This is a genomic window from Prauserella aidingensis, from assembly GCF_024171865.1.
Classification (GTDB): Bacteria; Actinomycetota; Actinomycetes; order Mycobacteriales; family Pseudonocardiaceae; genus Prauserella; species Prauserella aidingensis.
On sequence record NZ_JAMTCN010000015.1, the window covers coordinates 57,325 to 114,995 of the forward strand.

Sequence of the window (57,671 nt, forward strand, 5' to 3'; positions counted from 1 at the left end):
AACGGTACCGGGGCGCCCGCCAACGGCCCCGCGGCGAGCCGCAACAGCGGCCCGGCGACCGCACCCAGCCACGGGTGGCGCGCCGCGGTCCTGCGCGCGTCGACGTCCCTGGGATCCAGCAGGCACGTCACGATCAGGCGGTCCACACCACCGACCCGCGTGGCGGCCTCGTACGCGAGCATTCCGCCCATGCTCGCGCCGACCAGGTGCAACGGGCCGTCGTGGGCCTCGCGCTCGGCCGACGTCAACGCGCACACCATGTCGACCCAGTCCGGGTAGCGGATCGCCGACCTGTCGGCCACGCGGGTGCGTCCGTAGCCGGGCAGGTCGGGGACGACGACGTGGATCCCGCGGGCGGCGGCGAGCGCCGCGTACGGCCACATCAGCGCGGCATGCCCACCCGCGCCGTGGAGGACGACCGCCCGCTCCGGCGCGGCGGGATCGCCGATGCGCTCCACGTGGACGTCGGTACCGCGCCACCGCCACCACGTCGACACGCGCCGCGGCGGCTCCACGCGCAGCCCGGAGGGCAGGAAACGCCGGTAGACTTCGTGCATACGCCCATTCCAGCTCCGTTGGCGATGCGGGACAACTCGCGTTGGGACCGCCGTGGACACGCCCAGAAAACGCCCCCGTCAGCAGCGATCCCGGTTCACGGTCGATGCCGTCCTCGACGCGGCTGCTCAGGTTTTCGACCGCGAAGGCATGGCGGCGACCACCAATCGCATCGCCGAACGCGCGGGCTACTCCATCGGCACGCTGTACCAGTACTTCCCCAACAAGATGGCGTTGCTGGGCGCGCTGGCCGAGCGGCACCTCGACGACGCGGCCGCCGGACTGCACGGCACGTTCGCCGAACTCGACGACTCCCGACCGGGCTGGGAGGACACCGTCCGGGTACTCACGGCGAGGTTGGCGGCGCTGCACGCCGACCGGCCGCGGCTGCACACCGTGCTGTACGACCTGGCCCCACGCGTGCCCGATGGCGTGGCACGCCTGCACGCACTGCACGCCGAGGCCACGACCGCTCTCGCCCGGCACGTGCGCCGGTGCGGAGTCGCCCCTGCCGGTGACGCCGGTGGCGATGGCGGTGCCGACCGCGATGGCGGTGCCGGCGAGCAGGAGCGGGCGGACCGCACGGCGGCACTGTTGGTCCAGACCGCCGAGGTCACCCTCCGCCGCATCGTGCTCGCCGACGCCGTGTCCGGCACCGACGCCGACGACGTCGCCGCACGTCTCGCCGAGGCGCTGCTGGCCCTCGTCCCCGCACCTACCCGCTGAAGCGGTCCCGTAGCTCCCGTTTGAGGATCTTGCCCGACGCGTTACGCGGCAGGTCGTCGACGAAGTGCACCTGCTTGGGCACCTTGAACGTCGCCAACCGGTCCTTGACCCACTGCGTCAGCTCGTCCCCCGCGGGCGCGCCGCCGCCCTTCGGGACCACCACTGCGGTGATGGCCTCGATCCACTTCTCGTCGGGCAGGCCGACCACGGCCACCTCGCCGACGTCCGGATGCGTGTACAGCGCGTCCTCGACCTCCCGCGAGGCCACCATGACACCGCCGGTGTTGATCACGTCCTTGATGCGGTCGACGACGAAGACGTAGCCCTCCTCGTCCACCCGCACCAGGTCGCCCGAGTGGAACCAGCCACCGTCGAACACTTCCGCCGTCTCCTCCGGCTTGTCCCAGTAGCCGAGGCACAACTGCGGGGACCGGTAGACGATCTCGCCCTCGCCGCCCGGCGGGACGTCCTGACCGTCGGCGTCGACGACCCTCGCCTCGACGAACAGTGCGGGACGGCCCGCCGACTCGGGGCGGGTCTCGTGGTCCTCGGGCCGCAGCACGGTCGCCAGCGGGCCGATCTCCGACTGGCCGAAGCAGTTGTAGAACCCGAGTTCCGGCAGCTTCTCGCGGAGCCGCTGCAGAATCGGACCGGGCATGATCGACGCGCCGTAGTACGCCTTGCGCAGCGCGGAGAGGTCACGGTCGCCGAAGTCCGCGTGGTTGGCGATCGCCACCCACAGCGTCGGCGCGGCGAAGAACGCACCGTGCCGGTCGTCGGCCATGCGGCGCAGCACGTCGGCCGGGTCGGGGGTTTCGACGATCGTGTTGGTGGCACCGACCGCCAGCCACGGCATGAGGAACACGTGCATCTGCGCCGAGTGGTACAGCGGCATGACGTGCAGCGGCTCGTCGTCGGCCGCGAGGTCCAGGTCGACGATGCACGAGAGGTACTCGTGCACGAGCGCGCGGTGCGTCATCATCGCGCCCTTGGGCTTCGACGTCGTACCGGACGTGTACAGCAGCTGGGCCAGGTCGGTGTCCGAGACCGGGGTGTCGAGCACGGCGTCGAGGTCCGCGGTGTCGCCGGCGCTCGCGACCGCCAACAGCGAGTCGTCCGGGGTGTCCCGCAGCGGCAGGATGCGCTCGACGGACAGGTCGAGGGCGTCGAGGTTTCCGCGCAGCTGCGGGTCGGTCAGCACGACGCGACTGCCGGACTGGGTGATCAGGTAGGCGAGCTCGTCACCGGTGAGGTTGTAGTTGACGGGCACGTGGACCAGCCCCGCGCGGGCACATGCGAGGAAACCGATGAGGAAGGCGTCGGAGTTCCTGCCGTAGGCGGCGACGCGGTCACCGTGGCGCAGGCCCAGCGACAGCAGGTGCGCGGCGGCACGGGTGACGGCGGCGTCCAGCTCGGCGTAGGTCCACGCGCGGTCGGCGAACCGGATCGCCACGCGATGCGGCGTCCGCGAGGCACTGCGCCGCGGGATGTCGGCGATGGTGCTGGCCCGGATCCCACCCGAAGCGGCACCGTTCGCGACGGCGCCACTCCTCGCGACGGTGCCACTGTTCGTGATGGCGCTGTCCGTGATGGCGCTGCTCGCCGTGTCGGGCCCTACGTTCGACATTGAACTCCTCCGTGATCGCGACGCGGTCGACCGTGCGTCGTCAACGCGATCATCCCCCAACCGGACGAACCGTTCAACACCCTCGAACCTCCCCCACCGTGTTGCAGCTCCAGGGGCCCGTGTTGCGGATTCAAGGGCTCGTGTTGCAGCTCCAGGGGATCGTGTTGCGAGTGCGCGGGATCGTGTTGCAGTGCCAGGGGATCGTGTTGCGGATTCGGGGTCGGGTCGGCAGCTCCCGGGGACCACGTCGGGACCTGACGAGCACCACCCGGCGGCCCGGGCCCTGCGCACGCGCGAGGGGGCGGGACGGCGAGACGACGGGCGAGAACAACACGACCCCGGCCAACCACCACCGGCCCCGGAGGCACAACACGGTCCCCCAAAGCGCAACACGGTCCCCCGAGAGCACAACACGGGCCCCGAGAAGCGCAACACGCGAGGGCAGCGGGTTGCTTCGTGGCGGGTTACGCCGTGGCGGCGATCTTCGCGCTACCGAGGACGACGTCGCCCGCCTCGGCGTCGGGGCGGTAGAGAACGGCGACCTGGCCCGGCGCGACCCCGGTGAGTGGTTCGCGCAGTGACATGCGCACCGCGTCGCCGTCGGCCTCGGCCACGGCCGGTGCCATGCCGCCGTGTGCGCGCACCTGTACGACGCACTCGGTCGGGCCGGACAGCGGCTGCTCCGACGGCCAGATCGCGCGGTCGGCATCGATCGTGGACACGGCCAGTTCCTCCGACGAGCCGACCTTCACGGTCCCGGACACCGGTTCGAGCGAGAGCACGTACCGCGGCTTGCCGTCGGCGGCGGGCGCGTCGATGCCGAGACCCTTCCGCTGGCCGACCGTGAAGCCGTGAACCCCGGTGTGCTTGCCGAGCACGGCACCCGTCTCGGCGTCGACTAGGTCACCGGGACGCTCGCCGAGCCGGTTCTCGAGGAACTTCTTCGTGTCACCATCGGGGATGAAGCAGATGTCGTGGCTGTCCGGCTTCTCGGCGACGGCGAGACCGCGCTCGGCCGCTTCCTCACGCACGTCGGGCTTACGTGAATCGCCGAGCGGGAACATCGCGTGCCGCAGTTGTTCCGGCGTGAGCGACGCCAGCACGTACGACTGGTCCTTGTGGTCGTCGGCGCTGCGGCGCAGTTCCGGCACGCCGTCGGACACGGACAGCCGGGCGTAATGGCCGGTGCACACCGCGTCGAAGCCGAGCGCGATCGCCTTCTCCAGCAACGCCTCGAACTTGATCTTCTCGTTGCAGGTCACGCACGGGTTGGGGGTCCTGCCCGCGGCGTACTCGCCGACGAAGGTCTCCACGACCTCCTCGGTGAACCGCTCGGCGAAGTCCCACACGTAGAACGGGATGCCGAGGATGTCGGCGGCCCGCCGGGCGTCGCGGGAGTCCTCGACGGTGCAGCACCCGCGCGAGCCGGTGCGGAGCGTGCCGGGCTTCGCCGACAACGCCAGGTGCACACCCGTCACGTCGTGTCCGGCCTCGACGGCACGCGCCGCCGCCACCGCCGAGTCCACGCCCCCGCTCATCGCGGCCAGTACGCGCATCGGCTCATGCCTCCTGCTTCTGCTTGCGCATGCCGGCGAGACCCGCCTGGCGTGCCCTGTCGACGGCGCCGCGCAGTTCCCGCGCCAGCGCGTCGACGTCGTCCCTGGTGGATGTGTGGCCCAGCGAGAACCGCAACGAACCGCGGGCCGCCGTCTCGTCGGCGCCCATCGCGGTGAGGACGTGGCTCGGTTCGGCCACGCCCGCGGTGCACGCCGAGCCGGTGGAGCACTCGATGCCCTTCGCGTCGAGCAACATCAACAGGCTGTCGCCCGCGCAGCCGGGGAACGTGAAGTGCGCGATGCCCGGCAGCCGGTCCGGCGAGTCGTCGGGCAGGCCGTTCAACACGGCGTCCGGCACCTCGGCACGCACGGCGGCGATCAGGTCGTCGCGGAGCTTGCCCATGCGGTCGGCGACCTCGTGGCGGCCTGCGACCGAGACCCGCACCGCCGTGGCGAACGCGTGGATGCCGGGCACGTCCAGCGTCCCGGAACGCACCTCACGCTCCTGCCCACCGCCGTGCAACAGCGGCACGGCCGTCGCCGACCGGTCCAGCAGCAGCGCGCCGACGCCGTAGGGCCCGCCGATCTTGTGGCCGGTGAGCGTCAGCGCCTGCGCCCCAGAGGCCGCGAACCCGACGTCCACACCGCCGACGGCCTGTACCGCGTCGGTGTGCAGCGGGACCTCGTACTCCGCGCAGACGGCCGCGAGTTCGGCCACCGGGTTGACGGTGCCGACCTCGTTGTTCGCCCACATGACGGTGGCGAGCGCGATGTCGTCGTGGCCTTGCTCGAAGGCGGCACGCAGCGTCTCCGGGCGCACCCGGCCGCACTCGTCGACCTCGAGCCACGTCAGCTCGGCGCCCTCGTGGTCGGCCAGCCAGTGGACGGCGTCGAGCACGGCGTGGTGCTCGACGGCGCTGACCAGGATCCGCCTGCGCGCGGGATCGGCGTCCCTGCGAGCCCAGAACGTGCCCTTGACGGCGAGGTTGTCGCTCTCCGTCCCACCGCCGGTGAAGATCACCTCGGACGGGCGGGCGTCCAGCGCCTCGGCCACCACCTCCCTGGCCTCCTCGACGACGCGTCGTGCCCGGCGCCCCGAGGAATGCAACGATGACGCGTTGCCCACGGTGGACATCGCGTCACTCATCGCCGCAATGGCGTCCGGCAACATGGGGGTGGTCGCCGCATGGTCGAGGTAGGTCATCGCCTTTCCAGGGTAGTCGGGCCGTCACGGCGAACGCTGCGGCATCGCTCACTGGCCACTGCCCTGCCGTCGCGCTCCCGCGAGCGCGCCTCCCACCGCGGCCAGGAACGTCAGCGAGGCGGCGAGCACCACGATCGGCCCACCGGGCGCCGCCGCGGACCCGAACACGCCGAGCAACACCCCGCCGAAGCCGATGACCAGGGCGGACGTCACCCAGTCGCCGAGCTGCATGGCCGAGCTGGCGAACCCGCGTTCCGCCTCGGCTGCGCGCCGCAGCATCAGGACCTGCACCGACGGGAACGCCATACCCATCCCGGCGCCGGCGACGACCGCCGCCACGAACGCCACCCATCCGGGGCAGCCCGGCACCGCGACGCAGCCGAACAGCACCACCCCGGTCCCGACCAGCACGAATCCCGCCCGCACCAGCCGGTCGCGGTCCCAATCGGGGAAGCGGCCCTGCACCGCGGACCCGGCCGACCAGCTCAGCGCCGAGACGGTCAGCGGCAGGCCCGCGAGCGCGGGCCCGTAGCCGTGCACGCCGGTCATGGTCAGGGGGAGGAACGCCTCCATCCCGGCGAAGGTGCTCGCCAGCAGCGCCCGCGAGCGCACCAGCCCGCCGAGTCCGCCCCGGTCGGTGAGCGTCCCCGCGGGCAGCAGTCTGCGCAGCGCGAACGCAACCGAGGCCAGCCCCGCCGCGCCGTAGCCGAGCGCGAGCAGCGACGGGTGCTGCGCGGCCCACGTCAGCGCCGCCACCCCCGCCGCGGCCGTGACGGCGGCGGGGACGCTCGCCACACGGCCCCTCGGCGGTGGCCGGTACGTCGCGATGCGGCGTGTCACCGGCACCAGCAGACCCAGCCCCACGACGACGAGCGGCACCAGTCCGTGGAACACCCACCGCCAGCCGACGGTGTCGGTGACCACCCCGGCGACCGACGGGCCGACCACGGCGGGCAGCACCCAGGCCGCCGCGTTGGCCGCGTAGATCACCGGGCGTTCGGCGTCGGTGAACACGAGCGCGATCAGCAGCGACGTGGCGACCAGCACGGTGCCGGTGCCCAGCCCCTGCAGGAACCGTCCCGCCAGCAGCACGGCCATGTTCGGCGCGAACCCGGCCGCCAGCAGACCCGCGAGGAACACGACCGGACCGCCAAGCAGCGACGGCACCGGGCCCCGGCGGTCGCACACGCGGCCGGACAGCACCGTCGCCACCACGCTGGCGACCAGGAACGCCGTGAACGGCCACGAGTACAGCCCGCCGCCGTCGAGGTCGGCGACCATCGTGGGCATCGCCGTGGCGACGCCGAGGTTCTCGAACGCCATCAACGTGACGAGCAGCAGCACGCCCGCCGTGGTGGTCCGGTGTTCGGGGCTCCACAGCACACTGCTCCGCGGACTCCGCGGTTCCGGTGCGGTCGTCGTCATGCCGGTAACACTGCAATCTCGAGCGCACTGGAGGTCCAGTGGCGATCTCCGGAGACACGACGACGTCGGGAGGCACGGTGGTCTCCGGCGGCACGGCGCTCCCCGGCGTCACGTCGACACGGGGCGGGAACGGTCGACGCGCCGGGCGGGAAATGGCGGAAACCGCTCCTGCGGCGGCATCGGCCGTCGTAGCCTGCTCCGGTGGACACCTTCCCCGTCGCGGCGGTGTGCGCCCGCGAAGGCATCGCCGACCTTCCGGTGCACCCGTTGCCCACCGGTTCGCTGCCGGTCTTCGCGGTCGGCGACGCGCTGGTCCTGAAGGGATATCCCGCCGACGACATCGACGAGGCGCTCACCGAACTGGCGACCCTCAGGGCCGTCGACGGCAGGCTGGACGTCGCGACGCCCCGCGTCGAGGCCGAGGGCGAGGTCGACGAGTGGCGCTACATCGTGATGCGCCGACTGCCGGGTGTCGACCTCGCGACGGCCTGGCCTTCGATGTCCACATCGGACCGGGTGCGACTGGTGCGCGAGCTCGGGGGTCTACTGGCACAGCTCCACGCGGTTCCGTCGCCGGACCTGTGGCCCGCGGACTGGCCGCGATTCCTGGCCGACCGCCGCAGCGGGGTGATGGCCCACCAGGGCGGACTGGGACTCGCCGAGCTGTGGCTCGAGCAGATCCCCGCCTTCCTGGACGCGGTCGATCTCGGCGAGGCGGAACCGGTGCTGCTGCACACCGAGGTCATGCCCGAGCACGTGTTCGTCGACCCCGACACGTTCGCGCCGACGGGACTGCTCGACTTCGAACCCGCGATGCGGGGCGCGCCGGAGTACGAGTTCTCGTCGGTCGGCGTGTTCCTCACGGCGGGCGACACGGACCTGCTGCGGGAGCTGTTGCTCGGGTACGGCTACGCCGCGGCCGACCTCGACGAGGACCTGGCCCGCAGACTGCTGGCCTACACGGTGCTGCACCGGTACTCGAACCTGTCGACGTACCTGCGACTGCTGCCCGCCCCGGACGAGCCGACGCTCCCGGCACTCGCCCGCCGCTGGTTCCTGCCCACCTGAGCCGCCCCGGAGCGCGGGCCGAGCGAGGTCGAGAACCTCCCCCTCACTCGAACGGATGGCGCCGACTCAGTGGTTGATCAGTGGGCACGCGGGGTGCGAGGCTCGGATCCGTCCGCAACGGAGCGCGACGCGGCGTCGGCCGCGCGACGACACCTGGAGCTCACCGATGACACTCGGAGCCCCGACGACACCTGGAGCTCACCGATGACTCCCAGCTCGCCGAAGACCCAGTACCTGAACGAGACCGTGTTCACCTGGGGTGCGACGCCGCTGAAGTTCGGCGCGGGCGCGGTCGACGAGATCGGCTGGGACCTCGCGCAGCTGGGCGCGCAGCGTGTGCTGATCGTCACCGACCCCGACGTCGCCGCGACCGGTGTGCCGCAGCGCGTGGCCGACGCGGCGAAGGCGGGTGGACTGACCGTCGAGATCTACGACCGGGTGCACGTCGAGCCGACCGACCGGAGCGTCCGCGACGCCATCGAGTTCGCGAGCGATGCCACGTGGGACGGGTTCATCGGCGTAGGCGGCGGTTCGGCCATCGACACGGCCAAGGCGGTCAACCTCTTCACGACGTATCCGGCGGATCTCTACGACTACGTCAACAAACCGATCGGCCAGGGCAAGGCACCCGAGGGCCCGCTGAAACCGCTCGTCGCGGTTCCGACCACGGCGGGCACCGGTTCGGAGACGACGCCCGTGTGCGTCATGGACTTCCTGGACCTGCAGGTCAAGTCCGGCATCAGCCACGCGCACCTGCGGCCGAACCTCGCCGTGATCGATCCGCTGCTGACCCTGTCGATGCCGCCGGAGGTCACCGCGGCGAGCGGCATGGACGTGCTGTGCCACGCGCTCGAGTCCTACACCGCGCGCCCGTTCCACTCGTTCCCGCGGCACACGCCGGAGACGCGCGTGGCCTACAACGGCTCGAACCCCATCTCGGACGCCTGGACCGAGCAGGCGCTGCAGCTGCTGGCGCGGTCGTTCCGCAAGGCGGTCCTCAACGGCGGCGACCTCGACGCGCGCACCGACATGATGCTGGCCGCGACGTTCGCGGGCATGGGGTTCGGCAACGCGGGCGTGCACGTGCCGCACGCGTGCGCCTATCCGATCGCGGGCCGGGTGCGCGAGTACCGGCCCGCCAACTATCCGCAGGAGCTCGCGCTCGTGCCGCACGGCGAGTCCGTGTCGCTCACCGCGCCCGCGGCGTTCCGTTTCACCTTCCCCACCGACCCGGGCAAGCACCTGCGTGCCGCCGACATCCTCGACCCGCGCGCACGGCAGGCCACCACCGACGACCGCGAGCGCCTGCCCGCGGCGCTGACGTCGTTGATGCGCGACATCGGTATCCCCAACGGGCTGTCCGGCGTCGGCTACGGCCGGTCCGACATCGGCGCGCTCGTGGAGGGGACGATGCAGCAGCAGCGACTGCTGGCCGTCGCACCCCGCACGGTGCGGGAGGAGGACGTCGAGGCGGTTCTCACCGAGTCGCTCGAGAACTGGTGACCCCGCGACGCCTACGGTGGGCGCCGTGAGCGATCCCGTCAACGAAGCCGTAACGCCCGCCGACCCGTCCTCGACCGGCACGCCGCAGGCCGCCGAACGGACCGGCACCGCGCCCGCCGACGTCGAGCGGCTCGCCGCCCGGCTCCGCACCGCGGTGACCGGCGACGTGGAGGCCGATCCGACCGCGCGTGCCGTGTTCAGCATGGACGCGTCGAACTACCGCCACGTCCCGCGTGCCGTCGTGTTCCCGCGCGATGCCGACGACGTGCGAGCGACCCTGCGCGTCTGCCGGGAACTCGGCGTGCCGATCACGGCACGCGGGGCGGGCACGAGCATCGCGGGGCAGGCCGTCGGCGAGGGCGTCGTGCTCGACCACACGCGGTACATGAACCGCATCCTCGACATCGACCCCGAGGCGCGGACGGCGAGGGTGCAGCCCGGCGTCGTACTCGACGCGCTGCGCGCCGAGGCGTCCCGGTACGGGCTGACGTTCGGGCCCGACCCGTCGACGCACAGCCGCTGCACGCTCGGCGGCATGATCGGCAACGACTCGTGCGGTTCGCACTCGGTGGCGTGGGGCCGTACGACGCACAACGTCGTGGCGCTCGACGTGTTGGCCGCCGACGGGACGGCGATGTCGTTCGGACCCGGCGAGGCGCCCGACAACGCCCACACGCGGGCGCTGAGGTCGCTCGTCGACGACAACCTGGCCGCCATCAGGCAGGGCTTCCCGTCGCTGCCGCGCCGCGTCTCGGGCTACGCGCTGGACCGCCTGCTTCCCGAGAACGGGTTCGACGTCGCCCGCGCGCTCGTGGGCAGCGAGGGCACGTGCGCGCTGCTCACCGAGGCGACCGTGCGTCTCGTGCCCGCACCGGCCGTGCGGGTGCTGCTCGTCGCCGGGTACGCCGACGACGTCGCCGCCGCCGACGCCGTGCCGCACGTCCTGCCGCTCGAGCCCCTCACGTTGGAGGGAATGGGGTCGGACATGATCGACGCCCTGCTGGTGCGCGGCCGCAGGCCCGCCGCACTGGACCGGCTGCCCGAGGGCGGTGGCTGGCTGTTCGCCGAGATCGGCGGCGACGACCTCGCCGATGCACGGGCCCGCGCGGAACGGATCGCCGCCACGCTGAGGAGCGAGACGGGCGCCACGACGTCGATCGCCGACGACCCCGCCGACCAGAAACAGCTGTGGTCGATCCGCGAGGCCGCCTCGGGCATCGCCACCCGCATTCCCACGCCGGAGGGCAGCGCCGAGGCGTGGCCGGGTTGGGAGGACGCCGCGGTGCCGCCGGAGCGGCTCGGGTCGTACCTGCGGGAGTTCCGGCGACTGCTCGTCGACCACGGCCTGCGCGGCATCCCCTACGGCCACTTCGGCGAGGGCTGCGTCCACGTGCGCATCGACTTCACGCTCACCGACGACGACGGCCGCGCGCGGTTCCGGTCGTTCATGGAGGACGCGGGCGACCTCGTCGTCGCGCACGGCGGTTCGCTGTCCGGCGAGCACGGCGACGGACAGGCCCGCGCCGAGCTCCTCCCGCGCATGTACTCACCGGAGATCCTGCGCCTGTTCGAGGCGTTCAAGGCGATCTGGGACCCCGACGACCTGCTGAATCCCGGTGTGCTCGTGCGGCCGCGGCCGATGGACGCCGACCTGCGGTTCGACGGCCCGGTGCGGGAACTGCCGCTCACGTTGAAGTACCCGCACGACGGCGGCAGTCTCGCCGTCGCGGCGCGCCGCTGCGTCGGCGTCGGCAAGTGCATCGACACCTCGACCGGTGTGATGTGCCCGAGCTACATGGCGACGGGCCGCGAGGAACACTCCACGCGCGGGCGCGCGAGAATGCTGTCGGAGATGATGCGCGGCGAGACCGTGCCGGACGGCTGGCGGTCCACCGAGGTGCGCGACGCGCTCGACCTGTGCCTGGCGTGCAAGGGGTGCCTGTCCGACTGTCCGGTCAATGTGGACATGGCCTCGTACAAGGCGGAGTTCCTGCATCAGCACTACCGGCGCCGCGTGCGTCCCGCGGCGCACTACTCGCTCGGGTTCCTGCCGCTGTGGTCCCGGTTGGCCGCCGTGGCCCCGCGGGCCGCCAACGCGGTACTCGGCTCCCGTGTCCTGTCGCGGGCGCTGACGCGGCTCGGCGGTATCGCGCCCGAACGTTCCCTGCCGCGCTTCGCGCGCCGTACGCTGCGGACACGCCTGCGCACCCGTGGGGAGGCCGCGCCGGCCACCTTCACCCGCCCGCGCGTGGTGCTGTGGCCGGACACGTTCACCGACCACTTCTCCCCCGAGGTCGGCCTCGCCGCGGCCCGGGTGCTCGACCACGCGGGGTTCGACGTCGTGCTGCCGCGTTCGTCGGTCTGCTGCGGATTGACGTGGATCTCGACCGGGCAGCTCGGCGTCGCCCGCACGGTGCTGCGCCGGACACTGAAGGTCCTCGGCCCGGAGATCGCCGCGGGCACGCCGATCGTCGCACTGGAGCCGAGCTGCCTCGCCGTGCTGCGCCACGACATCCACGACCTGTTCGACCCCGCGGAGATCGGCGGTGACGACGGCCGCATCAACGCCCTGACCCTCGCGGAGTTCCTCGAGCGGTACGCGCCCGACGTCGACTTCCCCGAGTTGGACCCGGGCGGGCCGACGGAGGCGATCACCCAGCAGCACTGCCACCAGCACGCCGTCGCGGGCAACGCCGCCGACCAGCGGGTGATGGCCAAGGCCGGGATCTCCTGCCGCACGCTCGACTCCGGGTGTTGCGGGCTGGCGGGCAACTTCGGCATGGAGCGTGGCCATTACGACGTGTCCGTCGCGGCCGCCGAACGGGTGCTCGTCCCCGAGGTCGAGGCCGCGTCCGACGACACGCTCGTCCTCGCCGACGGGTTCAGCTGCCGCACGCAGATCGCCGACCTCACGTCGCGGCGCGCGGTGCACCTGGCGGAGATCCTCGACCGTGCGCTGCGCAACCGGAGTCGCCGGACGTCCCGGTGACCGGAACAACGTCCTTGCCGCCTCGAACCCACGACCCGGAATGTGAGCCGCATGAACGCCATCGACACCGCCACCGTCGGGGACCTCGCGAAACGCCTGCGGCAGGCTTACGAGACCGGCACGCCGATCGACCCGCTCGTCGACGAGCGGCCGGGACTCACGATCACCGACGCCTACCGGATCCAGCAGGAACAGGTCCGGAGCTGGGTCGAGGCGGGCGAGACCGTCAAGGGCCACAAGGTGGGCCTGTCCTCGCCTGCGATGCAGCAGCAGATGGGTGTCGACCAACCGGACTTCGGCCATCTCACGAGTGGCATGTTCCACCTCGAGCACCGGCCGATCACGGCGCCGCTGCTGCAACCGCGCATCGAACCGGAGGTGGCGTTCGTCCTCGGCAGGGAGCTGACGGGGCCGGGCGTCACGGTGGCGGACGCGGCGAGGGCCGTCGAGTTCGTGCTGCCCGCGCTCGAGATCGTCGACTCGCGCATCCGTGACTGGAAGATCTCGATCGTCGACACCGTCGCCGACAACGCGTCCTCGGGCGGCGTCGTGCTCGGCACGAAGCCGACCCCGCTCTCGGCCGTCGACCTGCGGCTGACGGGCTGCTCGCTGTACCGGTCGGGCGAACTGCTGGGCACGGGCACCGGCAGCGCGGTGCTCGGCTCGCCGCTCAACGCCCTCGTGTGGCTGGCGAACACGATCGGCCCGCTCGGCATCTCGCTCGAACCGGGCCACGTCGTGCTGCCGGGGACGATGACGCAGGCCTTCCCCGTGCGCCCGGGCGAGACCGTCGTCGCCCACATGGACGGTCTCGGCGACGTCACGGCGGTGCTGGCTCCCGAATCGGAGTAATCGTGGTCCGCACCTGCAGAAAACTCGACCGTTTTCGCAGGTCACAGCGGAAGTTGTGGGATCAACCAGTTGACGGGTCGGTCGTCAATCCCGCAGTGTTGTATCCCACGAGCGCTCACTGAGAAGTCCCGATAACGGCGATTTCACATTACTGTCATAAGACCGGTTAACCCCGGGATGTTCAGCGCGCGCCGCACGCGGCAGGCGAACCCTGCCTGTGTCGGCGCGTGTCTGCGCACCAGCGCCGTTCGCCACCACGGACAGCGCGCGCCGGCTCATCCGAGCCAGACAGGATCCACACAACGGCGTGTGGTCGACGTTTCGGTGCCATGCCCGCCGCCGGAAGGTGGACGGGACGCCATCGACGAGTCCCCTACTGACCATCGCACCACCAGGCCGCACCGTTAGCCGACCGGACCACACCCCGGCCGGCTGGCAGCGCGGCCTGGCTGTGCCGAGCCAAGGAGGGCGGCAAGCCGTGACCCGCCACGCACCGCGTAAGCCGAACACCGGTCTCTACGACGAGCAGTACGAACACGACGCCTGTGGTGTCGCCTTCGTCGCCGACCTGTCCGGCCGTCCCGACCACGAGATCGTCAGAAAAGCCCTGGTTGCGCTGAGCAACCTCGAGCACCGTGGCGCGCGCGGCGCCGAGACCGAGACCGGCGACGGCGCGGGGATCCTGATCCAGATCCCGGACGCGTTCTTCCGCGAGGTCACCGACTTCGAACTGCCCGAACCCGGCACGTACGCCGTCGGCACCGCGTTCCTGCCGACCGACGAGCCCGCCCGCGGCAAGGCGATGTCGGCCATCGAGCGCATCGCCGCCGAGGAGCACCTCCGCGTGCTCGGCTGGCGCGACCTGCCGGTCGACGCCGAGCACGTCGGCCCGAGCGCCCGCGAGGCGATGCCGTACTTCTCGCAGGTGTTCCTCGGCTCGCAGCGGGACGGCGACCACGCGCTGACCGGACTCGACCTGGAACGCGCCGCGTTCGTCGTGCGCAAGCGCGCGGAACACCAGCTCGACGAGGCCGGCGTGTACTTCCCGAGCCTCTCGGCGCGCACCATCGTCTACAAGGGCATGCTCACCGAGCCGCAGGTCCCGAAGTTCTTCCCGGACCTGACCGACGAGCGCGTCGTCAGCGCGATCGGCCTCGTGCACTCGCGCTTCTCCACGAACACGTTCCCGTCGTGGCCGCTGGCACACCCGTACCGGTACGTGGCCCACAACGGCGAGATCAACACGCTCAAGGGCAACCGCAACTGGATGGACGCCCGCGAGTCGCAGCTCGACACCGACCTCATCCCCGGGCCGCTGCGCCGCATCTACCCGGTGATCACGCGCGGTGCGAGCGACTCGGCCTCGTTCGACGAGGTGCTGGAGATGCTGCACCTCGGCGGCCGGTCGCTGCCGCACGCGGTGCTGATGATGATCCCGGAGGCGTGGGAGAACCACGCCGAGATGGACCCGGCGCGCCGCGCGTTCTACGAGTTCCACGCCACGATGATGGAGCCGTGGGACGGCCCCGCCCTGGTGTCGTTCACCGACGGCACGCAGATCGGCGCCGTGCTCGACCGCAACGGCCTGCGGCCCGCGCGCTACTGGGTCACCGAGGACGGTCTGGTCGTCCTCGCCAGTGAGGCCGGCGTGCTCGAGCTGGACCAGTCGTCGATCGTGCGCAAGGGCAGGCTCGAACCGGGCCGCATGTTCCTCGTCGACACGGCCGAGGGCCGGATCATCGACGACGAGGAGGTCAAGGGCCAGCTCGCCGCCGAGAACCCGTACGCCGAATGGCTCGAGGCGGGCAGGCTGAAGCTCGACGAGCTGCCCGAGCGCGAGCGTGAGGTGCCGACGCACGCCTCGCTCGTACGCAGGCAGCAGGCGTTCGGCTACACGGCCGAGGAACTGGACGTGCTGCTCGAGCCGATGGCCCGCACGGGGGCCGAGCCCATCGGGTCGATGGGCAACGACTCCCCGGTCGCACCCCTCTCGAGCGGCCAGCGGCCGATCTTCGACTACTTCACGCAGCTGTTCGCCCAGGTGACCAACCCGCCGCTCGACGCGATCCGCGAGGAGCTCGTCACGGCGCTGGGCACGCAGCTCGGCTCGGAGCCCAACCTGCTGGAGGCGGGCCCGGAGCACGCACGCAAGATCGTCCTGTCGTTCCCGGTGCTCGACAACGACGACCTGGCGAAACTGGTCCATGCCAACGACGACGGCACCCTGCCCGAGTTCTCGTCGTACACCGTGCACGGCACCTACGACGCCGCGGGCGGCGGCGAGGCGCTGCAGCGCAGGCTGGACGAGATCCGCGCCGAGGTGTCCGAGGCGATCGCCGACGGTGCGCGGCTGATCGTGCTGTCGGACCGCGGGGTGGACGCCGAGCACGCGGCGATCCCGTCACTGCTGCTGACCGGCGCGGTGCACCACCACCTGGTGCGCGAGAAGAGCCGCACCCAGGTCGGGCTGATCGTCGAGTCCGGCGACGCCCGCGAGGTGCACCACATCGCGCTGCTCATCGGCTACGGCGCCGCGGCGGTGAACCCGTACCTGGCGATGGCCACCGTCGAGGAGCTCGCCGAGCAGGGCCGCGTCCCCGGCGTCACCGCCAAGGACGCGACCAGCAACCTCATCAAGGCGCTCGGCAAGGGCGTCCGCAAGACGATGTCGAAGATCGGCGTGTCCACGGTGGCCTCGTACACCGGCGCGCAGATCTTCGAGGCGATCGGTCTCGGCTCCGAGGTCGTCGACACGTGCTTCACCGGCACCACGTCGCGGCTCGGCGGCGTCGGGTTCGACGTGCTGGCCCGCGAGGTCACCGAGCGGCACCGGCGCGCCTTCCCCGCCGACGACGTGCGGCCCAGCCACCGTGAACTCGCCACCGGTGGCGACTACCAGTGGCGCCGCGAGGGCGAGCCGCACCTGTTCAACCCGCAGACGGTCTTCAAGCTGCAGCACTCCACGCGGTCCGGCAAGTACGAGATCTTCAAGGAGTACACGAAGGCCGTCGACGAACAGGCCGAAGAGCTGATGACGCTGCGCGGCCTGTTCAAGTTCAAGGAGGGCGAGCGTCCGCCGGTGCCGATCGAGGAGGTCGAGCCGGTCTCCGAGATCGTCAAACGGTTCGCCACGGGCGCCATCTCGTACGGGTCGATCTCGGCCGAGGCGCACGAGACCCTCGCCATCGCGATGAACCGGTTGCAGGGCAAGTCCAACACCGGCGAGGGCGGCGAGGACGCCGAGCGGCTCTACGACCCGGAGCGTCGCAGTGCGATCAAGCAGGTCGCGAGCGGCCGGTTCGGGGTGACGAGCGAGTACCTCGTCAACGCCGACGACATCCAGATCAAGATGGCGCAGGGCGCCAAGCCCGGCGAGGGCGGTCAGCTGCCCGGCGGCAAGGTCTACCCGTGGATCGGCAAGACCCGGCACTCGACGCCGGGCGTCGGGCTGATCTCGCCGCCGCCGCACCACGACATCTACTCGATCGAGGACCTCAAGCAGCTGATCCACGATCTGAAGAACGCCAACCCGGCCGCGCGCATCCACGTGAAGCTCGTGTCCGAGGTCGGCGTCGGCACGGTCGCCGCGGGTGTGTCGAAGGCGCACGCCGACGTCGTGCTGATCTCCGGTCACGACGGTGGCACCGGCGCGTCGCCGCTGTCGTCGATCAAGCACGCGGGCGGTCCGTGGGAGCTCGGCCTGGCCGAGACGCAGCAGACGTTGCTGTCGAACCGGTTGCGCGACCGGATCGTGGTGCAGACCGACGGCCAGCTCAAGACCGGCCGTGACGTGCTCATCGCCGCGCTGCTGGGCGCCGAGGAGTTCGGCTTCGCCACCGCGCCGCTGGTGGTGTCGGGCTGCATCATGATGCGGGTCTGCCACCTGGACACCTGCCCGGTCGGCGTCGCCACGCAGAACCCCGCGCTGCGGGAGAAGTTCAGCGGCAAGGCGGACTACGTGGTGAACTTCTTCGAGTTCATCGCCCAGGAGGTGCGCGAGTACCTGGCGGCGCTGGGCTTCCGGTCCATCGCCGAGGCCGTCGGCCACGCGGAGCTGCTCGACACCCGCGACGCCGTCGACCACTGGAAGGCGGAGGGTCTCGACCTGTCGCCGATCTTCGAGGTTCCGGAGATCGAGCCGGGTGCGGCTCGCCACCAGGTCGTCGAGCAGGACCACGGGCTGGACGCGGCGCTGGACAACACGCTGATCCAGCTGGCGGAGGGCGCACTGCGGTCCGGTGATCGCGTGACGCTCGACCTGCCGGTGCGCAACGTCAACCGCACGGTCGGCACCATGCTCGGCCACGAGCTGACGAAGCAGTGGGGCGGCGAGGGCCTGCCGGACGACACGATCGACATCACGTTCACCGGTACGGCCGGGCAGGCGTTCGGTGCGTTCGTGCCGAAGGGCATCACGCTGCGGCTGCTCGGTGACGGCAACGACTACGTCGGCAAGGGCCTGTCGGGCGGGCGCATCACGGTGCGGCCGCCGCACGACGCGCCGATCGTGGCCGAGGACCACATCATCGCGGGCAACGTGATCGGTTACGGCGCCACGGGCGGTGAGCTGTTCCTGCGCGGCAAGGTCGGCGAGCGGTTCTGCGTGCGCAACTCGGGTGCGCTGGCCGTCGTCGAGGGCGTCGGCGACCACGGCTGCGAGTACATGACGGGCGGGCGCGTGGTCGTGCTCGGTCCGGCGGGCCGCAACTTCGCGGCGGGCATGTCCGGCGGTGTGGCCTACGTGCTCGACCTCGACCCGGTCCGCGTCAACGGTGAGATGGTCGACCTGGACGGCCTCGACGAGGAGGACGTCGAGGTCCTGCTCGAAGCCGTCGAGAAGCACTACACCGAGACCGGGTCGGCCGTGGCGCACGCGCTGCTCACCGATTGGGAGTCCGCACTGCCGCGGATCACGAAGGTCATGCCGAAGGACTACAAGCGTGTCCTGCAGGCGCGCGCTCAGGCGGAGCGCGACGGCAGGGACGTGAACGAGGCGATCATGGAGGCGGCTCATGGCTGACCCCAAGGGTTTTCTGAACACGCAGCGGGAGACGCCGAAGTCGCGCCCGGTGGACATCCGGATCAAGGACTGGCGTGAGGTCTACGAGGACTTCGAGCGTACGAAGCTCAAGGACCAGGCGGGCCGCTGCATGGACTGCGGCATCCCGTTCTGCCACCAGGGTTGCCCGCTGGGGAACCTGATCCCCGAGTGGAACACGTTGACGTGGCGGGACGACTGGTCCGACGCGATCGAGCGGCTGCACGCGACGAACAACTTCCCGGAGTTCACGGGCACGCTGTGCCCTGCGCCGTGCGAGACGGCGTGTGTGCTCGGCATCAACGACGACCCGGTGACGATCAAACGCGTCGAGATCTCGATCATCGACCGTGCGTGGGAGGAAGGCTGGGTCACGCCGCAGCCTCCGACGACGAAGACGGGTAAGAAGGTCGCGGTCGTCGGCTCGGGCCCGTCGGGCCTGGCGGCGGCTCAGCAGCTGACGCGCGCCGGGCACGACGTGGTCGTGCTCGAGCGGGCCGACGCGATCGGCGGGCTGCTGCGCTACGGCATCCCCGAGTTCAAGATGGAGAAGCACCGGCTGGACCGGCGTCTCGACCAGATGCGCGCGGAGGGCACGGAGTTCCGCACCAACGTGAACGTCGGCGTGGACGTCACCGCGGACGAGCTGCGCGCCCAGTACGACGCGGTCGTGCTGGCGGGCGGGGCGACGGCGTGGCGCGACCTGCCCGCACCCGGCCGGGAGGCGACGGGCGTCTACCAGGCGATGGAGTACCTGCCGCCCGCGAACAAGGTGGCCAGCGGCGAGCTCGACGTGTCGCCGATCGACGCGGCGGGCAAGGACGTCGTGGTGATCGGTGGCGGCGACACCGGCGCCGACTGTGTGGGCACGGCGCACCGGCAGGGCGCGAACTCGGTGACGCAGCTGGAGATCATGCCGAAGCCGCCGGAATCGCGCTCCGAGGCGCACCCGTGGCCGACGTACCCGATGATCTACCGCGTCTCCTCGGCCCACGAGGAGGGCGGCGAGCGGCTGTACTCGGTGAACACCCAGGAGTTCGTCGCCGACGACGACGGCAACCTGCGTGGGCTGCGGATCGTCGAGGTGCAGCGCTCCGAGAGCGGCGGGTTCGAACCGGTCGAGGGCAGCGAGCAGGAACTGCCCGCGCAGCTGGTGCTGCTGGCGATGGGCTTCGTCGGGCCGCAGAAGCAGGGTCTGATCGAGGACCTCGGTGTCGAGCTGGACGAGCGTGGCAACGTCGCACGGGACGCGGACTTCCGCACGAGCCTGGACAACGTGTTCGTGGCCGGCGACATGGGCCGCGGGCAGTCGCTGATCGTGTGGGCGATCGCCGAGGGCAGGTCGGCGGCCGCGGGCGTCGACGCGTACCTCACCGACCGGGACATGCTCCCGGCGCCGATCGCGCCGACGGACCGTCCGATCTCGTAACGCCACAGGTTCGCCCCGCGGCCAGTCGACACCGCAGGTTCGACACCGCAGATTCGGGTCGGCACCGCAGATTCGACACCAGCGGTTCGACACGAGCGGCTCGGCACCCCGCGGCGGGTGGGCTCGCGTTCCCGACGGGTCCCGCGCCCACCCGCCGCGTGTCGTACACCCATGCACGCGAGCCCTGCCCGTGTTGCGCCTCCCGGGGCCCGTGTTGTCGATTCCGGGGCTCGCGTTGCGGATCCCGGGGCTCGTGTTGCGGATTCCGGGGCTCGCGTTGCGGATCCCGGGGCTCGTGTTGCGGATCCCAGGGACCGTGGTGCGGTTTCCGGGGACTGCGTCGTGGGTCCCGGGCTCGTGGTGACGTCGGAACACACTGCGTCAGGTGCTGTCGGCACTGAGTCGCAGGTCTCGATTCGGCCACGTCGGGCGCAAAAATGTTCAGCATTGCTCAACATTCGTGCCACCCGATGTCCAACGGGGACGGAGAGACTCCGACGTATGTCCCCTTCCGGAGTATCCCGACGTTCCGTCCTGTCCGCCGCCGCCGTCACCCCCGCGGTCGTCGCGGCGTCCGGTGCCGTCACCACGGCGCCCGCACAGGCCGCCCCGCACGGCGGCCACCCGTCGCCCGACGGCGCGAGGTTCACGTTCGCCGTCCTGCCCGACATCCAGTACCTCATCGACGAGGGTGGTTCGGACCACGAACCGGCACGCGAGAGCCTGCGGTGGGCCGTCAAGGAGCGGCGCAACCGCAACATCGCCTTCCTCGCCCAGCTCGGCGACCTGACCGAACACGGCACCGAGGCCGAGATGCGCATCGCCGACACGGTCTTCCGCACCGGTATCGACGGCCGCCTGCCCTACAGCGTGCTGGCCGGCAACCACGACGTCGGCGGTGACGACCAGCGCGGCGACACGCCGTACCTGCGCACGTTCGGGCCGTCACGATTCGCGAAGTCGGACTCCTACGGCGGCTCGTCCCCCGACGGCTACAACAGCTTCCACACCTTCGACGGCGGCGGCCGCACGTGGCTGGTGCTGGCGCTCGACTGGCGCGTCTCCGACGCGGGAATCCGGTGGGCGCAGGGTGTTCTGGACCGGCACCCGACGTTGCCGACGATCCTGACGACGCACGACATCGTGTGGGCCGACGAATCCGGCGACGCCACGCTGTCCGATCACGGCAGGCACCTGTGGGACGGGCTGATCCGCGGCAACGACCAGATCTTCCTCGCGCTGGGCGGGCACTACTGGCCGTGCGGGCGGACGACGCTCACCAACGACGCGGGCAATCCTGTCCACGTCCACATCACGAACTACCAGGATCGCTACTACGGCGGCGCGGGCATGCTGCGGACGTACGCGTTCGACCTCGCGCGGGGCCGTATCGACGTCGAGACGTTCTCGCCGTGGTTGCTGGGCAAAAAGGACCGCACCCCGTTGGAGGCCGAGACGGTGGAGCTGACCGGTGACGTCGACCGGTTCAGCGTCGACATCCCCTTCACCGAGCGGTTCGCGGGATTCGCCCCGCCCGCGAACCCGCCGTCACGCCCCGCCTCCGAGGTGCTGGTCGCGGGCACGGCGGCGTACTGGCGGTTCGACGACGAGGGATTCGCCGACGCGGGCGAGGACGGCACACCGGTGGCGGGTGGCGCGGTGGCGCGTGACCTGTCCGGCAACGGCAACGACCTCGTCGCGCTGCGCCTCCACGACGGCCCGGCCGACGTGCTGAGGTGGTCGGCCGACCACCACGTCGGCGCTCCGGCCCACGCCAGTGTCCGGTTCGACGGCGGCAAGAACCCGAACCGCGGGGCGGTGCTGCACACCCGTTCGGGCGCGCCGGTCAACACGGCGACGTTCGAACGCGGCTACACCATCGAGACGTTCTTCCGCCTTCCCGAGCCGTTCGAGGGCGACCACGCGTGGATGGGCATCCTCAGCTGGGAGGGCCGCGCGGGCGAGGCGGGCAAGGACGGTGGCTACTCCACCGACGACGCCGTGTGCAGCCTGAACGTCACGAGCGAACGCTTCCTGCAATACGTCGTGTATCCGACGTCGATCAACGACGATCCCACGTGCTGGAGCCACGCCGTCCCGATCGGACGGTGGACGCACGTCGCGATCGTCAACGACGGCGACCACACGGTGGTTTACGTCGACGGGTCGAAGATCACCCGCAACGCGGCGCAGCGGTCGAAGGGCATCTCGACGGTCGGCAAACCGTTCGCGCTGGGCGGAACCCAGTCGGGCGGGCGCTTCGGACAGGGCTTCTACGGCCAGCTGGGCGACACGCGCATCGTCTCGAGGGCCCTGAGCCCGAAGGACTTCATGCTGCCCGGTTGACCGCTGACCATTCGACGACAGCGCATGTGCACGGCCCGCCGGTACGGACCGGCGGGCCATGCGCGGTCCCGGCACGGCACGTCGTAGAGAGTCGGGGCAGCAGCCGGTCCGGACGCAGAACACGCGGGACCGGACGCAGGACACGCGGTTCTGAATGCAGGACACGCGAGGGGCGGTCCGGGCCACACCGCGTTGACTTTCCGCGTCGGGCGGGCCTAGCCTCGAACGGCTCATGCGATGACGGCTGGAAGCCGGTGAGAACCCGGCACGGTCGCGCCACTGTGATCGGGCGTGTGCTCGAGACCGCACACCCCGTAGTCAGACCCACCGCCATCGCCACCGTTCCGACAGGGCCGCGACAAGCCCCAGGAGGTACCGCGATGTCGCAGACGCACGTCGTCTCCGTCCCCCGTTCCACCACCCGGCCGGGTGCCGTGCGCATCCCGCTGCGGGAGATCGTGCCGTGGGCGGTCTTCACCACCGTGCTGGCGCTACTCGTGCTCTTCTTCGTCACCACGGAGGCGGGCGCCGTCTCGCTGGTGTCGGACGGTCTGGTCCACGAGTTCGTCCACGACGGCCGGCACCTGCTGGCCTTCCCCTGCCACTGACAGGGCGGGGGAAACGATGATGAGGACCTTGCTGGTCCGCGGCATGCTCGCGGGTCTCACCGCCGGACTGTTCGCAGCCGTGTTCGCCTTCGTCGTGGGCGAACCTCCGGTCGACACCGCCATCGGGCTCGAGGAAGCAGGCGGCACCGAATCGCACGGCACGGCATCGCACAGCGCCGAATCCCACGCCGAGGCTCCCGGCCACGCGGCACCACCCGACCACACGGGATCATCCGGCCACGAAGCGGAATCCGGCTCCGCACACGGGCACGACCACGGTGACGACGCGCTCGTCGGCCGCGGGGTGCAGAGCACGGTCGGCCTGCTGACCGGTGTGACCGGGTACGCCGTCGCGGTGGGTGGGCTGTTCGCGATCGCGTTCGCCGCGGTGCAAGGCCGGGTGACCACGCTACGGCCCCGCGTGTCGGCGGCACTGCTCGCCGCGGGCGGCTTCGCCGTGGTGGTGCTGGTGCCGTTCCTGAAGTACCCGGCGAATCCGCCCGCGGTGGGCCAGGCCGGGACGATCGAGGACCGCACCGCCCTCTACTTCGGTTTCGTGGCGCTGTCGCTGGTCGCCGCGATGGTGGCGGTCGCCGTCGGCCGGGCGGTCGCCGACCGCGTCGGTGCCGCGAATGGCGGCCTGCTGGGTGTGGGCGCCTACGTGACCGTGATGGCCGTGGCCGGGGCGCTCCTGCCCGCGGTCGACGAGGTGCCGGACGGTTTCCCCGGCTCCCTGCTGTGGGATTTCCGGCTCGCCTCGCTCGGCACGCAGGTCGTGCTGTGGTGCGCGCTCGGACTCGCGTTCGCCGTGCTCGCCGAGAGGGCGATGGGCCCCGACGCGGCGCGGGGGCCCGGGAACGCCCGCGGCCGCGAAGGCCCTGCCGACGACCCGGTCGCGGTGCGTCAGTGACGCCGGATCGCGGCCACGCCGGCGGTGACGGCCAGCGACGCCAGCCCGACGAGCCGCGACAGGCGCACGGACCGTCCCAGGTCGGCGGCTCCGGGCGACGGTCCGTCACCCAGCGTGCCGCGGTTCTCGCTGCGCCCGCCGTAGACGTTGGTTCCGCCCAGCCGCACCCCGAGTGCGCCGGCGAACGCGGCCTCGACGGGGCCTGCGTTGGGACTCGGATGCCGATGGGCGTCGCGGCGCCACGCCCGCAGCGCACCGGACGGCCGCCCGCCGACGCCGGGTGCGGTGACGGCGGCGGCCAGCGCCGACAGCCGCGACGGGACGAGGTTCGCGACGTCGTCGGCCCGCGCCGCCGCCCAGCCGAAGCGTTCGTACCGGGCGGAGCGGTGACCGACCATCGCGTCGAGCGTGTTCAGTGCGCGGTAGCCGAGAAGCCCGGGCAGGCCCGCGAGCCCACCCCACACGAGCGGTGCGACGACCGCGTCCGAGGTGTTCTCGGCGATCGACTCGGTCGCGGCGCGGGCCAGTCCCGTCCCGTCGAGTGCGGTGGCGTCGCGCCCGCACAGGTGGCCGAGCCGGGCACGTGCTCCGGGCAGGTCGCCTGCCTCCAGGTGCCCGGCCATGACGTCGCCCTCGCGGGCCAGTCCGGCCCCGCCGAGCACGGCCCACGTCGCGACGACGGTGGCCGCGAAGCGGGCCGCGGGCCTGCGCCGGGTCACGGCCGACACCGCCACTCCGGCCGCGACCGCGCCGCCCGCGCACACGCCGGTGTACGCCGCGCCGCGCAGCCGGGAGTCGGCCCACATGCGCCGTTCGAGGGCGGCCGCGGCGGTTCCGAACAGCGCGACGGGATGCCCGCGGCGAGGGTCGCCGACGAGGACGTCGGCCGCGTACCCGGCGACGATCCCGGCGGCGGTGACAGCTTGAACACGGACCACAGCGCTCACCCTAACGAGTGGTCCAGAATGCCCTGCATGACGAACGATGCGAAGAGGCGTCTCGCCGAGTTCGCGGCTCGCCGCCTCGAGGCCGCGGCCTCGGCGCTGCGCGGCCGCGGGCAGCCCGCGAACCGGGTCAACGACGTCGACGGTGGCAAGACGCTCGTGCTCGGCGGCGTGCGGTCCGGCAAGTCGCGGTACGCCGAGGACCTCGCGAACCGGTATCCCGCGGTGACCTACGTCGCCGCCGGGATGCCGCCGAGCGACGACGACCCCGAGTGGAGTGCCCGGGTGGCCGCCCACCGCGCGCGCAGGCCGTCGCACTGGACCACGGTCGAGACGGGCGACGTCACGGCCGCCCTGCGCGATGCCGAGTCCCCGGTGCTCATCGACTGCCTCGGCACGTGGTTGACGCGCGTACTCGACGAGTCCGGGGCGTGGGAGCAACGCGACGGCTGGCAGCAACGCGTGGACGAACGGCTCGGTGCGTTCGCCGACGCGTGGCGGCAGGCCGCCGTTCCCGCGATCGCGGTGAGCAACGAGGTCGGCAGCGGCGTCGTGCCCGCGTCGGCGTCGGGCCGCATCTTCCGTGACGTGCTGGGAGCCCTGAACACCGCCGTGGCCACGCATTCCGACGCGGTCCGGCTGATCGTCGCCGGCCGCGTGCTGAACCTGGAATAGGAGAACACCGTGCAGATCCCCCCACTCGACGACCGCGCCCGCGACGAGGCGTTACGGCAGCTCGACGGCCTGGTCAAACCGGTCGGCGCGCTCGGCAGGCTCGAACAGCTGGCCGCGTGGCTGTGCGCCGCACACGGTGAGGTGCCGCCGCGCCCGCTGGACGACGTGCGGGTCGTGGTGTTCGCGGGCGACCACGGGGTCTCGGCGTCGGGGACGGTGTCGGCGTATCCGCGGCATCTGACGGCGGCGATGGTGCGGGTGTTCCTGGCAGGCGAGTCGGGCGTGAACGTGCTGGCCCGGGAGGTCGGCGCCCGGGTGCGGGTGCTCGACCTGGCGGTGGACGATCCGCTCGACGACGTGCCCGACGAGGTGCGGCGGCACAAGGTCCGGCGCGGTTCCGGGTCCATCGACGTCGCCGACGCGCTCGAACCCGGTCAGGCGCGGCGGGCGTTCGACGCGGGCGCCGCGGCCGCCGACGCCGACATCGACGGCGGAGCGGACCTGCTCATCCCCGGTGACATGGGCATCGGCAACACGACGATCGCCTCGGCGCTCGTGGCCGCGGTGCTGGGGCTGCCCGCTGAGGACGTGGTCGGCACGGGCACCGGTGTCGACGACGACGGCCGCGCCCGCAAGGTGGCGGTACTCGAGCGAGCGCTCGCGCGGACGGTCGAGCGCGGGGCCACCGACGACCCGTTCGCGGTGCTGACCTCGCTGGGCAGCGCGTGCGCGGCGGCGACGGCGGGGTTCCTGGTGCGTGCCGCCGAGCGGACCGTGCCGGTGGTGCTGGACGGGGTGTTCCCGTGCGCGGCCGCGGTCGTGGCACGGGAGATCGCGCCGGGTGCCGAGCAGTGGTGGGTCGCCGGACACCGGTCGACCGAACCGGCGCAAGCGTTTGCCCTCAAGGCGCTGGGCCTGGAACCGATCCTCGACCTGGGGTTGCGGCTGGGCGAGGGCAGCGGCGCCGTGCAGGCGGTTCCGGTCCTGCGCAACGCCCGCGCCGTGCTGGCGGGCATGGGACGGCTGGCCGACCTTGGCTGAGCACGACCCCGCCGCGGGCGCGGTTCCGGGAGGCGGCGCCGATTCCGGGCCTGCCGCGGGCGACGGTCTGCGCATGGCGTTCGGCACGCTGACGGCGCTGCCCGTGCCCGCACCGACCGTGATCGACCGCCGCGTCGCGGGCACGGCCATGACGGCGGCCCCGCTCGCGGGACTCGCACTCGCCGCGGGCGCGGGCGTCGTCGTCTGGGCGGGCGGGTTGATCGGCCTGCCCGCGTTCGTCGTGGCGGCGCTGGCGCTCGCGACGGTGGCGCTGGCGACCCGCGGACTGCACCTCGACGGCCTCGCCGACACCGCGGACGGGCTGGGCGCCTCCTACGACCGCGAGCGCGCGCTCGACGTCATGCGCCGCGGCGACGCCGGACCCACGGGCGTCGCCACCCTGGTGCTGACGCTGCTGGTCCAGACCGGCGCGCTGGCGGGCGTGGTCACGGCGGGCGCCGGTGTGCCGGGCATCGTCGTGGCTCTGGTCGCCAGCCGTGTGGTGCTGCCGCTGTGCTGCACGCGGTTCGTACCGTCGGCGAGGCCGGAAGGTCTGGGTGCGACGGTGGCAGGCGCGGTTCCGGTGACGGTCGCCGCGGCGGTCGCGTCGACGGTGACGGCGCTGTCCGTGCTGGCAGGATTCGACCCGGCCGTCGCGTGGTGGCAGGGACCCGTCGCGGTGCTGGCAGGCTGGGCCGCGGCCGGCGCGCTGCTGGTGCGATGCGTGCGACGGCTCGGCGGCGTCACCGGCGACGTCCTCGGCGGCTGCGTGGAGGTCGCCCTCGCCGCGACGCTCGCGATCCTCGCCATCTGACCCCGGCACACCCCGTCGCGTGTCCTGCGCCCGCCCGTCTCCCGGCCACCACCCCTCATCGACGCGCTGCCGCGCGGCTGCGCCTTCGCGCGTGTCCTGCACTCAGGCCGTGCCGGGACGCCGCTAGACGACGTCGAAGTTCGCCATCATCATCATGTCCTCGTGTTCGAGGTTGTGACAGTGGAACACGTAGCGGCCGCGGTATCCGTCGAATCGGACGAGGATCCGCGCGGCTTCCGCGGGCCGCAGATCGACGGTGTCCTTCCAACCGTCGTCGTACGGTCCCGGGCCGCCCGTTCCCCGGCCGAGGACCTGGAACGGTGCGAGGTGCAGGTGCACCGGATGGTGGAAGTCGGCCGTCAGTTCCCAGATCTCCGTGCTGCCGAGCGCCACGGTGGCCTGGACCGAGTCCGGCGAGAACGGTTCGCCGTTCACCACCCACCCGTGTTTCCCGTCGATGCCCTGCGACCGGAACGTCATCCGTCGCGTTCGGACGGCGTCGCTCGCGCGTAACCGCTCGAACGTGGGGCTGAGGACGTCCGGAACATCGCGGCCGTCGGCGACGGCGCGCGTCACGTCGAACCGCATCACCACGGCGGTGGAGCCGTCACCGAGGTCGTTGACCACCCGGACCCGGGTTCCCGTGCGGAGTTCGCGGAAGTCGACGAGCACGTCGAAACGTTCGGCCGGGGCGAGTTCCACGGCGTCGTGGCCGACCGGCCGGGGAAGGAGCCCGTGGTCGGAGCCGATCTGGACGACGGGGAGCTCATCGCCGCCTTCGACCTCGAACCGGAGCCGATACCGCCTGGCGTTCGAGGCGTTGAGCAGTCGCAATCGGTGCAGTGCGGTGTCCACCTCGTGGTACGGCCACGGCCGCCCGTTGACCAGCACGACGTCGCCCAGCACTCCGGCCTCGTAGGGAGGATGGACCCCCGGCGGATGGGTGAGCGTCGGGTCGACGGCCGGGTAGCGGAAGGCACCGCTACCGTCGAACGCGCGATCCATCAACGCAAGAGGGATGTCCCGATCACCGCCCGGCAGATCCAGCGCGTCCTCCTCCTCGTCGCCGACCAGGTGGAACCCGGCGAGGCCTCGCCAGACCGCGGGTGCGGTGAAGTCCATGCGGTGGTCGTGATACCAGAGCGTCGATGCGCGTTGCGGCAGCGGATACTCGTACGTCCTGCGCCGCACGGTCACGTCGCGGTGGTGGGCGTCGTGACCGTCCCATTTCTCGTCCGGGAGGATCAGATCGGTCGGGTAGCCGTCGTGCTCGGGCGGGGTGACCCCGCCGTGCAGGTGGACCGCCGTGGGAACGGGAAGTTCGTTGATGTGCTCGACGATCGCGCGCCTGCCCCGCCGGGAACGGATCGTCGGCCCGGGAAACGTCCCGCCGTAGGTCCAGACCTCTGTGGTGTAGCCGGGGACGATCTCCGTACGCACGGGGTACTGCCGGACGACGTAGTGGTCGGCGTCCGCCGTCGTCGCGGAGGGCTCGAGCACCGGCGGGATCATCAACGGGCTGCCGAACGGCTGAGGCAGGCGGAGCCGGCTCCGCAGTTCGCTGCCGGTGGAGGATCGTCCGCGCCACCCCGCGGCGATCGGCACGCCGAGCACGCCCGCCGCGAGCGCCCCGGCACCGGCCATGACGACGGCCCTGCGGCCGGGTCCCGGCCCACTCACCGGGGCCTCCGTGTCCACGCCGGGGACACCCAGGACGACCAGGCGAGCACCCAGACGGCTCCGATCACCACCACCGCGAGCGGAACGTGCAACCACGTCATTCGCGCCGCGCCGACCGCCGCCTGCACCTGCGAGGCCGCAATCGCGGCGAGCGTCGCGAGGAACGGCGCGACCGAACCGCGCGCCGCCCAGCGCAGCGAACCGGCGGAGAGCAGGGCCAGCACCATCACGACATCGACGGCGGTCGTCCCGGCCTGGTGGATGCCGAGGAATCCGTAGTCGCCGCTCAGGAACTGGCCCGCGGAGACCGCTTGGAACAGGTATCCCACAGCCGCGACGGTCACCGCGATCCGCAGCGCCCAGAGCGACGGAGCGAAGGCGCGTTCGCGCCAACGGCGCAGTTCAGCCATACCCGGAAACTACACTGTTAACACGTTGTCGTCTACGGTGTAGGCATAGGATGTGAACGGAGGACGGTGAGATGATGGAGCGGATGGGACCCCGCCGTTCGACACCGTTGACCCGCGTCGAGATCGCGCACGCAGCGCTCGAACTGATCGACGCCGACGGCCCGGACGGCTTCTCGATGCGCAAGCTCGGCGCCCGGCTGGGTGTCGACGCGATGGCGATATACCGGCGATTCGACGATCGGGACGAGCTGTTCGACGAGATCGCGGCGGAGATGTTCCGCGGGGTCGACGTGGCCGGTCTGCCGTGGGACCGACCCTGGACCGAGCTGTTGGTCGCCTACGGCACGGCCTTACGCGCCGCGCTGCTGCGGCATCCGAACGCGTTGCCGGTCTACGCACGACGGCCGGTCCGGTCGCAGGACGCCGTCGAATGGGCGGTGCGTGCGCTGCTGAAGATGTCCGACGACGGCGTACCGAGTCCGACAGCCCTACAGATCGCGCGGTGCGTCAACGAGTACGTGATCGGGCACGCGATGGCGATGAGTTCTCATGAGAGCCAGGCCGCCCGCAGTCGTCGCCCGAAGGAGGGCGAAGCCGGCTTCAACGTGCTCGCGGCGGCCGCAGCGGCCAACGAACCCGGCAGCCACTTCGACCCGGGACTCCGGGCACTCGTCGACGGGCTGCACCGGACGGCGCTCCATCGGGAAACCGAATGAGTATCACCGTGCCCGCGGGGCTGGGCGGAATCGGTTTCGTCCTGACAGCGCTCGTCGTCAACGTGCTCTACCTCCGCGGGGGCCTTCCGCTACCGGGCTCCGGCGGTCGGGAGGAGGCCGCCGCCCGGTTCGCCGCGGCGGGGTCGGCGCTGCGGCGACCGTCCGTGCTCGCGCCGGCCTCGTGGCTGCTGCTCACCGTGTTCGCCGCCGGCCTGCTGTCGACGCTCCGGCACGGCGACGCGGGAGCCTGGGCTCTCGTCGGATTCGCCGGGGTGTTGATGCAGAACGTGACCTTCACGGTCGTGGAAGCGCTGCGGTTCGGCATCGCCTCGGCCGCGGCACACGATCGCGCCTCGACGGCGGGCCTGTGGAGCCTGACCACCGTGCTGTTCGGCTTCAACCAGCTGTTCCTGGCCACAGCGCTGGTGGGCTTCACCGTCGCCGGGACGGAACTCGGCGTCGTCGCGGAATGGCACGCGGTCCTCGGTCACGTCAGCGCCGGGTTGCTGTTCCTCTCGGCGTCGGCCGCGCCGTACACCGCCGACGGTCCCGGCCGACTCGGCCCGCTGGGTCTCGTCGGCTGGCTGGGCTGGCTCGCGTGGATCGTCGCCTGCAGCGTCGGCCTGCTCGCACGGTAGATCCGCCGCGGTCACGCCGACCGCACGGATCCCGAGCGCAGAACACGCCCGAGGGCACGGTCACGCGGCAGCGCGGTGTTGGAGATGGTCGCCGGCCGCCGTACGGACGCAGGACACGCTGCTACAGGAGGGTCGCCAGGGCGTCGAGGAAACCGTCCATGTCGGAGCGCACGGCGATGCGCAGCCAGTCCGGGCCGAGTCCGGGGAACGTGTCCGCACGCCGCACGGCGTAGCCCGCCTCACGCAGCGCCAGGCGGATCTTCTCCCCGCCCGGAACCCGTACGAGCACGAACGGCGCCCGCGGTGTGCCTGCCACCTCGACGCCGAGCTCCCGCAACCGCGACACCAGCCGGTGCCGGTCGGCCTCGGCCTCCCGGGCCAGCGCCTCCGCCTCGGCCACGGCGTCCGGCCTGCTGCAGGCCGTCATCGCCACGGCCGCCGGGGTCGACACCGACCACGGCGGCTGCAGCCCGCGCAGCCTGTCGACGATCGCGGGCTCGGCCAGCACGTAGCCCGCGCGTAACCCGGCGATGCCCCACGTCTTCGTCAGACTGCGCACGACGGCGACACCCGGGATCCGTTCCGGTGCGAGACTTTCCGGCTCACCCGGCACCGCGTCGAGGAACGCCTCGTCGACGACGACGAGCCTGCCGGGCCGCGCCAGCGCCCGGATCGCCGACGCCGGGTGCAGCACCGACGTCGGGTTGGTCGGGTTGCCCACGAACACCAGATCGGCGTCGGCGGGCACCAGGTCGGTCTCCAGCGCGAACCCGCCGGACTCGGGCAACTCCACGCGGATCACGTCGTGGCCCGCGGCCAACAGCGCCGCCTCGGGTTCGGTGAACTGCGGATGCACCACGGCCGGCCTGCATACGGGCCACGCCCGCGCCAGCAGCGTGAACGCCTCCGCGCCGCCCGCGGTCGGCAGCACGTCGTCGGGGCTCCGGCCGTGCCGCGCCGCGATCGCCTCCGTCGCCCCGCCGACGTCCGGATAGGCGGCCACGGCCGACAGACTGTCGCGCAGTTCGGCCAACAACCACTCCGGCGGCTGCGCCACCCGGACGTTCACCGCGAGGTCGACGAGACCGTCACCGACCTCCCGGTCGCCGTGATGCCACAGGTCGACGTCGTGGGCCGGTCGGCCGTCGCCGCCCGCGTCGCCCTCCGCGCCGGTCATCGGGCCGGTCATCGGGCCGGTCATCGGGCCGCCCTCCGGTGCACCGCCTCGGCGAACGTCCGTGCCGGCTCGGGGTATCCCGCCCAGTGGACGTGCAGGTAGGACGCGTGCAGCGTCGGGCTCGCGAATCCCTCGGGCTCGCCGTTCCACCGCCACGCGGCCGTCGCGCCCGCGCGCGGTTCGACGACGGTGCGGTGGAACTCGTGCCCGCGGGCCGAATCACCCTCGGCGGCGAGCAGGTTGTCGGACGCCGCGGTCGCCGTCCGGTAACCGAGCGCGCCCCGCCGAGTCATGTGGGCCGCGGCGTCGAGCGCGCCGACCATCGGCAGCCCGTCCAGCTCCCGGCACAGGTACAGCAGTCCCGCGCATTCGGCGACCGCGGGCATGCCGCCGGCCACGGCGTCGCCGATCGCGGTGCGCAGCGGCTCGTTCGCCGACAACTGTTCGAGGTGCGCCTCGGGGAACCCGCCGCCGAAGTACATGCCGGCACATTCCGGCGGCAACGCCTCGTCCCGCAGCGGGTCGAAGTCCACGACGTCCACGCCGTGGGCCGCGAGCAGCTCGACGGTCTCGGTGTAGCGGAACGTGAACGCCTCACCGGCCGCGGCGGCCACCACGGCGCGGGGCCCACTGTCGACCTCACCGGGTGACCACGGTTCGGCGGTCAGCGGGCGCGCCCCGCGCGCGACGCGCACCACGGCGTCGAGGTCGACCCCGCCCGCGATCCAGTCGGCCAGCGTGGGCAGCAGTTCCCGCGCGTCGGCCTCCCGCTCGCCTGCGGGCACGAGTCCGAGGTGCCTGCTCGGCGCGTGGATGTCGTCACTACGACGGAGCGCACCCAGCACGGGAATGCCCGTCGGGGCGAGGGCACCGCGGATCTCGTCCTCGTGCCGCTGCGAACCCAGCTTGTTGAGGATCACGCCGGCGAGCTCGATGTCCGGGTCGTACCGCGCGAATCCCAGCACCAGCGCCGCGACGCTCCGGCTGGCCGCACTGGCGTCGACGACCAGCACCACCGGCGCATCGATCAGCCGAGCCACGTGCGCCGTCGAGGCGTAGCCGTCGGTGCCGAGCGCTCCGTCGAACAGGCCCATCACGCCTTCGACCACCGCGACGTCGGCACCGCTCGACCCGTGCTGCAACAACGGCACGACCCGGTGTTCGCCCTGCAGGAACGGGTCCAGGTTGCGCGCGGGCCTGCCGGTGGCCATCGCGTGGTAACTCGGGTCGATGAAATCCGGGCCGACCTTGTGTCCCGACACCGCCGTGCCGCGGGACCGGAGCGCGGCCATCAGTCCGGTCGCGACGGTCGTCTTCCCGTGCCCGGACCCGGGCGCGGCGACGACGACGCGCGCTACCACTCGATGCCCCGCTGGCCCTTTTGTCCCGCATCCATCGGGTGGGTGACCTTCGACATCTCGGCGACCAGATCGGCGGAGTCCAGCAGCGCCTGCGGAGCGTTGCGGCCGGTGATCACCACGTGCTGCCTGCCGGGACGGTTGCGCAGCGTCTCCACCACGTCGTCCACGTCGACCCAGCCCCAGTGCAGCGGGTAGGTGAACTCGTCGAGCACGTAGAAGTCGTGCGTCTGTTCACCGAGCCTGCGCTTGATCTCCGCCCAGCCCTCACGGGCATTCTCCGCGTGATCCTCGTCGGTGCCCTTCTTGCGGGACCAGCTCCAGCCCTCGCCCATCTTGTGCCACTCGACGGGTCCACCCTGGCCGGTCTCGCCGAGCGTGCGCAGCGCGTTCTCCTCGCCCACACGCCACTTGGCGGACTTGACGAACTGGAACACGCCGATGCTCCAGCCCTGGTTCCACGCCCGCAGCGCCATGCCGAACGCCGCCGTCGACTTGCCCTTCATCGGCCCCGTGTGGACGGCCACGATCGGGCGGTTGCGCCGCTGCCGCGTGGTCAGTCCGTCGTCCGGCACCACGGCCGGCTTCCCCTGCGGCATCAGGCCGCCCTCCGTTTCACCTCGTCGGTCAGCTTCTCCGCCGCCACGTCCCCGACGGCCACGTGCTCGCCACCGAGCCTGCCCGCCAGGGTCTTGGCCAGGCCGAGCCGCATCCGACCGGTCTCGCAGTCCATGACCACAGTGGACACTCCGGTGCGCGCCAGGCCGTCCGCTGCGGTGTGCGCCCGCTGCAGCGCCTCCGGGCCACTGGTGGCGCGGCCGTCGGTCACGACCACCAGCAACGGCCTGCGGTCGCCGTCGCGCAAGGCCTCGACCCGCAGCACCTCGGCGGCGCGCGTCAGGCCCTCGGCGAGCGGCGTGCGCCCACCGGTCGGCAACTCCTCCAGCCGGGCGGCCGCGACGTCGACGCTGCCCGTCGGCGGCAACGCCACCTCCGCTTCGGAAGCACGGAACGTGACCAGTCCGACCTTGTCCCTGCGCTGGTATGCATCCAGCAGCAGCGACAGCACGGCTGTCTTCACCTCGCGGATCCGCGCTTTCGACCCCATCGAGCCGGACGCGTCGACGCACAGCAGGACGAGGTTGCCCTCCTTGCCTTCCCGCCGGGCGAAGCGCAGATCCCGGGGCAGCACGACCGGCCCGGCTCCGTCGGCGCGCGGGCCGCGCTGCGGCCGGCGCCGGGCCGCCGCACGCAGGGTGGCGACGAGGTGCGGCGATCCGCTCCGGGTGCCGTCCGGCCGGACGCCGACGATCCGGCCGCGCTGCCCCTCGGACCGGGAACGCCTGCCGTCCGCACCGGAACCGGCGCCGTCGACGGTGAACAACTTCGCGCGGTACGGCGTGTCCGTGCCCGCGCGCTGCTCGGTGCGCGGCGCGGCGCCGTCACCGTCCTCGCTCCCCGAGTCCGCATCGCCGTGTTGCGTTCTCGGGGGCTCGTGTTGCGGATTCGGGGGCTCGTGTTGCGGATCCTCGTCGGGCGCTCCCCCGCCGGGGCCGCCGTCCGGGCCGTCACCGGGTCCGTCGTCGGGCCCCTCCGGGCCGCCCTCGCCGCCGTCGTCCGGGCCGTCGCCGTCGGGGTCGTCGTCAGGGTCTTCCCCCGGAGGCTGGGCGTCCTGCAATGCCTGCTCCAGCTGTTCGGAGTCGATGCCCGGGGCGTCGAACGGGTTGCGCCTGCGCCGGTGCGGCAGCGCCAGCCTCGCCGCCACCCGGATGTCCTCTGTGGACACGGCCGTGCGGCCGCACCAGGCCGCGTGCGCCACGGCGGTGCGTGCCGTGACGATGTCGGCCCGCATCCCGTCGACCTCGAACGCCGCGCACACCTCGGCGATCTGCAACAGTGCCTCGTCGGTCAGCTCCACCGACGGCAACAGTGTCCGCGCCTTGGCGATCTCGGTGGCCAGAGCGGCGTCGTCGGCGGCGTAGCCCTCGGCGAACGCGTCCGGATCCGCTTCGTACGCGAGCCGCCGTCGCACCACCTCGACCCGCTCGGCGGCATCGCGGCTGGACGAGACCTCGACGGTCAGCCCGAACCGGTCGAGCAGCTGCGGCCGCAGTTCCCCTTCCTCGGGGTTCATCGTTCCGATGAGCACGAACCGGGCGGCGTGCGAGACCGACGCACCTTCCCGCTCGACCGTCACCCGGCCCATCGCCGCCGCGTCGAGCAGCGTGTCGACCAGGTGGTCGTGCAGGAGGTTGACCTCGTCGACGTAGAGCATGCCGCGGTGCGCACCGGCGAGCAGACCGGGCTGAAAGTCGGTGACCCCGTCGCGCAGCGCACGTTCCAGGTCGAGCGAGCCGACGACGCGTTCCTCGGCGGCACCGACGGGCAGTTCCACGAGCCGCGCGGGCCGCCGGGACGACGTGACCGTCCGGTGTGGACCATCGGGGCACGACGGGTCGGGCGCCTCCGGGTCGCACGCGAACCGGCAGCCGTCGACGACGTCCACATCGGGCAGCAGCCCCGCGAGGGCGCGCACCATGGTGGATTTCGCCGTGCCCTTCTCCCCGCGTACCAGCACGCCGCCGATCGACGGTGAGATGGTGCACAACAGGAGCGCCAGGCGCAGTTCGGCCATTCCGACGACTGCCGTGAACGGGTACGGCCGCATGCAGACTCCCTTGCTCGACGGCGGGTTTCCACGCCCACCGGGTTTCACACCACGCAAGCATTCCCGCGGCCACCGAAGCTCTGACTTCCCGGCCCGCAGGCCGGTCACAGTGGCGGGACCGTCCCGGATTCGCACCGGGTTCCACGGCGACCGCGTCCCCGGCATCATCGCACACGTTCCACCGCCCGCGGGTGTTCGCCGCAACACAACTACCGTGGCTCGACGTGACAATCACCGTGGTGGGCATCGGCGCGGACGGGTGGCGGGCGTTGCCACCGGCCTCGCGCGCGGAGCTCGAGACGTGCGAGGTGCTGCTCGGCGGGCCCCGGCAGCTGGACCTGGTCCCCGACGGCCCGTACGAGAAACGCCCCTGGCCCAGTCCGCTGCTGCCCGCGTTGGACGACGTGCTCGCCGAGCTGGCAGGCCGCCGCGTCGGGGTACTCGCCAGCGGCGACCCGCTGCTGTCGGGTATCGGCGGCACGCTCGTACGCAGGCTCGGCCCCGACGCGGTCCGGATCGTGCCCGCGGTGTCCTCGGTCGCCCTGGCCCGCGCGCGACTGGGCTGGACCGCGGAGGAGACCGACGTCGTCAGCGCCGTGGGCCGCGACGCCCGCAAGGTGCTGCGTGCGCTCGCCCCTGGCAGGCGGGTCCTGGTCCTCAGCTCCGGGGCCGACACGCCGGGACGTGTCGCGGCGCTGCTGGCCGACCACGGGTTCGGCGACAGCATCCTGACCGTCCTCGAGAACCTGGACTCACCCGAGGAACGCAGGCTCGACGGCACCGCCCGCGACTGGCCGCACGAAGACGTCGCACCGCTCAACGTCGTCGCGATCACCTGCGCCGGTCCGGCGTACTCGCTGCTGGCGGGCCTGCCCGACGAGGCGTTCGACCAAGACGGCCAGCTCACCAAACGCGATCTCCGAGCGAGCGCACTCGCCCGGCTCGCCCCGGCGCCCGGCGAGCTGCTGTGGGACGTGGGGGCGGGCGCGGGCAGCGTCGCGGTCGAGTGGTGCCGCGCGCATCCCGCCAACCGGGCGATCGCCGTGGAGTCGCGGTCCGACCGCGCCGACCGTGTCGCCCGCAACGCGGCCGACCTGGGAGTTCCGGACGTCGAGGTCGTCACCGGCCGCGCCCCGGACGCGCTCGCGGGGCTGGCCGTCCCCGACGCCGTGTTCGTCGGCGGCGGTGTCGCGGGCGCCGGTGTGCTGACCGCATGCTGGGACGCCCTGCGCCCCGGCGGCAGACTGGTGGCCCACGGCGTGACGCTCGAGGCCGAGCAGGCGCTCGCCGCGCAGTACTCCGACCGGGGCGGCGAGCTGACCAGGATCTCCGTCGAACGTGCCGCACCGCTCGGCGGCCTGACCGGGTGGAGTCCCGCCCGTGCCGTAACGCAATGGAGTGTGAGAAAGCCGTGACCGTCCATTTCATCGGTGCCGGACCGGGCGCCGCCGACCTGATCACCGTCCGCGGGCAGCACCTGCTCGCGAGCTGCGGCGTGTGCCTCTACCCGGGCAGCCTGACGCCGACCGACCTGCTCGCGCACTGCCCGGACGGCGCCGCACTGGTCGACACCGCCGACCTGACACTCGACGACATCATCGGCAGGCTGGTCGAGGCCCACGAGGCGGGACACGACGTCGCGCGCCTGTGCTCCGGCGACCCCGCCGTCTACAGCGCCGTCGCCGAGCAGATGCGCCGCCTCGACGCGGCGGGTGTGCCCTACGACGTCACCCCGGGCGTGCCCGCGTTCTCCGCGGCCGCCGCGGTGCTGGGCCGCGAGCTGACCGTGCCGACCGTCGGGCAGAGCCTCGTCCTCACCCGGGCGCAGGCACGGTCGACGTCGATGCCCGAGGGTGAGGACCTGGCCACGCTGGGCGCGTCCGGGGCGACGCTGGCGCTGCACCTGGCGATCAACCGCGTCGAGCAGGTGGTCGACGAACTGCTGCCGCACTACGGCGCGGACTGCCCCGCCGCCGTGGTGGCCAAGGCGACCCAACCGGGCGAAACGGTGCTGCGCGGGACGCTCGGCGACATCGCGGGCCAGGTACGCGAGGCCGGACTGAACCGCGCAGCGATGATCTTCGTCGGCACGGTCCTCGCGGCCGAGAACTTCCCCGACAGCTTCCTCTACTCGGCGGGCCGGGAACGGCACGCGCCCGGTGACCCCTACTGCGAGAACGGGGGCGGGCCCCACTGACAGGACCCCCGTCGGCCGCGATCGTGGAGGACATGACGGGCGACCTCCTGGGCAGTACGTGGCTCCTGCCGTTCCTGGCACTCGCCGTGCTGGTCGACGGCCCACTGCCGTTCCTGCCGAGCGAACCCGTGTTGCTGTCGTCGGTCGCGGCCGCGGGCGACGCGGGCAGGGTCGTCGCGCTCGCGGCCGCGGCCTTCGTGGGATCGCTCGCGGGTGACGCGCTGCTGTACACCCTCGGCCGGTCGTCGCACCGGTTCCTGCGCGGCAGGCGCGACGACACCCGGGTGCGCAGGTGGTTGCACCGACGGCCGGTGCTCACGCTCGTGGCCGTGCGGTTCCTGCCGGGCGGCCGCCTCGTGAGCGTCGCCGCGGCGGGGCGCGTGCGTATCCCCGTGATGCGCTTCGTCCCGGCGACGCTCGTCAGCTCCGCCGTGTGGTGCGGATACATGACGGGCACGGGACTGCTGATCGCACCGGTGACCCACGGCGATCCGGTGCTGTCGCTGCTCGCGGGGATCGGCATGGCCACGGTCATCGGCGCCGCGGGCGAGACCGCCCGGCGGATCGTCTCCCGCCGCCGGACCGACGTACCGGCAGCTGCTCCGCCAGCACGTGCAGCGCTGCCCACTGCCGTGCGGTGAGCGCTCGGGGCAGCGCCGTGGGCGGCACGCCGTTGTCCGCGAGCCACCGGTCCACGGCGGCGCGGTGGCCGAACCGGCGCATCAGGATGTCCTCGATGCCGCGGCCCGGCCCCGTGAACACGGCGTGGACCAGGTCGGCGTAGTCGCGGCGCCGCGCCACCGGGACGAGCGGCCGCGGACGACGGGTGATCGTCAGCAGACCGCCGTCGACGTCGGGACTGGGTGTGAACGCCGAGGCCGGGACGCGGCGGTCCAGACCGAACTCGAACCACGGCCACCACTGGGCGGTCATCATCGTGGCGCCGCCGACACCTGCGCGGCGCCGTGCCACCTCCCACTGGACGAGCAGCACGGCATCCGTCCAGTGGTCCGCGGCCAGCACCCGGCGCAGCATGCCGGTGGTGCGGTGGAACGGCAGGTTGCCGACGATCACGTGCGGCGTGCGGGGAAGGGCGAAACCGCCGAAGTCGGCGTGCACGACGCGGGTCCGCCGCACCCGCCGCCGGAGCGTGGCGACGAGCCTTGCGTCGAGTTCGACGGCGGTGATCGGCCTGCCGAGCGTTTCGAGCGGGAGCGTGACGGCGCCCGCGCCGGGGCCGATCTCGACGATCGGGCCGTCCGTGCGGGCGACGTGGTCGACGATGCGGGTGATCGTGGAAGGGTCGGTGAGGAAGTTCTGGCCGAGTTCGTGTCGGCCGCTGTGTCGAGACACGGGTGTTTTCTCCGGGTGCCGTGGGATGACCCGGGCAGCACGAAGCGGGCCGCCCGGCAGGACATGCCGAGGGCGGCCGGCGCACGGAGGGATCGAGCGATACGCCGAGGCCGCCGCTATGCGCGGCGCAGCCTCACGAAGAACGCCATGGAGAAAGCACCTGGACCCATGGCGGCCAACCTAGCGGCACCCGGGCCACCCGGTCGAGGCGAATTTCCGCTACACCACGTAGCCGCTCCTCACTCCGGGAATGCCCCAAGGGCACCTTGGTTGCGTTGAGTGCGACCAAGGTGCCCTTGGGGGCATCACCCCGCTCACCTGGACGTGCACCGGTGGTGCATGGGTGTGGTTGCGGAGGGTGTGGAGGTCAGCCCGCGCGGCCGACGATCGTGCCCGCGCGGTCGATGGCGACGACGTCGACGTGCACCGGCGCCTCGCCCAGCACCTCGACGGACTGCAAGCGGGCGCGTTCCGCGACGAGATCGCCCAGCTCCAGGCCCGCCTCCCGCGCCAGTTCCAGCGCGTGCAGCGCCGTGTTCGCCCCGCCGATCACGGCCGCCAGCTCGCCCCGGCCCGCGTCCTCGGCGATGCCCGCCAGCAGCCCGAGATCCACCTGCGACCGTTTCGAGTGCAGGTCCAGATGTCCCGCCGCGAGTTTCGACAGCTTCGCGAACCCGCCCGACAACGTCAGCCGCGGCACCGGATTCTTGCGCAGGTACTTCAGCACCGCACCCGCGAAGTCCCCCATATCGAGCAGCGCCTCGTCCGGCAGGCCGTACAGCTCCTGCGCCACCCGTTCGGACGTCGACCCGACCGCGCCCGCGACGTGTTCGAGCCCCAGTGCCCGCGCGACGTCGATCCCCCGGCGAATGCTGTCGATCCACGCCGAGCACGAGTACGGCACCACCACTCCCGTGGTGCCGAGCACGGACAGGCCGCCGACGATGCCGAGCCGCGGGTTCCACGTGTGCCGGGCCATCTCCTCGCCGCCGTCGATGCCGATCTCGACGACGACGTCGGGCGGCGCGCCGTGCTCCGCGGCCACGCGCTGCACCGCCTCGGTCATCAGTCGCCGCGGCACGGGGTTGATCGCGGCCTCGCCCACGTCCAGCGGCAGGCCGGGCAACGTCACCGTGCCGACGCCCGCTCCCGCCCGGAACGTGACCCCGCTGCCGTCCTCGCCCGGCCGCACGGTGGCGATCACCAGCGCGCCGTGCGTGACGTCCGGGTCGTCACCCGCGTCCTTGATCACCCCGGCGCTCGCCTCGCCGTCGCCCAGCCGTTCGGTGGCCAGCGCGAACGTCGGGCGCCGGTCCTTCGGCAGCCGGACCTCGACCGGGTCGGGGAACCCGCCGGTCACCAGCGCGGTGTAGGCGGCCGTCGTCGCCGCGGTCGCGCACGCGCCCGTCGTCCAGCCGTAGCGGAGCTCGGTCACACAATCACTCCGTCACGCGCTCGCTTACGTCACACAGCCGCCCGGCCGGGCGACGGGCTCGGTCAGACTGTCCGGTCATGGGAAGTATCGCTCCACGGGTGTTGATCCTCGGCGGCACGTCCGAGGCTCGCGCGCTCGCCGCCGAACTCGTCGCCCGCGACGTCCCGGTGACATCGTCCCTCGCGGGCCGGGTGGCCGAGCCACGCCTCCCGGAGGGTGACATCCGAGTGGGTGGTTTCGGCGGCCCCGAGGGCCTCGCACGGTGGCTGGCCGACCACGACGTCCGCGCCGTCGTGGACGCGACGCACCCGTTCGCGCGGCGGATCTCGGCGTCCGCCGCCACGGCGACCGCGGCCGCGGGCGTGCCCGTGCTGCGCCTCGAGCGACCCGGGTGGCAGCCGGGCGAGGGCGACGACTGGCACTGGGCCGACACGCTCGCCGACGCGGCACGGCTCCTGCCCGACCTCGGCACCAGAGCGCTGTTGACCACCGGCAGGCAGGGACTCGCCGAGTTCGCCGGACTCGACATGTGGCTGCTCGCCCGCTGCGTCGACCCGCCCGACGCGTCCGACGGACCACTGCCCCGACGGCTCGAGGTGATCTTGTCGCGCGGTCCGTACCACCTCGCCGACGAGGCCGAGTTGCTCCGACGCCACCGCATCGACGTGCTCGTCACCAAGGACAGCGGCGGGGACATGACCGCGGCGAAGCTCCACGCGGCGCGCGAGGCCCGGATTCCGGTGATCGTCGTACGCCGTCCACCACGTCCGGATATGCCCCGTTCGGCCGATGTCAAATCCGCCGTGTGCTGGGTTGTCGACCGCACGAAGCGATAGCCCCGCGGATCGGCCACGGTCACGCTGCCGCTAGCGTGACGTCCGATGCCGCCAGCGAACTCGACTTCGACGGACAATTCCGGCACACAGCCGGAACCTTCCGGCGCGTCCGCCGGATCGCCGGGCCCTCGCGCGAACACGCAGAAGAAATGGCTCGCGACGATCCTGGGGCTCGTCGCCGCCATATGCGCCGTGGCGTACCCGTTCCTGCCAGTGGTCCAGGACACCGCGCGGATCAGCTGGCCCGCAGGCGGCAGCACCGAACAGGTGAACGCCCCGCTCGCCGGGTACTGGGCGCAGGAACTCACCGCCGAGGTCCCGTGCGCCACGGCGCGCTCGCTCGACGCCCGCGCCGCGGGCGAGACGAACCTGTTGTCGACCGTCCCGCCGGAGCGGCTCGAGGACGGCGCCGGCATGCAGCTGCGCGTGAACGACCACACGCTCATCGCGTTCAGCCGCGGCGAACAGGTCGCCCGCCAGCCGCTCCCCGCGGGTGACTGCACCATTTCGGTCTCCTCGACCGCCGAGCACACGAGCATGTCGGTGAACGGCACGCCGGTGTACTCCGAGGACGGCGACGTGCGGCCGCGGGTCGTCGGCATCTACTCGACGATCGAAGCCGGGCAGGACCCGACCGACGGGCTCGGAGTGTCGATCACGCCGGACACCCGCTACCAGTCCGAACCGACGGTGCTGAAACTCGCCGTGGGCGCGGTCGCCGTCGTCGCACTGCTGGCGTGCCTGTTCGTGGTCAACCGGCTCGACCGCGGATTCGCCCGCCGTGCACCACGGTGGGCGCCCGTCGGCTGGTGGCGGTTGACGGGCCGCGACGCCGTCGTCATCGGCATGCTCGGCATCTGGGTGTTCATCGGCCCGGTGACGGCCGACGACGGCTACATCCTGTCGATGGCCCGCGTCGCCGAGGACGCGGGTTACCTCACGAACTATCACCGATGGTTCGGTGTCGCCGAGGCACCGTTCGGCTGGTTCTACCACGTCTACGAACTGATGGCGCACGTTAGCACCGTCGCGCCGTGGATCAGAGTGCCTTCCTTCCTGCTCGGCGTGCTCAGCTGGCTGCTCATCAGCCGCGAGGTGATGCCGCGCCTCGGCAAGGAGGTCCGGTCCAGCCGCGCCGCCGGGTGGGCCGCGGCGATGGTCTTCCTCGTCTGGTGGATGACCTACAACACCGGCACCCGTCCCGAGCCGGTCGCCGCGGTCGGGTCGCTGCTCGCGCTCTGCGCCGTCGAGCGTGCGCTCGTCACGCGGCGCCTCCTGCCCGTCTGTCTCGGCCTGCTCGCCGCGGCGTTCACGCTGGCCGCGACGCCGACGGGACTCATCGCCGTCGCACCGTTCCTGGTGGCGGCGAAACCGTTGTTCCAATTGCTGCGCCAGCGGGCCCGCGACAACGGGTGGCGCCCGGTGCTCGCGCCGATCGCGGGCGCGGGCCTGCTGGTGCTGGTCGTCGTGTTCGCCGACCAGACGTTCGCGACGGTGATGGAGGGCACACGGCTGCGCACCGCGGTCGGGCCGAACCTGTCGTGGTTCCAGGAGCTGAACCGCTACGAGCTGTTGTTCACCGATTCGGCGGACGGTTCGGCGACCCGCCGGTTCCCCGTCCTGTTGCTGCTGCTGTGCACCGCGGCGTGTCTGGCGGTGCTGTTGCGGCGCAGCAGGATCAAGGGCGCCGCGCTCGGGCCGAGTCGCCGCCTCATCGGCACGACGGCTGTGTTCTTCCTGCTCATGGCGCTGACGCCGACCAAGTTCACGCACCACTTCGGCGCATTCGCCGCCGTGGGTGCGGCGATGGCCGCCCTGACGGCACTGGCGGTGAGCGCGTCGGTGCTGCGGTCGCGGCGCAACCAGGCCCTGTTCGTCGCCGGACTGCTCGGTGTCTCCGCGCTGGCGCTGACCGGCCCGAACGCCTACTGGTTCATCTCACGCCTCGGCGTGCCGTGGTGGAACATGCCGCCCCAGATGTTCGGCATCAAGCTGGCCACGGTGCTGCTGGCGGGCGCAGGCCTGTTCGCGCTGTACGCGTTCGTGGAGAACATCCGCGCGGGACGGCCGCAGGCCCCGCAACCGTCGCAACGCCGGATGCTGTTCCGCGGCTCGCTCGCGTTCGTCGTGGTCAGCGGACTGTTCGTGGCCGCCGAGGTCGGCTCCATGACCAAGGCGCTCCACGAACAGCGCGACACCTACTCGTTCGGCAAGGCCAACATCGAACACGCGCTGGGATCCAGTTGCGGCCTCGGCGACTACGTGATGGTCGAGCGTGACCCCGTGTCGAGCATGCTCACGCGGCTGCCACCGGGACAGCAGCGCACGGCACCGCAGCAGGACGAGCAGTCGGAGCGGAACCGGCCCGGCAACGAGCTGCCCGAACCGGAGCAGGCGAACGGCCCGGTGCAGGCGGGCTTCCACATGCAACCGATCAGCGACGGCGACGCGCTGGCCGAGCCGCCGCACGGGTTCACGACCGAGACGGTGCCGATGTGGAGCAGCTACAACGAACAGGCCAACCCGACCGGCCAACTGCGCACGGCCTGGTTCGGGCTCGGTGACCGCGCCGAGGGCGACCAGGTGGCGCTGTCGGCGTACGCGCCGAGCGGCAAGGCGACGCAGATCGAGGTGGAGTTCGGCAGGCCCACTCCGCAGGGCTTCGAGGTCGTCGGCACCGAGGAAATGCTCGGCTCCGGCGACGGCAGTGGCAAGTGGAAGGACCTGCGCCTGAAGCTCGACAAGGCGCCGGACGAGGCCACGGCCGTGCGCGTCGCGGCCAACGACGACGATCTCACCGAGGACGGCTGGGTCGCCGTGACCGGCCCGCGCGTGCCCGAGTTCACCACGCTGACCGAACGCATCGGCGACGCACCGGTGTACATCGACTGGCCCGCCTCGTTCGTCTACCCGTGCCTGAACCCGATGAAGATCCGCAACGGCATCTACGAAATGCCCGAGTACCGGATCGTCGCCGAGCCACTGGCCCACGAGTCGAACATCGCCAGCAGCCAGGGCGGCGGACCGATCGGCAACCTCGACGAGGTGGCCGACGATCCCGAGGTGCCGAGCTACGTGAAGGGCAAGCCCAGCCAGGCGTGGGGCTCGCTGTACGAGGTCAGGCCGTACATCCAGGGCACGGAGCCGGCCGTGGAGACGGGCGAGCGGACCATGTGGGGCTGGGAGTCCCCCGGACCCGGACCGCAGCAGCCGGACGGAAACTCCAAGAGCCGCTGACCCGATCGTGACGGCCGGGGCCGGCATCCGTGTCGCCCCCGGCCGTCGGTCGTGCCCGGTCAGCGGCCGAGCCGGGTCAGCGGTCGTGCCGGGTCAGCAGTCGTGCCGGGTCAGCAGTCGTGCCAGGTCAGCAGTTCGGACACCGAGCGTCTGCCCGTCGGCACCGCGGACGTGCCCGTAGCGACACCTGCCGGTGCCGTGTCACCGGCAGGTGCGCGGCCCACGGACAACGCGTGCTCGGCGTGCCACGGGCCGTCGACGCCCAGCAGCAGGTCGGCGGCACGGACGTTGTCGTCGGGGTGGAACGTGGCGAGACACGACTCGTACCCCAGTGCCGACGCCGCGAGGATGAGCGACTGGGCGATCCTGCCCAGGTCGAAGGGCGTGTCACGGAACCCGTCGGCGCGGGTCAGCAACACCAGCACCAGGGGCGCACCCGCGAGGTGGCCGGCGTAGGCACCACAGCCTGCGAGACCGCTGCGCACGGCGGCGTCGGTGACGGCGACGAACCGCCACGGCTGCCGGTTCCGTGCCGAGCCGGTGCGGCGCGCGAGGTCGATCATGCGCTCGACGTCCTCGCGCGGCACCGGCTCGGCCGTGAAACGGCGTCGCGACGGCCTGCCGACGAGCTCGCGCAGGCCGTCCGCGGGGTCTCCGGCGCCGGACATCTGTCGCTGCCGGGCCTCAGTCGTAGCTGCGCGGGGTCCAGACGATCGGGGTACCGCCCTGCTGGGTCCTCACCCGCGTCCGCGACGAACCGACGATGAGCACGCACCGCATGTCGACCTCCGCCGGGTCGAACCCACCGAGCGTGTCCACCCGGACGGATTCCTCGGCGCCCCCGACGTCGCGGGCGATCACGACCGGTGTCTCCGGGTTCCGATGACGCAGCAGCACGTCGCGCGCCGTCGCGAGCTGCGTCGTCCGGCTACGCGAAGCGGGGTTGTACAGGGCCACGACGAGATCGGCCTGCCCCGCGGCGTCGAGCCTGCGCTCGATGACGTCCCACGGCTTGAGGCGGTCCGACAGCGACACCATCGCGAAGTCGTGCCCGAGCGGGGCGCCCACCCGGGCCGCGGCGGCGTGCGCCGCGGTCACGCCGGGTACGACGCGCACCGAGACGTCGGCGAACTCGTCGGCCTCCGCCTGTTCCAGGACGGCCGAAGCCATGGCGAACACGCCGGGGTCACCCGACGACACGACGGCCACCCGCCCGCCACCGGAAGCCAGCTGGAGCGCTTCCCTGGCCCGGTCGGCCTCCACGCGGTTGCCCGACGCGTGACGCTGCTGCCCGGCCCGCTGCGGCACCTTCGCGACGTACGGGCCGTAACCCACCAGGTGTTCGGCCTCCCGCAGGGCCTCGTCGGCCTCGGGCGTCAGCCACTCCGGGCCCGCCGGTCCGAGCCCCACGACCACGACGTCACCCCTGGCCGGATCGTTCTTCGGCGCGGGCGCCTCGTCGGCACCGGCCTTGCGCGAGGCGTAGGCGGGACTCGGCACCACGGCGAGTGAGAAGTACGGCACCGTCTCGGGGTCGACATCGGTCAACGGTTCGACCCGCTGGACCTGCCAACTCGCGCGTTCGACGTAGTAGGCCTCGTCGAGCCGCCCCGCCTCGCTGAGCGCCTCGTGCACGGCGCCGAACGTGCGGCCGAGCTTCAGCACCGCGGCGGCCTCGGTGTCGGCCAGCCTGCGGGCGAGCTCCGGTGCGGGCAGCGTGCCGGGCAACAGGGTGAGCACCTCGTCGCGCTGCACCAGGGGACGGCCGAGCTCGGCCGAGGCGCCGCTCACCGACGTCACACCGGGTACGACGTGGGCCTCGTAGCGGTCGGCGAGGCGTTCGTGCATGTACATGTACGAGCCGTAGAAGAACGGGTCGCCCTCGCACAGCAGGACGATGTTGCGGCCCTCGTCGAGGTGTTCGGCCAACCGCTTCGCCGCGAGTTCGTAGAACTCGGCGATCGCTCCCTCGTAGCCGCCGGGGTGGTTCGTCGTCTCCGTGGTGACCGGGTACATGAGCCGCTCTTCGAGCTGCCCGTCACGCAGGTAGGGCTCCGCGACCGACCGTGCGATGCTCCTCCCGTGGCGCGCGCAGTGGTACGCGACGACGTCCGCCTCGGAGATCAGCCGGGCGGCCTTGACCGTCACCAGTTCCGGGTCGCCGGGCCCGAGCCCCACCCCGTACAACGCGCCGGTTCCGGAGCTCACAGGATCTCCTCCTTCGTGGCCAGCGCGTTGACGGCGGCGACGGCCATCGCGCTGCCTCCGCGGCGCCCGCGCACGGCCAAATACGGCGCCGGGCCGCGGGTGATCAGCAGGTCCTTCGACTCGACGGCACCGACGAACCCTACGGGGACACCGATGATCGCCGCGGGTTTGCCGACACCCTCGTTGATCAGCTCCAGCAGCCGGAACAGCGCCGTGGGGGCGTTGCCGATCGCGACCACCGAACCCGGCAACCGGTCGCGCCACAGTTCGAGCGCGGCCGCCGAGCGCGTGTTGTTCAGCTGCTCGGCCAGCCGCGGGACCCGGTCGTCGGACAGCGTGCAGACGACCTCGTTGTCCGCGGGCAGCCGCTTCCGGGTGATACCGCTGGCGATCATGGTCGCGTCGCACAGGATCGGCGCGCCCGCTTCGAGAGCCCTGCGGCCCGCCTCCACGAAGTCCAGGCTGTAGGCCAGGTCGTCGACGAGATCCGTCATGCCGCACGTGTGGATCATGCGCACCGCCACCCCTGCGACGTCGTCCGGCAACACGGCGAGATCGGCCTCCTCCCGGATGGTCGCGAACGAGTGGCGGTAGATCTCCGCTCCGTCGCGGATGTAGTCGATCACTGCTGTCCTTCCCGTGTCGTGCGGTCGAGTGGTCACACGCCTGCCGACGAGATCGTCATCGGCGCTGCGCGGACAGGGCCTCGGCGACCCGGTCGAGCCCGACGAACGTACCCCCGACCTGATAGCCGCCCTCCGCGGCGACCACGTCGATGTGAGATCCGCCCGGTCTGCCGCACCGCCGCGAACACCCTGCGAAGTGGGCGCCGACCCCCGCAGGAGCGAGGGCAGCCGCGTCGGCACGCACGTCGGCGTGGGATTTCGCGCACCGCGGTGCCCCGATGCAGGCACTCACCCCGAGTAACGGATCGGCGGGGTCGACGACCAGGTCCGGCAGCTCGGCGAGCTCGCCTGCCGACGTGTCATGGACCACGACGGTGCGCCACGGGGTCACCGTGAGCGCCCTGCCGGCACTGTGCGCCGCGGAGGCGCTGTGCGCTGCGGGGGTCCTGTGCGCTGCGGGTCCGCGACGACCCAGCTCGTGCAGGGTCGTCGCGGACAGTTCCCCGAACCGCGGCGCGGCGACGACGCACCCGGTCCCCGGCACGGGACCCACCGGCACCGGTGGTGCGAATCGCTGCACCGCGGGCCCGACGTCGGCGCTCGCGTACGGGCGCAGGGTCTCCACCACCGGTGCCGGGTCGATCTCCCGGAGTCGCCACGCCGCGGCGCGGACCTCGTCGAACGTCCGCGCGCCCGCGACCATCGCCTCGGCGGCGCGGGCGGCGGGCACCCGCAGTCCCGTGTCGGCACCGGCCGCGAGCACGGCACCGGTGTCGGCGGTCGTCGCGCGCCAGCACAGGTCGGCATCGGCCGCGACATCGCCGCTGCCGTCGTCCAGGGCGAACAGGAACCGGCCGGGCAATCCGGTGAGCTCGGGCGTGGCGCACACCACCGCGTCGAGTTCGCTCACGAGCGGCCTGATGTCGGCGACCCGCGCGCACGTGCCCGGTTCGACGGCCTCGGCCGGGTCGCCCCCGTCCTCGCGCGGCACGACGCCGGCCAACGGCGAGCCGAGGATGTTGCGGATGCGCTCGTGCGCGGGCGACGGCAGCAGGCCCGCGTCGGCCAGCCGTCCGACGAGTGCGTCGACGTCCCGGATCGCGCGCAACTGCAGGTTGCCGCGCGAGGTGAGGTGCACGCTGCCGTCGCCGAGCTCGTCCGCGCACGCGGCGACCGCCTGTGCCTGCGCGGGCGAGAGCCCGCCGCCGGGCAGCCGGACGCGCGCGAGCGGACCGTCGGCGGCGTCGTGGGTCGCCAGCACGCCGGGACACGCGTCCGCGCGGAGCCGGACGGTGCCGGGGTCCTCGTCGGTGGCGGGTCGGGTCGTGGCCATGCGCCCACTCTAGGCATCGCCCCCGACGGTCCCGGCGCGCGTGACCCGAACGCCGGACTGCAGCCGTGCGCGTCCGACGTCGCCGTTCACCGAGGTGGTACGGGAAACGGCGCGGTGGCAACGAAAGCCGTCGACGCCGGGCGCGTGGCACGAAGGGTCCCTTCGTGCCGCCGCCCCCCAGGTCAGCGCGCTGCGGAGCAATTCGTCACCTTGACTCGCCACGCCCGCCCCCGGAGAGTTGGCGGCCGAGGAGGAACCACCTGTGATCTTGCTGCTGTCCACGTCGGACACCGACCTGTTGAGTGCGCGCTCGAGCGGCGCCGACTACCGCCTTGCCAACCCCGCCCGCCTCGAGCTCGAGGAGCTGCCAGGACTGCTGGACGACGCGCCGATCGTCGTCGTGCGCATCCTCGGCACCGAGCGCACGTGGGCCGAGGGACTCCGCATCGTACGCGAGAGCGGTGCGCACGTGGTGGTGCTCGGCGGCGAACAGGCGCCGGACGCGGAGCTGATGGCACTGTCGACCGTCCCCGTCGGCACCGCGACCCAGGCGCACACGTACCTCGCCCACGGCGGACCGGAGAATCTGGCGCAACTGCACCGTTTCCTGTCCGACACCCTGCTGCTCACCGGTGACGGGTTCGAACCGCCCGCCGAGCAGCCCTCGTGGGGTGTGCTGCCGCGGAACTCGGACGGGCCTGCCGACGGTCCCGTCGTCGCGATCCTCTACTACCGCGCACACCACCTGTCCGGGAACACCGCGTTCGTCCACACGCTGGCCGACCGGGTCGAGGCCGCGGGCGGACGGCCGCTGCCCATCTACTGTGCGTCGTTGCGTTCGCGCGAACCGGAGATGATGGCCGAACTCGAGAAGGCCGACGCGCTCTTGGTGACGGTGCTGGCCGCGGGTGGCACCCGGCCGTCCGAGGCGGGCGCCGGAGGCGACGACGAGTCGTGGGACGTCGCCGAACTCGCCGCGCTGGACATCCCGACGTTGCAGGCGATGTGCCTGACCAGCGACCGCGACACCTGGCTCGACAACGACGAGGGCCTGTCGCCGATGGACGCGGGCAACCAGATGGCCGTGCCCGAGTTCGACGGCAGGCTCATCACGGTGCCGTTCTCGTTCAAGGAGCTCGACGAGGACGGACTGCCCCACTACGTCCCCGACGCCGAACGCGCCTCTCGCGTCGCGCGCATCGCACTGGCACACGCCCGCCTGCGCCACACCCCTGCGCCCGACCGCAAGGTCGCGCTGATGCTGTCCGCCTATCCCACGAAGCACTCGCGGGTGGGCAACGCGGTCGGCCTGGACACTCCCGCCTCGGCCGTCGAACTGCTCCGCCGGATGCGGTCGCAGGGCTACGACCTGGGTCCGGACGCGTTCCCCGGGGTCGACCCGACCGGCACGGACCAGCCCGACGGTGACGCACTGATCCACGCGTTGATCGAAGCGGGCGGGCAGGATCCCGAGTGGCTGACCGAGGAGCAGCTCGCGGGCAACCCCATCCGGGTGCCCGCCGCGCGCTACCGCGAGTGGTTCGCGCAGCTGCCGGAGCAGCTGCGCGAGGACATGATCGAGCACTGGGGCCCGCCGCCCGGCGAGCTCTACGTCGACGGCGGCGAGGACGGCGACATCGTCCTGGCGTCGCTGCAGGCGGGCAACGTCATCCTGATGATCCAGCCCCCGCGTGGGTTCGGCGAGAACCCGGTCGCGATCTACCACAACCCGGATCTCCCGCCCAGCCACCACTATCTGGCCACCTACCGCTGGCTGGAGGAGGAGTTCGGCGCCCACGCGGTCGTGCACCTCGGCAAACACGGTTCGCTGGAGTGGCTTCCGGGCAAGACGGCGGGTCTGTCGTCGGCGTGTGCACCGGATGCCGTACTCGGCAACCTGCCGATGATCTACCCGTTCCTCATCAACGACCCGGGCGAGGGCGCGCAGGCGAAGCGCAGGGCGCACGCCACGATCATCGACCACCTCGTGCCGCCGATGGCGCGCGCCGAGAGCTACGGCGACATCGCCAAGCTGGAACAGCTGCTCGACGAGCACGCCAACATCTCGGCGATGGACCCGGCCAAGCTGCCGGCGATCCGGCAGCAGATCTGGACGCTGATGCAGGCGGCCAAGCTCGACCACGACCTCGGGCTCGAGGAGCGCCCGCACGACGCGGAGTTCGACGACATGCTGCTGCACGTCGACGGCTGGCTGTGCGAGGTCAAGGACGCGCAGATCCGCGACGGGCTGCACGTCCTCGGCGAGGCTCCGACCGGCGAGGCACGCGTCAACCTCGTGCTGGCGATGTTGCGTGCCAATCAGATGTGGGGCGGCACCCAGGCCGCCGTGCCGGGCCTGCGGACCGCACTGGGACTCACCGAGGATGCACCGAAGTCCGATGTGGACCGCATCGAGGCGACCGCCCACGAGCTCGTCGAGGCGATGGAGCAGCGCGGCTGGTCGCCCGACGTCGTCGACGAGGTCTGCACGGGCGTCGACGAGAACGCCCGTGCAGGGGTGGCCTCCGTACTGCGGTTCGCCGCCGAGGAGGTCGTGCCGCGGCTCGCGGGCACGAGCGGCGAGCTCGACGCGGTCCTGCACGCGCTCGACGGCGGCTACATCCCGGCGGGTCCGAGCGGATCGCCGCTGCGGGGTCTGGTCAACGTGCTGCCGACCGGCCGCAACTTCTACACGGTCGACCCGAAGGCGATCCCGAGCAGGCTGGCGTGGGAGACGGGCCAGTCACTCGCCGACTCGTTGATCGGCCGCTACCGCGCCGACAACGACGACGAGTACCCCCGTTCCGTGGGACTGTCGGTGTGGGGGACCTCGGCGATGCGCACCTCCGGCGACGACGCCGCCGAGGTGCTGGCCCTGCTGGGCGTCCGTCCCGTGTGGGACGAGGCGTCACGTCGCGTCACGGGGATCGAACCGATTCCGCTCGACGAACTGGGCAGGCCGCGCATCGACGTCACGGTGCGCATCAGCGGGTTCTTCCGCGACGCGTTCCCGCACGTGGTGAACCTGATCGACGACGCGGTCGGGCTCGTGGCGGCACTGGACGAGCCGGAGTCGCAGAACTTCGTGCGCGCCCACGTACGTGCCGACATGGCCGAACACGGCGATCAGCGCCGGGCCACGACCCGGATCTTCGGCTCGAAGCCGGGGTCGTACGGCGCGGGCCTGCTGCCGCTGATCGATTCGGGCAACTGGCGTGACGACTCCGACCTGGCCGAGGTCTACGCGGTGTGGGGCGGCTACGCCTACGGCCGGGGCCTCGACGGCGCGGAGGCCCGTGCGGACATGGAGAGCTCGTACCGGCGGATCGCGGTGGCGGCGAAGAACACCGACACCCGTGAGCACGACATCGCCGACTCCGACGACTACTTCCAGTACCACGGCGGCATGATCGCCGCGGTCCGTGCGCTGACCGGTAGCGCACCGCGGTCGTACATCGGCGACAGCACCAGTCCGGACGCGGTCCGTACCCGGTCGCTGTCCGAGGAGACGACCCGGGTGTTCCGGGCACGCGTCGTCAACCCGCGGTGGCTGTCGGCGATGCGCCGCCACGGCTACAAGGGCGCGTTCGAGCAGGCCGCGACGGTGGACTACCTGTTCGGCTACGACGCCACGGCAGGCGTGGTCGAGGACTGGATGTACGAGAAGCTCACCGAGTCGTACGTGCTCGACAAGGAGAACCAGGACTTCCTGTCGCAGGCCAACCCGTGGGCGCTGCGCGGCATCATCGAACGCCTGAACGAGGCGGCCGACCGGGGCATGTGGGCCGAGCCGGATCCCGAGCTCATGTCGGCGATGCAGGAGGTCTACCTCCGGATCGAAGGCGACCTGGAAGACCGGTGACAACGCCGCCCGTGGGTGCGTGACGGACCGATCCCGTCACGCACCCACGGCGGCCGCCGGGCCGGACCCGACGGACCAGCCACCGCCGGGCCGGAACGTCCGACGGTGCCAAGCCCTGGCACCGGGGTCCTGGCACCAGGACCCCGGCCGCCACGGGGTCACGAGCAGACGGCGCCCTTCGCCGCGGTGCCGACGGTCTTCGCGTACTTGGCGAGCACTCCCGTCCGCCGCGGCACCGGGGGCATCTCCCAGCCCTCCGCCCTGCGCGCAAGTTCCTCGTCGTCCACGCCGACATCGAGCGTCCGCTGCTCCATGTCGAGCGTGATCGGGTCGCCGTCACGGACGAAGGCGATGGGCCCGCCGTGCGCGGCCTCGGGCGCAACGTGCCCGATACACAGGCCGGTGGTGCCGCCCGAGAACCGTCCGTCGGTGAGCAGCAGCACGTCCTTGCCGAGTCCGGCGCCCTTGATCGCACCGGTCACGGCGAGCATCTCGCGCATCCCCGGCCCGCCGCGCGGCCCTTCGTTACGAATCACCACGACGTCGCCGGCCTGCAGCGACCCCAGCGCGTCCATGGCGGCCTGTTCGCCGTCGAACACGCGAGCCGTGCCCTCGAACCGCGCGGAGTCGAAGCCCGCGCTCTTCACGACCGCGCCCTCGGGCGCCAGGCTGCCGTGGAGGATCGTCAGCCCGCCGGTCGGGTGAATGGGCTCGTTGAGTTTGCGGATCACGTCGCCGTCCAGCTCGGGCGGCGCCATCTCCGCGAGGTTCTCGGCGAGGGTCTTCCCGGTGACCGTGAGGCAGTCGCCGTGCAGCAGGCCCGCGTCGAGCAGCGCCTTCATCACGACCGGCACCCCACCCACGCGGTCGACGGCGGTCATCACGTGCTGCCCGAACGGCTTGACGTCGGCCAGGTGCGGCACCCGGTCGCCGACGCGCGAGAAGTCGTCGAGCGTCAGCTCCACCTCGGCCTCGTTGGCGATGGCCAGCAGGTGCAGCACCGCGTTCGTCGACCCGCCGAGTGCCATGACCACCGCGATCGCGTTCTCGAACGCCTCGCGGGTGAGGATGTCGCGGGCGCTGATGCCTTTCTCCAGCAGCCCGACGACGGCCTCCCCGCCGTCCCGTGCGAACCGGTCGCGGCGCCGGTCCACCGACGGCGGACTGGCCGATCCGGGCAGCGACATGCCCAGCGCCTCGGCGGCACACGCCATCGTGTTGGCCGTGTACATCCCGCCGCACGCACCTTCGCCGGGGCAGATGGCGCGTTCGACCTTGTCGACGTCCTCACGGCTGATCAGGCCCCGTGCGCAGGCACCGACGGCTTCGAACGCGTCGATGATCGTCACCTCGCGGCCGTCGACGCTGCCGGGCAGGGTCGAGCCCGCGTACAGGAACACCGAGGCCACGTCGAGTCGGGCGGCCGCCATCAGCATGCCGGGCAGGCTCTTGTCGCACCCGGCGAGCAGCACGGCGCCGTCGAGGCGTTCGGCCTCCATCACCGTCTCCACCGAGTCGGCGATGACTTCCCGCGACACGAGCGAGAAGTGCATGCCCTCGTGGCCCATCGAGATCCCGTCCGACACCGAGATGGTGCCGAACTCCATCGGGAACCCGCCGCCGCCGTGCACGCCCTGTTTGCTCGCTTCGGCCAGCCGGTCCAGGGACAGGTTGCAGGGGGTGATCTCGTTCCACGACGAGGCGATCCCGATCTGCGGTTTCGTGAAGTCGTCGTCGTCCATCCCGACCGCGCGCAGCATCCCGCGAGCGGCCGTGCGTTCGATCCCGTCGGTCACCTCGCGGCTGCGAGGTTTCACGTCATGTTCGGTCATGGGGAGATCCTCCCCCGAATCCGGCCGGACGGGCAGGGCACAATGCCGTGCGTGGTTCAGACGGTGTCGATTCCCCAGAAGATCGCCGACGAGCTCGGCGTCCGCCCCGGCCAGGTACAGGCGACGGTCGAACTCCTCGACGGCGGCGCAACCGTGCCGTTCATCGCCCGGTATCGCAAGGAGGTGACCGGCGCCCTCGACGACACGCAGCTGCGCACGCTCGAGGAGCGCCTGCGCTACCTGCGGGAACTCGAAGAGCGCCGGACGGCCGTTCTCGAGTCGATCGACTCGCAGGGCAAGCTCGACGACGAGCTCAGGGCGAGCATCATGGCGGCGGACACGAAGGCCCGCCTCGAAGACATCTACCTGCCGTACAAGCCGAAGCGCCGTACGAAGGCCCAGATCGCGCGGGAGGCCGGTCTCGAACCGCTCGCCGACGGGCTGCTCGGCGACCCGACGACCGACCCTCAGGCGGCCGCCGCGGCGTTCGTCGACGCGGAGAAGGGCGTCGCGGACGCGCAGGCCGCGCTGGACGGTGCGAAGGCGATCCTCGTGGAACGGTTCGCCGAGGACGCCGACCTGATCGGTGAGCTGCGCGAGCGCATGTGGAACCACGGCTGGATGACGTCGAAGGTCCGGGACGGCAAGGAGACCGAGGGCGCCAAGTTCGCCGACTACTTCGACTTCGCCGAGCCGCTCACGAAGCTGCCGTCGCACCGGGTGCTGGCGCTGCTGCGCGGTGAGAAGGAGGAGGTCCTCGACCTGTCGACGGTGCCGGAACAGCCCGCGGATCCGGACGACCCGCCGCGGACCGGCCCGACCGACTACGAGGTGCGCATCGCCGAGCGCTTCGGCGTCGACAACCGGGGCAGGCCCGCCGACAAGTGGCTGTCGGACACGGTGCGCTGGGCGTGGCGCACGAAGATCCTGCTGCACCTGGGCATCGACCTGCGGATGCGACTGCGGCAGGCCGCCGAGGACGAGGCCGTGCGCGTGTTCGCCACGAACCTGCGCGACCTGCTGCTCGCCGCACCGGCGGGCACGCGCGCCACGATGGGCCTGGACCCCGGCTACCGCACCGGCGTGAAGGTCGCCGTCCTCGACGCGACCGGCAAGGTCGTCGCGACCGACACGATCTACCCGCACAAGCCGCAGGCCCGCTGGGACGAGGCGACGGCCACGCTGGAGAAGCTGGCGCGCGAGCACGACGTCGACCTCATCGCGATCGGCAACGGCACCGCGTCCCGGGAGACCGACAAGCTCGCGGGCGACCTGGTGAAGGCGAAGCCGGAGCTCAAGCTGACCAAGGTCATGGTGTCCGAGGCGGGCGCCTCCGTGTACTCGGCGTCTGCCTACGCGGCGCGGGAGCTGCCGGACCTGGACGTCTCGCTGCGCGGTGCCGTCTCGATCGCCCGGCGGCTGCAGGATCCGCTGGCCGAGCTCGTGAAGATCGACCCGAAGTCGATCGGCGTGGGGCAGTACCAGCACGACCTGTCGGAGTCGAAGCTGTCCCGTTCGCTGGACGCGGTCGTCGAGGACTGTGTGAACGCGGTCGGTGTCGACCTGAACACGGCGTCGGTGCCGCTGCTCTCGCGCGTGTCCGGCATCGGGGCGTCGCTGGCCGAGAACATCGTCTCCCACCGCGACGCGACGGGCCCGTTCCGCACCCGCGACGGGCTCAAGGAGGTCGCGCGGCTCGGACCGAAGGCGTTCGAGCAGTGCGCGGGCTTCCTGCGCATCACCGGTGGTGACGACCCGCTCGACGCCTCGGCCGTGCACCCCGAGGCCTATCCGGTGGTGCGGCGCATCCTCGACGAGACGGGCACGGGCATCCGCGAACTCATCGGCAACACGCGCGCGCTCGGCAGCGTCAAGGCCGAGCGGTTCGTCGACGACACGTTCGGCCTGCCGACGGTCACCGACATCCTGTCCGAGCTGGAGAAACCGGGCCGGGACCCGCGTCCGGAGTTCTCGACGGCGACGTTCGCCGACGGTGTCGAGACGCTGTCCGACCTGGAACCGGGCATGCGGCTGGAAGGGGTCGTGACGAACGTGGCCGCGTTCGGTGCGTTCGTCGACGTGGGCGTCCACCAGGACGGCCTCGTGCACGTGTCGGCCATGTCGCACAACTACGTCAGCGATCCGCGCGAGGTCGTCAAGCCGGGCGACGTGGTGACCGTGAAGGTGCTGGACGTCGACGTGAACCGCAAGCGCATCTCGCTGACGCTGCGCCTGGACGACGAGGTGACGCCTACGGGCCAGGACGGCGGCGGGCCGCGCGGCGGGAAACCGCGGCAGAGCGGTGGCGACCGCGGTGGCCGCCAGGGTGGAGGCAAGCAGGGCGGCGGCAAGCAGGCAGGCCGCCAGAGCCGCCAGAGCCGGCAGGGCGGCGGCAAGCAGGGCGGTGGCAAACAGACCGCGAGCGGTGCGATGGCCGAGGCTCTCCGGAAGGCCGGTTACAGCGGCTGACCGTGTCCGAATCACCCGGTTCTCCCTCGTGTGACCTCGGCGAACACGGTCGGGTCCGGGTAACACGTGGCGAGGCGGGCACACAACGTCGACAATGTCGTAGATCGCGGCGCGAACGTCGTCGGATCACGTGAGGGAGGACCGGATGACGTCGACCGGAGGCATGAGCGCGAACACCCGTGAGCGCCTCCAACAGGAACTGGATGCGCTGCGGCAACAGCGCGAGTCCCTGGCTCCACGATTGGGTGAGGATCCGATGGGCGACAGCGCCGACCAGGCGGATCTGCTGGAGCGCGCCGAGTCGGTGTCGAAACTCGACCGGCGTA

42 protein-coding genes and 1 riboswitch (2 of these 43 only partly in view) are annotated in these 57,671 nt (G+C 72.0%); of the genes, 23 read left to right on the forward strand and 19 right to left on the reverse strand.

Annotated features, from left to right (window positions below; all coding sequences use genetic code 11):
• Window positions 1-557, reverse strand: the 5' portion of a protein-coding gene (locus tag LY13_RS15990; protein WP_253829251.1) for an alpha/beta hydrolase. It extends 337 nt beyond the left edge of the window; only the first 557 of its 894 coding nucleotides appear in the window; the start codon lies at window positions 555-557; its stop codon lies off the left edge, out of view.
• Between the two features lie 52 nt (window positions 558-609).
• On the opposite strand from LY13_RS15990, the gene LY13_RS15995 reads away from it, so the two are divergent.
• Window positions 610-1,281, forward strand: coding sequence for a TetR/AcrR family transcriptional regulator (locus LY13_RS15995; protein ID WP_253829252.1), 672 nt, complete (start codon window positions 610-612; stop codon window positions 1,279-1,281).
• On the opposite strand, the gene LY13_RS16000 is transcribed toward LY13_RS15995, so the two are convergent.
• The 4 genes from LY13_RS16000 to LY13_RS16015 all read right to left on the reverse strand — a co-directional run bounded on the left by LY13_RS16000 (window position 1,271) and on the right by LY13_RS16015 (window position 7,093).
• The gene (locus LY13_RS16000; RefSeq protein ID WP_253829253.1) at window positions 1,271-2,908 is read right to left on the reverse strand and encodes an acyl-CoA synthetase; all 1,638 of its coding nucleotides are present in this window, start codon (window positions 2,906-2,908) and stop codon (window positions 1,271-1,273) included. The two genes, LY13_RS15995 and LY13_RS16000, sit on opposite strands and share 11 nt — an antisense overlap.
• A 464-nt stretch (window positions 2,909-3,372) precedes the next feature.
• On the reverse strand, window positions 3,373-4,464 hold the full coding sequence (gene mnmA, locus LY13_RS16005; protein WP_253829254.1) for a tRNA 2-thiouridine(34) synthase MnmA: 1,092 nt from the start codon (window positions 4,462-4,464) through the stop codon (window positions 3,373-3,375).
• A 4-nt stretch (window positions 4,465-4,468) separates the two neighbouring features.
• The gene (locus LY13_RS16010; protein WP_253829255.1) at window positions 4,469-5,668 is read right to left on the reverse strand and encodes a cysteine desulfurase family protein; all 1,200 of its coding nucleotides are present in this window, start codon (window positions 5,666-5,668) and stop codon (window positions 4,469-4,471) included.
• A gap of 48 nt (window positions 5,669-5,716) precedes the next feature.
• Window positions 5,717-7,093, reverse strand: a complete 1,377-nt coding sequence (locus LY13_RS16015; protein WP_253829256.1) for an MFS transporter — start codon at window positions 7,091-7,093, stop codon at window positions 5,717-5,719.
• Window positions 7,094-7,294: 201 nt separating this feature from the next.
• Here LY13_RS16015 and LY13_RS16020 point away from each other — a divergent pair, with 201 nt between their 5' ends.
• The 9 genes from LY13_RS16020 to LY13_RS16060 all read left to right on the forward strand — a co-directional run bounded on the left by LY13_RS16020 (window position 7,295) and on the right by LY13_RS16060 (window position 23,836).
• Window positions 7,295-8,161, forward strand: a complete 867-nt coding sequence (locus tag LY13_RS16020; protein ID WP_253829257.1) for a phosphotransferase family protein — start codon at window positions 7,295-7,297, stop codon at window positions 8,159-8,161.
• Window positions 8,162-8,365: 204 nt separating this feature from the next.
• On the forward strand, window positions 8,366-9,664 hold the full coding sequence (locus tag LY13_RS16025) for a hydroxyacid-oxoacid transhydrogenase (protein WP_253829258.1): 1,299 nt from the start codon (window positions 8,366-8,368) through the stop codon (window positions 9,662-9,664).
• Between the two features lie 25 nt (window positions 9,665-9,689).
• Entirely contained in the window at window positions 9,690-12,653 is a 2,964-nt protein-coding gene (locus LY13_RS16030) for an FAD-binding and (Fe-S)-binding domain-containing protein (protein ID WP_372493841.1), read from the forward strand.
• A gap of 51 nt (window positions 12,654-12,704) precedes the next feature.
• Window positions 12,705-13,505 (forward strand): 2-keto-4-pentenoate hydratase, encoded by an 801-nt coding sequence (locus LY13_RS16035; RefSeq protein WP_253829259.1) that lies wholly within the window; start codon window positions 12,705-12,707, stop codon window positions 13,503-13,505.
• A 478-nt stretch (window positions 13,506-13,983) separates the two neighbouring features.
• Window positions 13,984-18,525: a glutamate synthase large subunit gene (gltB, locus tag LY13_RS16040; protein WP_253829260.1), complete on the forward strand. Its 4,542-nt coding sequence runs from the start codon at window positions 13,984-13,986 to the stop codon at window positions 18,523-18,525.
• Complete coding sequence (locus LY13_RS16045; RefSeq protein WP_253829261.1) at window positions 18,518-19,972, forward strand: glutamate synthase subunit beta; 1,455 nt, start codon at window positions 18,518-18,520, stop codon at window positions 19,970-19,972. The genes gltB and LY13_RS16045 overlap by 8 nt, the downstream gene beginning before the upstream one ends.
• A 501-nt stretch (window positions 19,973-20,473) precedes the next feature.
• Entirely contained in the window at window positions 20,474-22,318 is a 1,845-nt protein-coding gene (locus LY13_RS16050) for a LamG-like jellyroll fold domain-containing protein (RefSeq protein ID WP_253829262.1), read from the forward strand.
• 380 nt (window positions 22,319-22,698) lie between these two features.
• A complete protein-coding gene (locus LY13_RS16055; RefSeq protein ID WP_253829263.1) occupies window positions 22,699-22,926 on the forward strand; it encodes a CbtB domain-containing protein in 228 nt (75 codons plus the stop codon).
• A 16-nt stretch (window positions 22,927-22,942) separates the two neighbouring features.
• Window positions 22,943-23,836 (forward strand): CbtA family protein, encoded by an 894-nt coding sequence (locus LY13_RS16060; RefSeq protein WP_253829264.1) that lies wholly within the window; start codon window positions 22,943-22,945, stop codon window positions 23,834-23,836.
• Here the strand turns inward: LY13_RS16060 and LY13_RS16065 are convergent.
• Entirely contained in the window at window positions 23,830-24,774 is a 945-nt protein-coding gene (locus LY13_RS16065; RefSeq protein WP_253829265.1) for a cobalamin biosynthesis protein, read from the reverse strand. The two genes, LY13_RS16060 and LY13_RS16065, sit on opposite strands and share 7 nt — an antisense overlap.
• 36 nt (window positions 24,775-24,810) lie before the next feature.
• On the opposite strand from LY13_RS16065, the gene LY13_RS16070 reads away from it, so the two are divergent.
• The 3 genes from LY13_RS16070 (at window position 24,811) to LY13_RS16080 (ending at window position 27,310) form a co-directional block, all read left to right on the forward strand.
• The gene (locus LY13_RS16070; RefSeq protein WP_253829266.1) at window positions 24,811-25,455 is read left to right on the forward strand and encodes a bifunctional adenosylcobinamide kinase/adenosylcobinamide-phosphate guanylyltransferase; all 645 of its coding nucleotides are present in this window, start codon (window positions 24,811-24,813) and stop codon (window positions 25,453-25,455) included.
• 9 nt (window positions 25,456-25,464) lie between these two features.
• On the forward strand, window positions 25,465-26,496 hold the full coding sequence (gene cobT, locus LY13_RS16075) for a nicotinate-nucleotide--dimethylbenzimidazole phosphoribosyltransferase (protein WP_253829267.1): 1,032 nt from the start codon (window positions 25,465-25,467) through the stop codon (window positions 26,494-26,496).
• Window positions 26,497-26,569: 73 nt separating this feature from the next.
• Entirely contained in the window at window positions 26,570-27,310 is a 741-nt protein-coding gene (locus LY13_RS16080; protein WP_253829298.1) for an adenosylcobinamide-GDP ribazoletransferase, read from the forward strand.
• Between the two features lie 123 nt (window positions 27,311-27,433).
• On the opposite strand, the gene LY13_RS16085 is transcribed toward LY13_RS16080, so the two are convergent.
• Together LY13_RS16085 and LY13_RS16090 are read right to left on the reverse strand one after the other, a co-directional pair.
• A complete protein-coding gene (locus LY13_RS16085; RefSeq protein ID WP_308216349.1) occupies window positions 27,434-28,990 on the reverse strand; it encodes a multicopper oxidase family protein in 1,557 nt (518 codons plus the stop codon).
• Window positions 28,987-29,400 (reverse strand): hypothetical protein, encoded by a 414-nt coding sequence (locus LY13_RS16090; protein ID WP_253829268.1) that lies wholly within the window; start codon window positions 29,398-29,400, stop codon window positions 28,987-28,989. Before LY13_RS16090 ends, LY13_RS16085 begins: the two co-directional genes overlap by 4 nt.
• 83 nt (window positions 29,401-29,483) lie before the next feature.
• Between LY13_RS16090 and LY13_RS16095 the strand changes: the two genes are divergently transcribed.
• Both LY13_RS16095 and LY13_RS16100 read left to right on the forward strand, forming a co-directional pair.
• Window positions 29,484-30,116 carry a TetR/AcrR family transcriptional regulator gene (locus LY13_RS16095; RefSeq protein WP_253829269.1) on the forward strand — a complete coding sequence of 211 codons (633 nt, stop codon included), beginning with the start codon at window positions 29,484-29,486 and terminating at the stop codon, window positions 30,114-30,116.
• Window positions 30,113-30,754: a hypothetical protein gene (locus LY13_RS16100; protein WP_253829270.1), complete on the forward strand. Its 642-nt coding sequence runs from the start codon at window positions 30,113-30,115 to the stop codon at window positions 30,752-30,754. The genes LY13_RS16095 and LY13_RS16100 overlap by 4 nt, the downstream gene beginning before the upstream one ends.
• Before the next feature lie 121 nt (window positions 30,755-30,875).
• Here LY13_RS16100 and cobC read toward each other — a convergent pair whose 3' ends face one another.
• From cobC to LY13_RS16120, 4 genes are read right to left on the reverse strand one after another with little or no spacing between them, the layout of a single operon-like run.
• A complete protein-coding gene (gene cobC, locus LY13_RS16105) occupies window positions 30,876-31,931 on the reverse strand; it encodes an Rv2231c family histidinol phosphate aminotransferase CobC (protein WP_253829300.1) in 1,056 nt (351 codons plus the stop codon).
• A 20-nt stretch (window positions 31,932-31,951) separates the two neighbouring features.
• Window positions 31,952-33,292 (reverse strand): cobyrinic acid a,c-diamide synthase CobB, encoded by a 1,341-nt coding sequence (locus tag LY13_RS16110; protein ID WP_253829271.1) that lies wholly within the window; start codon window positions 33,290-33,292, stop codon window positions 31,952-31,954.
• Window positions 33,286-33,888 carry a cob(I)yrinic acid a,c-diamide adenosyltransferase gene (gene cobO / locus LY13_RS16115; RefSeq protein WP_253829272.1) on the reverse strand — a complete coding sequence of 201 codons (603 nt, stop codon included), beginning with the start codon at window positions 33,886-33,888 and terminating at the stop codon, window positions 33,286-33,288. Before cobO ends, LY13_RS16110 begins: the two co-directional genes overlap by 7 nt.
• Window positions 33,888-35,957 (reverse strand): putative cobaltochelatase, encoded by a 2,070-nt coding sequence (locus LY13_RS16120; RefSeq protein WP_253829273.1) that lies wholly within the window; start codon window positions 35,955-35,957, stop codon window positions 33,888-33,890. Before LY13_RS16120 ends, cobO begins: the two co-directional genes overlap by 1 nt.
• Window positions 35,958-36,021: 64 nt before the next feature.
• Window positions 36,022-36,112, reverse strand: a riboswitch (adenosylcobalamin (AdoCbl) riboswitch).
• Window positions 36,113-36,181: 69 nt separating this feature from the next.
• Between LY13_RS16120 and cbiE the strand changes: the two genes are divergently transcribed.
• From cbiE to LY13_RS16135, 3 genes are read left to right on the forward strand one after another with little or no spacing between them, the layout of a single operon-like run.
• Window positions 36,182-37,372, forward strand: coding sequence for a precorrin-6y C5,15-methyltransferase (decarboxylating) subunit CbiE (cbiE, locus tag LY13_RS16125; RefSeq protein WP_253829274.1), 1,191 nt, complete (start codon window positions 36,182-36,184; stop codon window positions 37,370-37,372).
• A complete protein-coding gene (gene cobM / locus LY13_RS16130; RefSeq protein ID WP_253829275.1) occupies window positions 37,369-38,154 on the forward strand; it encodes a precorrin-4 C(11)-methyltransferase in 786 nt (261 codons plus the stop codon). The genes cbiE and cobM overlap by 4 nt, the downstream gene beginning before the upstream one ends.
• 32 nt (window positions 38,155-38,186) lie before the next feature.
• Window positions 38,187-38,795, forward strand: coding sequence for a DedA family protein (locus LY13_RS16135; protein WP_253829276.1), 609 nt, complete (start codon window positions 38,187-38,189; stop codon window positions 38,793-38,795).
• Here LY13_RS16135 and erm read toward each other — a convergent pair.
• Window positions 38,686-39,507 (reverse strand): 23S ribosomal RNA methyltransferase Erm, encoded by an 822-nt coding sequence (erm, locus tag LY13_RS16140; RefSeq protein ID WP_308216351.1) that lies wholly within the window; start codon window positions 39,505-39,507, stop codon window positions 38,686-38,688. The genes LY13_RS16135 and erm overlap by 110 nt on opposite strands.
• 367 nt (window positions 39,508-39,874) lie before the next feature.
• Window positions 39,875-40,942 carry a cobalt-precorrin-5B (C(1))-methyltransferase gene (locus tag LY13_RS16145; RefSeq protein WP_253829277.1) on the reverse strand — a complete coding sequence of 356 codons (1,068 nt, stop codon included), beginning with the start codon at window positions 40,940-40,942 and terminating at the stop codon, window positions 39,875-39,877.
• Between the two features lie 77 nt (window positions 40,943-41,019).
• Here LY13_RS16145 and LY13_RS16150 point away from each other — a divergent pair, with 77 nt between their 5' ends.
• Together LY13_RS16150 and LY13_RS16155 are read left to right on the forward strand one after the other, a co-directional pair.
• Window positions 41,020-41,778: a cobalt-precorrin-6A reductase gene (locus LY13_RS16150; RefSeq protein ID WP_253829278.1), complete on the forward strand. Its 759-nt coding sequence runs from the start codon at window positions 41,020-41,022 to the stop codon at window positions 41,776-41,778.
• 45 nt (window positions 41,779-41,823) lie between these two features.
• The gene (locus tag LY13_RS16155) at window positions 41,824-45,015 is read left to right on the forward strand and encodes an arabinosyltransferase domain-containing protein (protein WP_372493842.1); all 3,192 of its coding nucleotides are present in this window, start codon (window positions 41,824-41,826) and stop codon (window positions 45,013-45,015) included.
• Between the two features lie 110 nt (window positions 45,016-45,125).
• Here the strand turns inward: LY13_RS16155 and LY13_RS16160 are convergent, their stop codons facing one another.
• Genes LY13_RS16160 through LY13_RS16175 form a run of 4 tightly spaced genes read right to left on the reverse strand, consistent with a single transcriptional unit; the run spans window position 45,126 to window position 49,182 of the window.
• Window positions 45,126-45,683, reverse strand: a complete 558-nt coding sequence (locus LY13_RS16160; RefSeq protein WP_253829279.1) for a nitroreductase family protein — start codon at window positions 45,681-45,683, stop codon at window positions 45,126-45,128.
• A 16-nt stretch (window positions 45,684-45,699) separates the two neighbouring features.
• Complete coding sequence (locus LY13_RS16165; protein ID WP_253829280.1) at window positions 45,700-47,223, reverse strand: precorrin-2 C(20)-methyltransferase; 1,524 nt, start codon at window positions 47,221-47,223, stop codon at window positions 45,700-45,702.
• Window positions 47,220-47,849: a precorrin-8X methylmutase gene (locus LY13_RS16170; protein ID WP_253829281.1), complete on the reverse strand. Its 630-nt coding sequence runs from the start codon at window positions 47,847-47,849 to the stop codon at window positions 47,220-47,222. Before LY13_RS16170 ends, LY13_RS16165 begins: the two co-directional genes overlap by 4 nt.
• A 55-nt stretch (window positions 47,850-47,904) precedes the next feature.
• A complete protein-coding gene (locus LY13_RS16175; protein ID WP_253829282.1) occupies window positions 47,905-49,182 on the reverse strand; it encodes a ferredoxin-like domain-containing protein in 1,278 nt (425 codons plus the stop codon).
• Window positions 49,183-49,444: 262 nt separating this feature from the next.
• On the opposite strand from LY13_RS16175, the gene cobN reads away from it, so the two are divergent.
• Entirely contained in the window at window positions 49,445-53,044 is a 3,600-nt protein-coding gene (gene cobN, locus LY13_RS16180) for a cobaltochelatase subunit CobN (RefSeq protein ID WP_253829283.1), read from the forward strand.
• Between the two features lie 158 nt (window positions 53,045-53,202).
• Here the strand turns inward: cobN and ilvD are convergent, their stop codons facing one another.
• On the reverse strand, window positions 53,203-54,876 hold the full coding sequence (gene ilvD, locus LY13_RS16185; RefSeq protein WP_253829284.1) for a dihydroxy-acid dehydratase: 1,674 nt from the start codon (window positions 54,874-54,876) through the stop codon (window positions 53,203-53,205).
• A gap of 42 nt (window positions 54,877-54,918) precedes the next feature.
• Here ilvD and LY13_RS16190 point away from each other — a divergent pair, with 42 nt between their 5' ends.
• The gene (locus tag LY13_RS16190) at window positions 54,919-57,345 is read left to right on the forward strand and encodes a Tex family protein (protein WP_253829285.1); all 2,427 of its coding nucleotides are present in this window, start codon (window positions 54,919-54,921) and stop codon (window positions 57,343-57,345) included.
• 145 nt (window positions 57,346-57,490) lie between these two features.
• On the forward strand, window positions 57,491-57,671 hold the 5' end (the start) of the coding sequence (locus LY13_RS16195; RefSeq protein ID WP_253829286.1) for a GreA/GreB family elongation factor. 284 nt of this gene lie beyond the right edge of the window; 181 of the gene's 465 nt are visible here — the first part of the coding sequence; the start codon lies at window positions 57,491-57,493; its stop codon lies off the right edge, out of view.

What these genes read in the sequence shown, in the direction of transcription:
- LY13_RS16055 (WP_253829263.1), top strand. Translation starts at nt 22,699, where the DNA reads ATGTCGCAGACGCACGTCGTCTCCGTCCCCCGTTCCACCACCCGGCCG.
- LY13_RS16120 (WP_253829273.1), bottom strand. Translation starts at nt 35,957, where the DNA reads ATGCGGCCGTACCCGTTCACGGCAGTCGTCGGAATGGCCGAACTGCGC.
- LY13_RS16035 (WP_253829259.1), top strand. Translation starts at nt 12,705, where the DNA reads ATGAACGCCATCGACACCGCCACCGTCGGGGACCTCGCGAAACGCCTG.
- cobO (WP_253829272.1), bottom strand. Translation starts at nt 33,888, where the DNA reads ATGCCGCAGGGGAAGCCGGCCGTGGTGCCGGACGACGGACTGACCACG.
- LY13_RS16000 (WP_253829253.1), bottom strand. Translation starts at nt 2,908, where the DNA reads ATGTCGAACGTAGGGCCCGACACGGCGAGCAGCGCCATCACGGACAGC.
- LY13_RS16080 (WP_253829298.1), top strand. Translation starts at nt 26,570, where the DNA reads ATGGCGTTCGGCACGCTGACGGCGCTGCCCGTGCCCGCACCGACCGTG.
- LY13_RS16045 (WP_253829261.1), top strand. Translation starts at nt 18,518, where the DNA reads ATGGCTGACCCCAAGGGTTTTCTGAACACGCAGCGGGAGACGCCGAAG.
- LY13_RS16015 (WP_253829256.1), bottom strand. Translation starts at nt 7,093, where the DNA reads ATGACGACGACCGCACCGGAACCGCGGAGTCCGCGGAGCAGTGTGCTG.
- LY13_RS16090 (WP_253829268.1), bottom strand. Translation starts at nt 29,400, where the DNA reads ATGGCTGAACTGCGCCGTTGGCGCGAACGCGCCTTCGCTCCGTCGCTC.
- LY13_RS16160 (WP_253829279.1), bottom strand. Translation starts at nt 45,683, where the DNA reads ATGTCCGGCGCCGGAGACCCCGCGGACGGCCTGCGCGAGCTCGTCGGC.
- LY13_RS16135 (WP_253829276.1), top strand. Translation starts at nt 38,187, where the DNA reads ATGACGGGCGACCTCCTGGGCAGTACGTGGCTCCTGCCGTTCCTGGCA.
- LY13_RS16095 (WP_253829269.1), top strand. Translation starts at nt 29,484, where the DNA reads ATGGGACCCCGCCGTTCGACACCGTTGACCCGCGTCGAGATCGCGCAC.
- LY13_RS16050 (WP_253829262.1), top strand. Translation starts at nt 20,474, where the DNA reads ATGTCCCCTTCCGGAGTATCCCGACGTTCCGTCCTGTCCGCCGCCGCC.
- ilvD (WP_253829284.1), bottom strand. Translation starts at nt 54,876, where the DNA reads ATGACCGAACATGACGTGAAACCTCGCAGCCGCGAGGTGACCGACGGG.
- mnmA (WP_253829254.1), bottom strand. Translation starts at nt 4,464, where the DNA reads ATGCGCGTACTGGCCGCGATGAGCGGGGGCGTGGACTCGGCGGTGGCG.
- LY13_RS16190 (WP_253829285.1), top strand. Translation starts at nt 54,919, where the DNA reads ATGCCGTGCGTGGTTCAGACGGTGTCGATTCCCCAGAAGATCGCCGAC.
- LY13_RS16060 (WP_253829264.1), top strand. Translation starts at nt 22,943, where the DNA reads ATGATGAGGACCTTGCTGGTCCGCGGCATGCTCGCGGGTCTCACCGCC.
- LY13_RS16175 (WP_253829282.1), bottom strand. Translation starts at nt 49,182, where the DNA reads ATGGCCACGACCCGACCCGCCACCGACGAGGACCCCGGCACCGTCCGG.
- LY13_RS16070 (WP_253829266.1), top strand. Translation starts at nt 24,811, where the DNA reads ATGACGAACGATGCGAAGAGGCGTCTCGCCGAGTTCGCGGCTCGCCGC.
- LY13_RS16150 (WP_253829278.1), top strand. Translation starts at nt 41,020, where the DNA reads ATGGGAAGTATCGCTCCACGGGTGTTGATCCTCGGCGGCACGTCCGAG.
- LY13_RS16025 (WP_253829258.1), top strand. Translation starts at nt 8,366, where the DNA reads ATGACTCCCAGCTCGCCGAAGACCCAGTACCTGAACGAGACCGTGTTC.
- LY13_RS16100 (WP_253829270.1), top strand. Translation starts at nt 30,113, where the DNA reads ATGAGTATCACCGTGCCCGCGGGGCTGGGCGGAATCGGTTTCGTCCTG.
- LY13_RS16155 (WP_372493842.1), top strand. Translation starts at nt 41,824, where the DNA reads ATGCCGCCAGCGAACTCGACTTCGACGGACAATTCCGGCACACAGCCG.
- LY13_RS16010 (WP_253829255.1), bottom strand. Translation starts at nt 5,668, where the DNA reads ATGACCTACCTCGACCATGCGGCGACCACCCCCATGTTGCCGGACGCC.
- cobC (WP_253829300.1), bottom strand. Translation starts at nt 31,931, where the DNA reads ATGACCGGCGCGGAGGGCGACGCGGGCGGCGACGGCCGACCGGCCCAC.